Annotated in this window: 30 protein-coding genes (1 of these 30 running past the window's edge); 18 read left to right on the forward strand and 12 right to left on the reverse strand. The window is 64.3% G+C overall.

Going from position 1 to position 57,671, the window contains the following annotated elements; genetic code table 11:
- Together H7A76_RS13030 and H7A76_RS13035 are read left to right on the forward strand one after the other, a co-directional pair.
- A partial coding sequence (locus tag H7A76_RS13030; protein ID WP_260497966.1) for a phosphopantetheine-binding protein occupies nt 1–411 on the forward strand: 411 nt, incomplete at its 5' end.
- 10 nt (nt 412–421) lie between these two features.
- Nucleotides 422–18,598 (forward strand): non-ribosomal peptide synthase/polyketide synthase, encoded by an 18,177-nt coding sequence (locus H7A76_RS13035; RefSeq protein WP_185698873.1) that lies wholly within the window; start codon nt 422–424, stop codon nt 18,596–18,598.
- A gap of 332 nt (nt 18,599–18,930) precedes the next feature.
- Here H7A76_RS13035 and H7A76_RS13040 read toward each other — a convergent pair whose 3' ends face one another.
- The gene (locus H7A76_RS13040) at nt 18,931–21,300 is read right to left on the reverse strand and encodes a TonB-dependent siderophore receptor (protein WP_185698874.1); all 2,370 of its coding nucleotides are present in this window, start codon (nt 21,298–21,300) and stop codon (nt 18,931–18,933) included.
- Between the two features lie 149 nt (nt 21,301–21,449).
- The gene (locus H7A76_RS13045; RefSeq protein ID WP_185698875.1) at nt 21,450–23,102 is read right to left on the reverse strand and encodes a cyclic peptide export ABC transporter; all 1,653 of its coding nucleotides are present in this window, start codon (nt 23,100–23,102) and stop codon (nt 21,450–21,452) included.
- A gap of 205 nt (nt 23,103–23,307) precedes the next feature.
- Here H7A76_RS13045 and H7A76_RS13050 point away from each other — a divergent pair, with 205 nt between their 5' ends.
- Nucleotides 23,308–24,135 (forward strand): N(5)-hydroxyornithine transformylase PvdF, encoded by an 828-nt coding sequence (locus tag H7A76_RS13050; protein ID WP_185698876.1) that lies wholly within the window; start codon nt 23,308–23,310, stop codon nt 24,133–24,135.
- A 192-nt stretch (nt 24,136–24,327) separates the two neighbouring features.
- Here H7A76_RS13050 and H7A76_RS13055 read toward each other — a convergent pair whose 3' ends face one another.
- The 3 genes from H7A76_RS13055 to pvdM are packed head-to-tail and all read right to left on the reverse strand — an operon-like array spanning nt 24,328 to nt 27,929.
- Nucleotides 24,328–25,218, reverse strand: a complete 891-nt coding sequence (locus H7A76_RS13055) for a formylglycine-generating enzyme family protein (protein ID WP_185698877.1) — start codon at nt 25,216–25,218, stop codon at nt 24,328–24,330.
- Nucleotides 25,219–25,255: 37 nt separating this feature from the next.
- Entirely contained in the window at nt 25,256–26,548 is a 1,293-nt protein-coding gene (locus tag H7A76_RS13060) for an aminotransferase class V-fold PLP-dependent enzyme (protein ID WP_185698878.1), read from the reverse strand.
- A gap of 31 nt (nt 26,549–26,579) precedes the next feature.
- Nucleotides 26,580–27,929 (reverse strand): pyoverdine-tailoring dipeptidase-like protein PvdM, encoded by a 1,350-nt coding sequence (pvdM, locus tag H7A76_RS13065; protein WP_185698879.1) that lies wholly within the window; start codon nt 27,927–27,929, stop codon nt 26,580–26,582.
- Between the two features lie 175 nt (nt 27,930–28,104).
- Here pvdM and H7A76_RS13070 point away from each other — a divergent pair, with 175 nt between their 5' ends.
- A complete protein-coding gene (locus tag H7A76_RS13070) occupies nt 28,105–29,736 on the forward strand; it encodes a twin-arginine translocation signal domain-containing protein (RefSeq protein WP_185698880.1) in 1,632 nt (543 codons plus the stop codon).
- A gap of 335 nt (nt 29,737–30,071) precedes the next feature.
- Here H7A76_RS13070 and H7A76_RS13075 read toward each other — a convergent pair whose 3' ends face one another.
- From H7A76_RS13075 to H7A76_RS13085, 3 genes are read right to left on the reverse strand one after another with little or no spacing between them, the layout of a single operon-like run.
- Entirely contained in the window at nt 30,072–31,481 is a 1,410-nt protein-coding gene (locus H7A76_RS13075) for an efflux transporter outer membrane subunit (RefSeq protein ID WP_185698881.1), read from the reverse strand.
- Between the two features lie 7 nt (nt 31,482–31,488).
- Nucleotides 31,489–33,462, reverse strand: a complete 1,974-nt coding sequence (locus H7A76_RS13080) for a MacB family efflux pump subunit (RefSeq protein ID WP_185698882.1) — start codon at nt 33,460–33,462, stop codon at nt 31,489–31,491.
- Entirely contained in the window at nt 33,463–34,635 is a 1,173-nt protein-coding gene (locus H7A76_RS13085; RefSeq protein WP_185698883.1) for an efflux RND transporter periplasmic adaptor subunit, read from the reverse strand. It lies immediately after the preceding gene.
- 322 nt (nt 34,636–34,957) lie between these two features.
- On the opposite strand from H7A76_RS13085, the gene H7A76_RS13090 reads away from it, so the two are divergent.
- The 4 genes from H7A76_RS13090 to H7A76_RS13105 all read left to right on the forward strand — a co-directional run bounded on the left by H7A76_RS13090 (nt 34,958) and on the right by H7A76_RS13105 (nt 41,009).
- Nucleotides 34,958–35,440: a sigma-70 family RNA polymerase sigma factor gene (locus tag H7A76_RS13090; RefSeq protein WP_185698884.1), complete on the forward strand. Its 483-nt coding sequence runs from the start codon at nt 34,958–34,960 to the stop codon at nt 35,438–35,440.
- A 148-nt stretch (nt 35,441–35,588) separates the two neighbouring features.
- Nucleotides 35,589–36,926, forward strand: a complete 1,338-nt coding sequence (locus H7A76_RS13095; RefSeq protein ID WP_185698885.1) for a lysine N(6)-hydroxylase/L-ornithine N(5)-oxygenase family protein — start codon at nt 35,589–35,591, stop codon at nt 36,924–36,926.
- Between the two features lie 674 nt (nt 36,927–37,600).
- Nucleotides 37,601–40,357: a magnesium-translocating P-type ATPase gene (gene mgtA, locus H7A76_RS13100; protein WP_185698886.1), complete on the forward strand. Its 2,757-nt coding sequence runs from the start codon at nt 37,601–37,603 to the stop codon at nt 40,355–40,357.
- A gap of 97 nt (nt 40,358–40,454) precedes the next feature.
- On the forward strand, nt 40,455–41,009 hold the full coding sequence (locus H7A76_RS13105; protein WP_312026254.1) for a response regulator: 555 nt from the start codon (nt 40,455–40,457) through the stop codon (nt 41,007–41,009).
- On the opposite strand, the gene H7A76_RS13110 is transcribed toward H7A76_RS13105, so the two are convergent.
- Nucleotides 41,006–41,545 (reverse strand): PaaI family thioesterase, encoded by a 540-nt coding sequence (locus tag H7A76_RS13110; protein ID WP_185698887.1) that lies wholly within the window; start codon nt 41,543–41,545, stop codon nt 41,006–41,008. The genes H7A76_RS13105 and H7A76_RS13110 overlap by 4 nt on opposite strands.
- Nucleotides 41,546–41,655: 110 nt before the next feature.
- On the reverse strand, nt 41,656–42,564 hold the full coding sequence (locus H7A76_RS13115; protein ID WP_185699044.1) for a LysR substrate-binding domain-containing protein: 909 nt from the start codon (nt 42,562–42,564) through the stop codon (nt 41,656–41,658).
- 97 nt (nt 42,565–42,661) lie between these two features.
- Here H7A76_RS13115 and H7A76_RS13120 point away from each other — a divergent pair, with 97 nt between their 5' ends.
- The 3 genes from H7A76_RS13120 to H7A76_RS13130 all read left to right on the forward strand — a co-directional run bounded on the left by H7A76_RS13120 (nt 42,662) and on the right by H7A76_RS13130 (nt 46,002).
- Entirely contained in the window at nt 42,662–43,537 is an 876-nt protein-coding gene (locus tag H7A76_RS13120) for a pirin family protein (protein WP_185698888.1), read from the forward strand.
- A 142-nt stretch (nt 43,538–43,679) separates the two neighbouring features.
- Nucleotides 43,680–44,306, forward strand: coding sequence for an isochorismate family cysteine hydrolase YcaC (gene ycaC / locus H7A76_RS13125; protein WP_022639815.1), 627 nt, complete (start codon nt 43,680–43,682; stop codon nt 44,304–44,306).
- 253 nt (nt 44,307–44,559) lie between these two features.
- Complete coding sequence (locus H7A76_RS13130) at nt 44,560–46,002, forward strand: mechanosensitive ion channel family protein (RefSeq protein WP_185698889.1); 1,443 nt, start codon at nt 44,560–44,562, stop codon at nt 46,000–46,002.
- A gap of 190 nt (nt 46,003–46,192) precedes the next feature.
- Here the strand turns inward: H7A76_RS13130 and H7A76_RS13135 are convergent, their stop codons facing one another.
- Nucleotides 46,193–46,957 carry an AraC family transcriptional regulator gene (locus H7A76_RS13135; protein ID WP_185698890.1) on the reverse strand — a complete coding sequence of 255 codons (765 nt, stop codon included), beginning with the start codon at nt 46,955–46,957 and terminating at the stop codon, nt 46,193–46,195.
- Between the two features lie 97 nt (nt 46,958–47,054).
- On the opposite strand from H7A76_RS13135, the gene H7A76_RS13140 reads away from it, so the two are divergent.
- From H7A76_RS13140 to H7A76_RS13165, 6 genes are all read left to right on the forward strand, one after another.
- Entirely contained in the window at nt 47,055–48,182 is a 1,128-nt protein-coding gene (locus H7A76_RS13140) for an MFS transporter (protein ID WP_185699045.1), read from the forward strand.
- Nucleotides 48,183–48,279: 97 nt separating this feature from the next.
- Nucleotides 48,280–49,191 (forward strand): universal stress protein, encoded by a 912-nt coding sequence (locus H7A76_RS13145; protein ID WP_185698891.1) that lies wholly within the window; start codon nt 48,280–48,282, stop codon nt 49,189–49,191.
- A gap of 163 nt (nt 49,192–49,354) precedes the next feature.
- The gene (locus H7A76_RS13150; protein ID WP_185698892.1) at nt 49,355–49,738 is read left to right on the forward strand and encodes a DUF2946 domain-containing protein; all 384 of its coding nucleotides are present in this window, start codon (nt 49,355–49,357) and stop codon (nt 49,736–49,738) included.
- Nucleotides 49,739–49,856: 118 nt separating this feature from the next.
- On the forward strand, nt 49,857–52,025 hold the full coding sequence (locus tag H7A76_RS13155) for a TonB-dependent receptor (protein WP_185698893.1): 2,169 nt from the start codon (nt 49,857–49,859) through the stop codon (nt 52,023–52,025).
- A 52-nt stretch (nt 52,026–52,077) separates the two neighbouring features.
- Nucleotides 52,078–53,571, forward strand: coding sequence for a PepSY-associated TM helix domain-containing protein (locus tag H7A76_RS13160; protein ID WP_185698894.1), 1,494 nt, complete (start codon nt 52,078–52,080; stop codon nt 53,569–53,571).
- A 126-nt stretch (nt 53,572–53,697) separates the two neighbouring features.
- Complete coding sequence (locus H7A76_RS13165) at nt 53,698–54,228, forward strand: DUF3087 family protein (protein WP_185698895.1); 531 nt, start codon at nt 53,698–53,700, stop codon at nt 54,226–54,228.
- A gap of 1 nt (nt 54,229) precedes the next feature.
- Here the strand turns inward: H7A76_RS13165 and H7A76_RS13170 are convergent, their stop codons facing one another.
- Complete coding sequence (locus H7A76_RS13170) at nt 54,230–56,857, reverse strand: hypothetical protein (RefSeq protein WP_185698896.1); 2,628 nt, start codon at nt 56,855–56,857, stop codon at nt 54,230–54,232.
- Between the two features lie 313 nt (nt 56,858–57,170).
- Between H7A76_RS13170 and H7A76_RS13175 the strand changes: the two genes are divergently transcribed.
- On the forward strand, nt 57,171–57,671 hold the 5' portion of the coding sequence (locus H7A76_RS13175; protein WP_185698897.1) for a sulfite exporter TauE/SafE family protein. Its footprint extends 282 nt past the window's final position; only the first 501 of its 783 coding nucleotides appear in the window; the start codon lies at nt 57,171–57,173; its stop codon lies off the right edge, out of view.

The raw sequence follows: 57,671 nt of genomic DNA on the forward strand, positions 1-57,671 counted from the left end.
CTGGAACAGATGCCGCTGAGCCCCAACGGCAAGTTGGACCGCAAGGCCCTGCCCAAGCCCGATGCCAACTTGCAGGCGCGGGAGTACGTGGCACCGCAGAGTCCGCTGGAGCAACAGGTCGCGCAGATCTGGGCGCAGGTACTGGAAGTGCAGCGCGTCGGTTTGAAGGACAACTTCTTCGAGTTGGGCGGGCACTCGTTGCTGGCTACCCAAGTGGTGGTGCGATTGCGCGAGCAGCTGCACAGCGAGATCGACGTCAAGTCGATCTTCACCACGCCGACCCTGGCCGAGTTCTGTGCCCATGTCGCAGCGCAGCAGACAAATATTTCGCCGGTGCAGGATGCATTGGCTAAATCCCTGGAGGCCCTCAAACGTCTATCAGCAGAAGATTTGGATAAATTGACTTCCTGAGGGGCGTGGCGTGCAAGCATTAATCGAGTCGGTGGGTTCTCTTTCTGCGCAAGAAAAGAAAGCGTTGGCGGTACTGCTCAAACAGCAAGGCATCAACCTGTTCGAGATCGCCCCGGTTTTCAAGCGCCAGCAGGATGAACCGCTGCGACTCTCTTATGCCCAGGAGCGGCAGTGGTTTCTCTGGCAATTGGAGCCCGAGAGTACGGCCTATCATGTGCCTCGGGCGCTGCGTCTGAATGGACCGCTGGATCTGGCAGCGCTGCAGCGCAGCTTCGATACCCTGGTGGCGCGCCATGAAAGCCTGCGTACTTGCCTGCAGCAGGATGGCGATAACACCTTGCAGGTCATCCGGCCGCAAATGCCCATCGAGATCCTGGTGGTCGATGCCGACGAAGCACGGTTGCAGGGCCTGGTGGAAGCACAGATCGCCCGTCCCTTCGACCTGCAGCAGGGGCCTTTGCTGCGCGTGAGCCTGCTGCGCCTGGCCGAGGATGAGCATGTCCTGGTGCTGGTCCAGCACCATATCGTCTCCGATGGCTGGTCGATGCAGGTGATGGTCGACGAGCTGGTGCAGCTGTATGCCGCCTGCACCCAGGGGCGCGAGCTGCAACTGCCGGAGTTGCCGATCCAGTACGCCGACTACGCGCTGTGGCAACGCAGTTGGATGGAGGCTGGCGAGAAGGAGCGCCAGCTGGGGTATTGGCTGGATCGGTTGGGTGGCACGCAACCGGTTCTGGAACTGCCCCTGGACTATCCGCGTCCCGCTATCCAGAGCCATCGTGGCGCTCGAGTGGACATGACGCTGGAGGGCGAGTTGTTCGCCAGGCTCAAGGCCGTCGCCCAGCGCGAAGGCGTGACGCTGTTCATGTTGCTGTTGGCTTCGTTCCAGACCTTGCTGTATCGCTACAGTGGCCAGTCCGATATCCGTGTCGGCGTACCGACGGCCAACCGCAACCGGGTGGAAACCGAGCGCCTGATCGGCTTCTTCGTCAACACCCAGGTGCTCAAAGCCGATATCGATGGCCAGATGTCCTTTGTCCAGTTGCTACAGCAAGTCAAGCAGCGCGCGATAGAGGCCCAGGCCCACCAGGACTTGCCGTTCGAACAGTTGGTGGAGGCCCTGCAGCCGGAGCGTAGCCTGAGCCACAACCCGTTGTTCCAGGTGATGTTCAACCACCAGACCGATGCCCGTGGGGGCAAGGGTGCCGGTCCGGTGTCCGGGCTGCAGGTGCAGAGCCTGGAGTGGGAAAGCCAGACCGCGCAATTCGACCTCAACCTGGATACCCAGGAGTCCGCCGAGGGCCTGCTGGCGTCCTTGACCTACGCCAGCGACCTGTTCCACAGCGAAACCGCGCAACGCCTGTTGCAACACTGGCAGAACCTCCTGCAGGCGGTCGCGGGCAACGCCTCTTTGCGCGTCGATGAGTTGCCCATGCTGGACGACGCGCAATGGCAGCGGATCGTGCATGGATGGAATGCCACCGAATTCGACTATCCGTGTGAGCAAGGGGTGCACCAGCTTTTCGAAGCCCTGGCCCTGGCACGTCCCGGGGCGCTGGCCCTGCAGTTCGACGACCAGTCCCTGACCTATGCCGAGCTCAACCAGCGCGCCAACCGCGTGGCCCATCGCCTGATCACCATGGGCGTCGGCCCGGATGTGCTGGTGGCGGTGAGCGTGGAGCGTTCCGCGCAAATGGTCATCAGCCTGTTGGCCACGCTCAAGGCCGGTGGCGCCTATGTGCCGCTGGACCCGCAATACCCGGCCGATCGCCTGGCCTACATGCTCGAGGACAGCAAGGCCCGGGTGTTGCTGACCCAGCAGCACCTGCGCCAGCGTCTGCCTCAGCCAGCGCAACTGCAGGTATTGCTGGTGGAGGAGGCTGAGGCCGATGCCACCTGCTCGGTGGATAATCCACAGGTAAGCCTTTCACCCGAGCACCTGGCCTATGTGATCTACACCTCCGGTTCCACTGGCAAGCCCAAGGGTGTGATGGTGCGGCACCAGGCACTGAGCAGTTTCACCAGTGGCATGGCCACGACCCTGGAGATTGGCGCCGATGCGCGGGTGTTGTCGCTGACCACCTTCTCCTTCGATATTTTTGCCCTTGAGCTCTATGTACCGCTGACTACGGGCGCTACCGTGATCCTGGGGGACAAGGAGCTGGCCCTGGACCCGGAGGCCATTCTCGATCTGCTGCAAGCTCGCAGCGCCAGCGTCTTGCAGGCGACTCCATCGACCTGGCGCATGTTGCTGGACAGTCCGCGTGCCAGCGCAATGCTGCGGGGCATCAAGTGCCTGTGTGGCGGTGAGGCGCTGCCGGCCGACCTGGCCAAGCGCATGCTCGAACTGCAGGGCACGGTCTGGAACCTGTATGGGCCTACCGAGACCACTATCTGGTCGGCGGCCCACCGGCTGGTCGAGGCGCAGCCCTTCGTTGGCCGTCCGATCGCCAACACCTCGCTGTTCATCCTCGACGGTGGATTGACTCCTTGCCCGCAGGGCGCGGCTGGCGAGCTGCTGATCGGTGGCGTCGGCCTGGCCCGGGGCTACCACGAGCGGCCAGCGATGACCGCCGAGCGCTTCGTTCCCCATCCGTTTTCCACCAGCGGCGAGCGCGTCTATCGCACTGGCGACCTGTCGCGTTATCGCGCCGAGGGGATCGTGGAGTACATCGGCCGGGTCGACCACCAGGTCAAGGTACGCGGTTTCCGTATCGAACTGGGCGAGATCGAGGCGTGCTTGCGTGACCAGCCCGCTGTGCGCGAAGCCGCAGTGTTGGCTGACAATGAACGGCTGATTGCCTACCTGGTGACTCACCCGGTCACCGCCGAAGCCGACCAGGCGACATTGCGCGAACAGTTCAAGGCGGCCATGCGTGAGGCCTTGCCGGACTACATGGTACCGGCCTACCTGATCTTCCTCGAGCGCATGCCGCTGACTCCCAATGGCAAGCTGGACCGCAAGGCCCTGCCCAAACCCGATGCGAGCCTGCTGCAGAAACGCCACGTGGCTCCGGTCAGCGAAAGAGAGCAGCAAGTCGCGGCGATCTGGGCCGATGTACTCGGGGCGCAGCAGGTCGGGCTCGAAGACCACTTTTTTGAGTTGGGCGGCCACTCGCTGCTGGCCACCCGCGTGGTCTCGCGGGTGCGCCAGGCACTGGGTATCGAAGTGGCCCTCAAGGCGCTGTTCGAACAACCGGTACTGGGCGACTTTGTCCAGGCGCTGGGGCAGGGCGGGGTGCAAATGGCGGCCATCGCCAGGATCGATCGCGATCAGCCTCCGGCCTTGTCCTATGCCCAGGAACGCCAGTGGTTCCTCTGGCAGTTGGAGCCACAAAGCGCTGCCTACCATATTCCCGGTGCGCTGCGCCTGACGGGACAGCTGGATCGTACCGCCTTGCAGCGAGCTTTCGATGCTCTGGTGGCACGTCATGAAACCCTGCGCACTCGATTCGCCATCGATGGCCTGCATGCCGTCCAGGTGGTCGGGGAAAATAGCGCCCAACCTGTCGAGTACGAGGTCTTGCCAGCGGTCGATGCCGCCCGGTTGCAGGAGCGGGTCGAGGCCGAGATCGCCCGACCGTTCGACCTGCGCGAAGGCCCGCTGCTGCGGGTCAAGCTGTTGCGCCTGGCCGAAGATGAGCATGTCCTGGTGCTGGTGTTGCACCATATCGTTGCCGATGCCTGGTCGATGCAGGTGATGGTCGATGAGCTGGTTCGGCTGTATGCCGCCTACAGCCAGGGGCAGGAGTTGCAGCTGCCGGAGCTGCCGATCCAGTACGCCGATTACGCGGCCTGGCAACGCAACTGGATGGAGGCCGGGGAGAAGCAGCGGCAACTTGAGTACTGGCGTGGCCAATTGGGCCAGGTGCAGCCGGTGCTGGAACTGCCTCTGGATCATCCGCGGCCGGCTACGCAAAGCCATCGTGGCGCGCGCCTGGACCTGGCGCTGGATGCGCTTTTGGTCGTGGAGCTCAAGGGCGTGGCCCAACGTGAAGGCGTGACGCTGTTCATGGTGTTGCTGGCCTCGTTCCAGGCCTTGTTGTATCGCTACAGTGGCCAGGCCGATATCCGCATCGGGGTGCCGATCGCCAACCGCAACCGAGTCGAGACCGAGGGCTTGATCGGCTTCTTCGTCAACACCCAGGTGCTCAAGGCCGATATCGATGGGCAGATGACCGTCGACCAGTTGCTGGCGCAGGTCAAGCAGCGGGCCCTGGAGGCCCAGGCCCACCAGGACCTGCCGTTCGAGCAACTGGTGGAAGCGCTGCAGCCGGAGCGCAGCCTGAGCCATAACCCGCTGTTCCAGGTGATGTACAACCATCAGAGCGAGGCTTCTGGCGCCGCTGGGCCGCAGCAGTTGCCCGGGCTGCGAGTGGAGGGCCTGGGGTGGGACAGCCACACGGCCCACTTCGACCTGAGCCTGGATACCTCTGAGTCCGCCGAAGGCATCTGGGCTTCCCTGACCTATGCCACGGACTTGTTCGATGCCGCGACCGTGCAGCGCCTGGCCCAGGATTGGCAAGCTTTGTTGCAAGCCTTGGCCAGTGCCCCGGCGAGCCTGGTCGGCGAATTGGAGTTGGTCGGTGGCGCTGATCGGCAGCGCATGCTTGAGCAGTGGAATACCGCTGATGGCGCTTTGCAGGTCACTGACAGTGTCCATGGGCTGTTCGAGGTCCAGGCCGGGCTGCGCCCCGCAGCCTTGGCCCTGATGCTCGATGGGCAGTCCATGAGCTACGCCGAGTTGAACCAGGAGGCCAACCGCCTGGCGCATTGTCTGATCGAACAGGGCGTTGGCCCGGAAGTGCTGGTCGGCGTGGCGGTGGAGCGCTCCTTCTCCATGGTGATCAGCCTGTTGGCAGTGCTCAAGGCCGGTGGTGCCTATGTCCCTCTCGATCCGGAATACCCGCGCGAGCGCCTGGTGCACATGCTCAAGGATAGCCAGCTGCGCCTGGTCCTGACCCAGTCCCACTTGCGCCAGCGCTTGCCGTTGCCACTGGAGCTGGCGGTGCTGGACCTGGATCTGGCCCGGCAGCATCTGCAGCAGTGTCCGGTGAACGATCCGCAAGTGGTGGTCGATCCTCTCAGCCTGGCCTATGTGATCTACACCTCGGGATCGACTGGCAAGCCCAAGGGCGTGGCCATCAACCACGCTGCCCTGAGCCAGTTCGCGCAGATCGCCGCGGACTATTCACTCTTGACCTGCGACGATCGTGTGTTGCAGTTCGCGACATTGAACTTCGACGGTTTCGTCGAGCAGCTGTATCCAGCCCTGACCCGGGGTGCGAGTGTGGTGTTGCGTGGTCCCGAGCTGTGGGACAGCGCCCGGCTGTACCAGGAAATCATGACCCAGGGCATTACCTTGGCGGACCTGCCGACAGCCTACTGGAACCTGTTCCTGCTCGATTGCCAGGCGGCCGGTGCGCGTTCCTACGGCAACCTGCGGCAGATCCACATCGGTGGCGAGGCGATGCCGCTGGATGGCCCGGCCCAATGGCTTCGCAGTGGCGCAGGGCATGTGCGGTTGTTGAATACCTATGGCCCGACCGAGGCCACTGTGGTTTCCAGTGTGCTCGATTGCTCTTCTCTCGATGAAATCACTGGCGCCACCGCTAGCCCCATTGGCCGTTCGCTTCCCGGCCGGGCCCTGTATGTCCTGGACCGCGACCTGAACCTGGCCCCACTGGGGGCGGTGGGCGAGCTGTACATCGGCAGTGCCAGGGGGTTGGCACGGGCCTACCTGCAACGGCCACTGTTGACGGCAGAGCGCTTCGTTCCCGATCCCTTCGGTGAAGTTGGCGAGCGCTTGTACCGTACGGGCGACCTGGCGCGTTACCGCGCCGATGGGGTGATCGAATATGCCGGGCGGATCGACCACCAGGTGAAGATCCGTGGCTTCCGCATCGAGCTGGGAGAGATCGAGGCACTGTTGCTGGCCCAGGACTCTGTACGTGAAACGGTGGTATTGGCTGCAGATGGCCAGTTGGTCGCCTACCTGGTGGCGAGCCAGGTCCATGATTCGTCCGCAGCGCAACAGGCGTTGGGCGAGAAGCTGAAGGTTGCATTGCGCGAGCAGTTGCCGGACTACATGGTGCCGGCGCACTGGGTATTCCTCGAGCGGATGCCGTTGAACCCCAACGGCAAGCTGGATCGTGCGGCATTGCCACGCCCGGATATGAGCCAGGCACATAAGGCCTGGGTGGCTCCGCAGAGTGAGACCGAGCGGCAGGTCGCGGCGATCTGGGCGCAGATCCTGGATGTCGAGCGCGTTGGCTTGACCGATCACTTCTTCGAACTGGGCGGGCATTCCTTGCTGGCCATGCAGGTGGTCTCGCGCTTGCGCCAGGTTCTTGGGCTTGAGGTGCCTCTCAGGACGTTGTTCGAACAGCCACGCTTGGACGCCTTCGTGGGGGCCTTGCCGAGAGCCGGGGTGGCGTCCACCGCTCCGGCGATGGTCGTAGTCGATCGGGATCGTCCGTTGGCGCTGTCCTATGCCCAGGAGCGCCAGTGGTTCCTCTGGCAGCTGGACCCGACCAGCGCCGCCTACCATGTGCCCAGCGCGCTGCGCTTGAAGGGCCTGCTGGATATGGCTGCGTTGCAGCGCAGTTTCGACACCCTGGTGACGCGCCATGAGAGCCTGCGCACCCATCTGCACCAGGACGGTGAGCGAGCTGTCCAGGTCATTGGTGCCCAGGCCTCGGTCGAGATCGCTTGCGCCGATACTGATGAAGACAATCTCAAGTCCCGGGTTCAGGCCCTGATCGCGCGTCCCTTCGATCTGCAACAGGGGCCCTTGTTGCGAGTCCAGTTGCTGCGCCTGGCCGAGGATGACCATGTGCTGGTCATGGTCCAACACCACATCGTCTCCGATGGTTGGTCGATGCAGGTGATGGTCGATGAGTTGGTGCAGTTGTATTCGGCCTACAGCCTGGGCGAGGAGGCGCAACTGCCGGCCTTGCCGATCCAGTACGCCGACTATGCCGCCTGGCAGCGCGACTGGATGGAGGCCGGGGAAAAGACTCGCCAGTTGGACTACTGGCGTGGGCTGCTGGGTGGTGAACAACCCGTGTTGGAACTGCCCACCGATCATCAGCGTCCGGCGGTACAGAGCCATCGTGGCGCGCGGCTGGAGCTGGCGCTGGATACTCGTTTGGTCTGCAGCTTGCGAGCCTTGGCCCAGCGCGAAGGCGTAACGATGTTCATGCTGTTGCTGGCCTCGTTCCAGACGTTGTTGCACCGCTACAGCGGCCAGCAGGACATCCGTGTCGGGGTGCCGATCGCCAACCGTAACCGGGTAGAGACCGAGCGCCTGATCGGTTTCTTCGTCAACACCCAGGTGCTCAAGGCCGATATCGATGGGCAGATGACCGTCGACCAGTTGCTGGCGCAGGTCAAGCAGCGGGCCCTGGAGGCCCAGGCCCACCAGGACCTGCCGTTCGAGCAACTGGTGGAGGCGCTGCAGCCGGAGCGCAGCCTGAGCCTCAACCCGCTGTTCCAGGTGATGTTCAACCACCAGGCCCAGGCGCGCCTGGCCAGTGCCAGGCGCCAGGCGTCCGGGCTGCGCTTGGAAGCACTGGAATGGGATAGCCAGACCGCGCACTTCGACCTGGACCTGGACATCAATGAGGCAGCCGATGACATCTGGGCATCGTTTGGCTACGCCACCGACCTGTTCGAAGCCTCGACGATCGAGCGCATGGCCCGCCACTGGCAGAACCTGCTGCAGGCGATGGTCGCCGACCAGCAACAAGCCATCGGCCAGTTGAACCTGCTGGACGAAGCGGAGCAGCGGCAGATCATCCAGCTCTGGGATCGGACCGATTCGGGCTTCCCGGCCACGCGCTTGGTGCATGAGCTGGTGGCCGACCGTGCCCGGGAAACCCCCGAGGCGGTGGCGGTGATCTTCGGTGAGCAACAGCTGACCTACGGCGAGCTGGAGCGCAGCGCCAACCGCCTGGCCCGGGCCTTGATCGCCCGTGGCGTGGGCCCGGAAGTGCGGGTGGCGATCGCCATGCCGCGCAGCGCGGAGATCATGGTGGCGTTCCTGGCGGTGCTGAAATCCGGTGGCGTGTACGTGCCGCTGGACGTGGAATACCCCGAGGACCGGCTGCTGTACATGATGCAGGACAGCCGCGCCCGGCTGCTGCTGACCCACTCGGCAGTGCAACAGCGCCTACCGGTGCCAGAAGGCCTGGAGAGCCTGGCGGTGGACCGTACCGAGCAGTGGAGTGGCGCCGACGACAGCGCCCCGCACGTGACGCTGGACGGCGACAACCTGGCGTATGTGATCTACACCTCCGGCTCCACCGGCCTGCCCAAGGGCGTGGCGGTGGCCCACGGGCCGTTGGTGGCGCACATCATCGCCACCGGCGAGCGCTACGAAATGACCGCGGCCGATTGCGAACTGCACTTCATGTCGTTCGCCTTCGACGGCTCCCATGAAGGCTGGATGCACCCGCTGATCAACGGTGCCCGGGTACTGATCCGCGACGACAACCTGTGGCTGCCGGAGCAGACCTACGCCCAGATGCATCGCCACGGCGTGACCGTGGGGGTGTTCCCACCGGTGTACCTGCAACAGCTGGCCGAACACGCCGAGCGCGACGGCAACCCACCGGCGGTGCGGGTGTACTGCTTCGGTGGTGATGCGGTGGCCCAGGCCAGCTACGACCTGGCCTGGCGGGCACTGCGTCCGACCTACCTGTTCAACGGCTATGGCCCCACCGAAACCGTGGTCACGCCGCTACTGTGGAAGGCGAGCAAGGACGATCCATGCGGCGCGGCCTACGCCCCGATCGGCACGCTGCTGGGCAACCGCAGCGGTTATGTGCTGGACGCCGAGCTGAACCTGCAACCGATCGGCGTGGCCGGTGAGTTGTACCTGGGCGGCGAGGGCGTGGCCCGGGGTTACCTGGAGCGTCCGGCACTGACGGCCGAACGCTTCGTGCCCGATCCGTTCGGCGCGCCGGGCAGCCGGGTGTACCGCAGTGGCGACCTGACCCGTGGCCGTCCCGATGGGGTAGTGGACTACCTGGGTCGGGTCGACCACCAGGTGAAGATCCGCGGCTTCCGTATCGAACTGGGCGAGATCGAGGCGCGCTTGCGTGAGCAGGAGGCCGTGCGGGAAACCGTGGTGGTGGCGCAAAGTGGCCTCAGCGGCAAGCAGTTGGTGGCCTATGTGGTACCGGTGGACCCAGAGCTGGTGAGCGACGCCGTGGCGCAAGCGCAATGCCGCGAGGCGCTGCGCCAGGCGCTCAAGGCGCGCCTGCCGGACTACATGGTGCCGGCGCACCTGATGTTCCTCGAACGCATGCCGCTGACTCCTAACGGCAAGCTGGATCGCAAAGGGCTGCCACAGCCGGACGCCAGCCAGTTGCAGCAAGCCTATGTGGCTCCGCAGAGTGAACTGGAAGGGAAAATCGCGGCGATCTGGGCCGAGGTCCTGCGCCTGCCACGGGTGGGGATCAACGACAATTTCTTCGAGCTGGGCGGTGATTCGATCATCTCGATCCAGGTGGTGAGCCGTGCGCGGCAAGCCGGCGTGCGCTTTACGCCCAAGGACCTGTTCCAGCACCAGACCGTGCAAAGCCTGGCCTCGGTCGCCAGGGAAGGGGGTGAAGGCCTGGTCATCGACCAGGGGCCACTGAGTGGCGACTTGTTGCTGTTGCCGATCCAGAAAGCCTTCTTCGATGACGAGGTCGTCGATCGCCATCACTGGAACCAATCCGTGGCGCTCCAGGCCCATGGTCGCCTGCAGCCGGAGTTGTTGATCCAGGCCTTGCAATCCCTCCTGATGCACCACGATGCGTTGCGCTCGCAGTTCATCAAGACGGATAAGGGGTGGCAAGCGAGCTACCGCGCTGCCGATCGGCACCAGGCCGAACAAGTATTGTGGTGCCGTAGCGCAGAGGGGCTCGACGATCTCACCGCACTTGCCGATCAGGCACAGAGGAGTCTTGACCTGGGCGAAGGGCCACTGCTACGAGCGGTGCTCGTGGACCTGGCCGAGGGAACCCAGAGGTTGTTGCTGGTGGTTCATCACTTGGTGGTGGACGGGGTGTCGTGGCGTATCTTGCTCGAGGATCTGCAGACGGCTTATCGCCAACTGGTTGAAGGGCAGCCAGTGGTGCTGCCGTCCAAGACCAGTTCGACTCATGCCTGGGCTCAGCGTTTGCAAGCCTACGCTGAGGATTCCGCGCTTGAGCGGGAATTCCAGTGGTGGCAAGCACAATTGCAGGACGGGCTAACCGACCTGCCAGGCGCTGACGCTCGGGCCAGCCTGAGCAACCGACATGCCTTGGGGGTCACCACCCATCTGGACCAGGCGTTCACCCGCCGGTTGCTGCAGGATGCTCCTGCGGCCTATCGCACGCAGATCAACGATCTGCTGCTGACGGCCCTTGCCAGGGTGATTGGACGCTGGACAGGCCAGGACTCGACCCTGATCCGATTGGAGGGGCACGGGCGTGAGGATCTTTTCGAGAACGTGGACCTGACGCGCACCGTCGGCTGGTTCACCAGTATCTATCCGGTTCGGTTGCGCCCAGCTACGGGCATTGCCGATTCCATCAAGGGCATCAAGGAGCAACTGCGGGCCATTCCGGACAAGGGTATCGGTTTCGGGGCCTTGCGCTACCTGGGACGTGATTCGGTCAGGGAAGCGCTGCGCCAGTTGCCACAGCCACGTATCACCTTCAACTATCTGGGGCAGTTCGATAGCAGTTTTGATGATGCCGAACAGGAGGGGCTGTTTGCACCTTCGGGAGACTCCTGTGGTGCGGACCAAGGGCCGGATGCCTGCCTGGGCAACTGGCTGGAGATCAATGGCCAGGTCTATAACGGCGAGTTGAACCTGAACTGGAGCTTCAGCCAGCAGATGTTCGACGAGGCGAACATCCAGCATTTAGCCGATGAGTACGCCGAGGAACTCAAGGCGTTGATCGAGCATTGCTGCAAGTCGGAAACTCGTGGTGTGACGCCGTCCGATTTCCCGCTGGCTCGCCTGGACCAGGAGCAGCTGGACCGACTGCCGTTGACCATGGACCAGGTGGAAGACCTCTATCCGCTGTCGCCCATGCAGCAGGGCATGCTGTTTCATTCATTGTATGGCCAGGCATCCGGCGATTATGTCAACCAGATGCGAGTCGATGTCGAAGGGCTGGATGTAGAGCGTTTCTGTGCCGCATGGCAGGCCGCCTTGCAGCATCACGATGTACTGCGCAGCGGGTTCCTCTGGCAGACCGATGCCGAGGCTCCATTGCAGGTGGTCTACAAGCAGGTGCAATTGCCCGTTGTGCAATATGACTGGCAGGATCGTGAAGAGCTGCAACAGGCCCTGGAGTCACTGGCACAGGACATGCGCCAGCAAGGTTTTGCACTCCAGCAGGCGCCGTTGTTGAATCTGGTGTTGGTGCGTACCGCTACTAACCGTCATCACCTGATCTATACCAATCACCATATCCTGATGGATGGCTGGAGCAGCTCACAGTTGTTCGGAGAGGTGCTGCAGGACTACGCAGGCGTATCGTCCCGGGCTTCGACCGGACGTTATCGCGACTACATCGCCTGGTTGCAGCGACAGGATGCGGTGCTTAGCGAAGCGTTCTGGAAGGAACAATTGGCCTCGCTCAAAGAACCTACTCGCCTGGCGCGTCCATTGGGCCAGGATGTCGACCAGCCCCAGGTCTTTGGCGATTACCGCCTCAGCCTGGGGGCAGAAGATACCCAGCGCCTGAAGTCCTTTGCCCAGGGCATCAAGGTCACCCTCAATACCTTGGTACAAGCAGCCTGGCTGCTGTTGCTGCAACGCCATACTGGCCAGGACACGGTAGCCTTCGGGGCCACGGTATCCGGACGTCCGGCCGAACTGCGGGGTATCGAGCAACAGGTCGGCCTATTCATCAATACCTTGCCGGTAGTGGCCAGTCCGACCCCCGAGCTCGAGATCAACCAGTGGTTGCAGCAATTGCAGGAGCAGAACCTGCGTTTGCGTGAGCAAGAGCATTCGCCGCTGTTCGAGATCCAGCGTTGGGCCGGAATGGGAGGAGAAGCGCTGTTCGACTCGATCCTGGTATTCGAGAACTACCCGGTTTCCGAAGCGCTAGAGCAGGGAGCCCCTTCGGGATTGGTCTTCAGCCAGGTCGATAGCATCGAGCAGACCAACTATCCAATGACCGTTGCCCTGGGTATCGGTGAAATCCTGGGTATCGAGTTCAACTACGATTCCCGGTCATTCACTGCCGCACAGGTGCGGCGTCTGGGCGAGCATTTCAAGCAACTGCTCGAGGCTTTCATCAACGCCAAGCCGCGCTACCTGGCCGATCTGCCATCGCTGACCGATGCCGAAGAGCTGGATATCTTGCGCTGGAACGATGACCGCCCGGCGGCGTCGCCGCTGCAATTGGTTCATCAGTTGTTCGAGGCCCAGGCGCGCAGGCGTCCCGAGGCGGTGGCGTTGCAGCTGGACCAGGAGCGCTTGAGTTACGCCGAACTGAACCGCCAGGCCAACCGCTTGGCGCACCAGTTGATCGCACTGGGTGTCGGCCCCGAAGTGTTGGTAGGAGTTGCATTGGAGCGCTCCTGCGCCATGGTGGTCAGCCTGTTGGCGATCCTCAAGGCCGGAGGTGCCTATGTGCCGCTGGACCCGCAGTATCCCCGCGAACGCCTGGCGCATATGCTCGAGGACAGTGATGTGCGCCTGGTCCTGACGCATTCCCATGTACCACTGGCCTTGCCCGATGATATTGCCACTCTGGCCCTTGACCTGGTGGGCCCGCAGCTTGCGCAATATCCTGCGGAAAATCCCGGGGGCAAGGCAGAGCTGCAGAACCTGGCTTATGTGATCTACACCTCCGGTTCTACAGGCAAGCCCAAGGGCGTGGCGATCAATCACGCCGCGTTGAGCGAGTTTTCCACTATCGCTGCCGATTATTCACGCTTGAACGAGGATGATCGGGTCCTGCAATTCGCCACCCTCAACTTCGACGGTTTCGTCGAACAGCTTTACCCGGCGTTGACCCACGGCGCCACGGTGGTCCTGCGTGGTCCGCAGCTGTGGGACAGTGGCCGCCTGTACCGCGAGATCATCGACCAGGGGATCACCCTGGCTGACCTGCCGACAGCCTACTGGAACCTGTTCCTGCTCGATTGCCTTGCCGCCGGGCCTCGCACCTATGGTGCGTTGCGCCAGATACATATCGGTGGTGAAGCGATGCCCCTGGACGGTCCGGTGCAATGGCGTCGGGCAGGGCTGGGCCATGTACGGCTGCTCAATACCTATGGACCGACCGAAGCGACAGTCGTTTCCAGTGTGCTGGATTGCTCCAGCGACCCAAGCGTCGTTGGCGCCAGTGCCAGTCCGATCGGTCGGGCGCTGTCGGGCAGGGCCCTGTACGTGTTGGACCAGAACCTGAACCTGGCACCGTTTGGTGCCGTGGGTGAACTCTATATTGGCAGTGCTTGCGGCCTGGCCCGCTCCTATCTGCAACGGCCGTCATTGACTGCCGAGCGGTTCGTGGCCAATCCGTTCGGGAATGGTGGCGAGCGCCTGTATCGCACTGGCGACCTGGCGCGCTACCGTGCCGATGGCGTGGTCGAGTATGTAGGACGGGTCGACCATCAGGTGAAGATTCGTGGTTTCCGCATCGAACTGGGCGAAATCGAAACCCTGTTGCTGGCCCAGGACGGTGTACGCGAGGCCCTTGTACTGGCAGCGGATAATCAGTTGCTGGCCTATCTGGTAGTCGAACAAGCGGTGGATTCGCCGCAGGCCCGGCAACTGCTGAGCGAGCAGTTCAAGGATGCCCTGCAGGCGCAATTGCCGGACTACATGGTGCCTGCGCACCTGATTTTCCTGGAACGCATGCCGCTGAATCCTAACGGCAAGCTTGACCGCCAGGCGCTTCCGCGTCCGGACGCCAGCTTGCTCCAGGGACAATGGGTGGCCCCGCAGAGCCTGCTCCAGCAGCAGGTGGCAGCTATCTGGGCGGATGTACTGGGAGTCGAGAGGGTTGGCTTGACCGATCACTTCTTCGAGTTGGGCGGTCATTCATTGTTGGCGATGCAGGTGGTTTCGCGCTTGCGCCAAGTCCAGGGCCTGGAGGTGCCGCTCAAGGTAGTGTTCGAGCATCCGCGCTTGCAGACCTTCGTCCTTGCCCTGGAGGCGTTGGAGGGGAATGTGGATGCCGGTATGCCCGCCCTTGTGCCAGTAAGGCGCGACCAGCCATTGCCGCTCTCCTATGCCCAGGAACGCCAGTGGTTCCTCTGGCAGCTGGATCCGCAAGGCTCGGCATACCATGTGCCCAGTGCATTGCGCTTGAAGGGGCAGTTGGATGTAGACGCCTTGCAGCGCAGTTTCGACAGCCTGGTGGCGCGTCATGAAAGCCTGCGCACCCTTATGCGCCAGACCGATAGCGCAGTGGTGCAGGTAATAGCTCCGCAGGCACGGATCGAAATGCTCTTGGGCGATGCTCAAGAAGAAGGTCTGCAAGCGCTTATCGAGTCTGAGGTGCAACAGCCGTTCGACTTGCAACAGGGACCGCTGTTGCGAGTCAAGCTACTGCGTCTGGCCGAAGACGATCACGTACTGGTATTGGTCCAGCACCACATCATTTCCGATGGCTGGTCGATGCAGGTGATGGTCGACGAACTGGTGCAGTTGTATGTCGCCCATAGTCTTGGCTCGACTCTGCAGTTGCCGATATTGCCGGTGCAATATGCCGACTATGCGGTTTGGCAGCGTAGTTGGATGGAGGCCGGTGAGAAGGCACGTCAACTCAATTACTGGCGTGGTCTGCTCGGCGACTCCCAGCCGGTGCTGCAATTGCCGCTTGATCATGCGCGTCCGGCCTTGCAAAGCTATCGTGGCGCCCATCTTGATATCGACTTCGAGCCGGAATCGATCGCGGCGCTCCGGGTATTTGCCCAGAGCGAAGGGGTGACCTTGTTCATGGTGCTGCTGGCGTCCTTCCAGGCGCTGCTGCATCGCTACAGTGGTCAGCATGACATCCGTGTCGGGGTGCCGGTCGCCAACCGCAACCGGGTGGAGACCGAGCGCCTGATCGGCTTCTTCGTCAACACCCAGGTGCTCAAGGCCGATATCGACGAGCAAATGACCGTCAGCCAGCTGCTGGCCCAAGTCAAGCAGCGGGCCCTGGAGGCTCAGAGTCATCAGGACCTGCCGTTCGAGCAGTTGGTCGAGGCGCTGCAGCCGGAGCGCAGCCTGAGTCACAACCCGTTGTTCCAGGTGATGTTCAACCACCAGAGCGAAGTGCGAGGAGTACAGGTCCAGTCGGACCAACTGTCATTGCAGGTCAGCGAGTTGCCGTGGGCCGGCCAATCTGCGCAGTTTGACTTGAGCCTGGATACCCGCGATTCGGACGATGGGCTTTGGGCTTCGTTGACCTATGCCAGTGATCTGTTCGACGCGACCACTATCGAGCGAATGGCTCGGCATTGGGAGAAGTTGCTGCTGGAAATGCTTGCGAACCCGCAACAGCAGGTGAGCCGGTTGGCGATATTGGATGACAATGAGCGACAGGCGATAGTCCGGCAATGGAACGCCACCGAGCGCGACTACTCGCTGCAACGCCAGGTGCACCAGTTGATCGAGGAACAGGTAGCCCTGGCTCCCGAAGCCCCGGCCCTGGTCTTTGGTCAGCAGCGCCTGAGCTATGCCGAACTCAACCGCCGGGCCAACCGCCTGGCCCATCGCCTGATCCAGGCCGGGGTCGGCCCGGATGTACTGGTGGGGCTGGCGGTGGAACGCTCGATCGAGATGGTGGTGGGCCTGCTGGCGGTGCTCAAGGCCGGTGGCGCCTATGTGCCGCTGGACCCGGAATACCCACGCGAGCGCCTGGCCTACATGCTCGAGGACAGCGGCGTGAAGTTGCTGCTGACCCAGGCGCATCTGCTGCAGCAGTTGCCGCTTGGCGGTGAGGTGGAATGCCTGGCCCTGGATCAGCTCGAAGCCAGCCTGGCGGGTTACAGCGAAGAGAACCCGCAGATCGCCCTGGACGGCGAGAACCTCGCCTACGCGATCTACACCTCGGGCTCCACCGGCCAGCCCAAGGGCGCCGGCAACCGGCATTCGGCGCTGCTCAACCGCCTGTGCTGGATGCAAGAGGCCTACGGCCTAGGGGCTGGCGACACGGTCTTGCAAAAGACCCCGTTCAGCTTCGACGTCTCGGTGTGGGAGTTCTTCTGGCCACTGATGACGGGCGCGCGGCTGGTGGTGGCGGCGCCGGGGGATCATCGCGATCCGGCCCGCTTGGTCAGCCTGATCAACAGTGAGCAGGTCACGACCCTGCACTTCGTGCCGTCGATGCTGCAGGCCTTCCTGCAGGATCGTGATGTGGGTTCGTGCACCAGCCTGCAACGCATCGTGTGCAGCGGCGAGGCGTTGCCGGTGGATGCCCAGCAGCAAGTGTTCGCCAAGCTACCCCGGGCCGGGTTGTACAACCTGTATGGCCCGACCGAGGCCGCGATCGACGTGACCCACTGGACCTGCGTCGATGAAGGCCGCGATGGCGTGCCGATCGGCCGGCCGATCGCCAACCTGGGCTGCTACATCCTGGACAGCAACTTCGAGCCGGTGCCGGTGGGTGTGCTGGGCGAGCTGTACCTGGGTGGCGTGGGCCTGGCCCGTGGTTACCACCGTCGCCCGGCCTTGAGCGCCGAACGCTTCGTGGCCCATCCGTTCGTGGCCGGCGAGCGCCTGTACCGTACCGGCGACCTGGCGCGTTATCGCGAAGACGGGGTGATCGAATACGCCGGGCGTATCGACCATCAGGTCAAGCTGCGGGGCCTGCGCATCGAATTGGGCGAGATCGAGGCGCGACTGCTGGAGCACGGGCGGGTACGCGAGGCCGCGGTACTGGCGGTGGATAACCAGCACCTGGTGGGTTACCTGGTGCTGGAAGGCGCGGGCGAAGACTGGCGCGAAGCGCTGAGCGCCCACCTGGCCGCGCACCTGCCGGACTACATGGTGCCGGCGCAGTGGGTGGTGCTGGAACAGATGCCGCTGAGCCCCAACGGCAAGTTGGACCGCAAGGCCCTGCCCAAGCCCGATGCCAGCTTGCAGGCACGGGAGTACGTGGCACCGCAGAGCCCACTGGAGCAGCAGGTCGCTGCCGCCTGGAGCGAGGTTCTGGAGGTCGAGCAGATCAGCCTGAACGACAACTTCTTCGAACTGGGAGGACATTCATTACTGATCCTGATGCTCCGCGACCGTATCAAGAAAATCACAGGTGTCGATCTCAGCGTCAGCCAACTGATGTTGCACCCTACGGTGCGGGGCCAGGTCGGCTGTATCCAAGGACAAGAGCAGGGTTCGCTGCTGGTCAGGCTCAACGCCCAGTCCCAGGGCACGCCGTTGTTCCTGTTCCACCCAAGCTTCGGCTCGGTGCATTGCTACAGGGCAATAGCCTTGGCGCTCAGGGAACAACGTCCGGTCATTGGTGTGATCTGTCGGGCCCTGCTCGATGCCGAACATCAAGTGCCTTCCTGGACGGACATGGTCGATGACTACGTCGGGCAATTGCTCGTCGCCTATCCACAAGGCAATTACCGATTGGCTGGTTGGTCGTTGGGAGGCAACCTGGCGATGGAGGTCGCTTATCGTCTGGAACGGGCCGGGCGACATGTGGAGTCGGTGGATTGGATCGATGCACCTCCTCCTGCACATGTCGAGGACTTCTGGAAAGAAGACCTGGTTGCTGAACCGCAAGTGTTCTCCACGCAGCAGCGGCAAGCCGAATTGCTGGCCGTGATGTTCCCCGAGTTCGCCGAGCAGATAGGCGGCCAGTGGCAGGCAGCCGTGAATGAGGGGTTGGATGAGGTGAAGGCCTGGCAACAGCTGAACGCCTGGGCGGCAGAGCATGTCGGAAGCGCATATGCGGCTATCAGGGAGCAGTTGCTCGACGTTAGCGAGGCGCAGGTATCCTGGACGATCAAGCAGGATCTGGACCTGCGTCTGCAGGGTGCCGACTACCAGGCGATCCAGGCCCCGGTGAACTGCTGGTGGGCCGCGCAAGGCAACGGTGGCCAGCATCGTGATCTGATCGAGGCGAGCATGGCCCAGGTTATCGGCCAGGACGGTATCCGCTCATCCACGGTCATCGATACCACCCACGATCGAATTATCGATAACCCGCAGTTCATCAGCCTCTTTGTTGCAAGCATGAAGTAAGGAGTCGACGCCAAAAGAAACGCCCCTGATCATGATGAATGGTCAGGGGCGTTTTGTTGTGTGGCATGCAAAGACCCTGGCGAGTCGCTGAGAAGGGACTTTCATGGCTACTGCAGAGCCAGGGGCCTGGCTGGCCGAGACCGTCAGGCAGGCATGGAAGGTCCATGATCGATGCTCATGATGTTATGCGGCGTACAACGATGCCGGCGAGTCGCTGGTGTGAGGGGAGGACAGGTCACCGCCAGGTATTGAGGGTGGTTGATCAAGGCCATCAGACAGGCATGAAAAAGCCCCTGGTCAGCGACTGATCCAGGGGCTGGTAAAGGACGAGCTTAGAAATCCCAGCGGGTAGTTACCATCACATTGCGCGGGTCGCCGTAGTAGGCCGAGTTATAGAAGCCGACGTTGGTGTAGTACGACTTGTCGAACAGGTTGTTGACGTTCAGGGTGGCCGACAGGTTGTCGGTGATCTGGTAGCGCGCCATCAGGTCCACCAGCCAGAACGGATCCTGGGAGAACTTTTCGTTGCGCTGTTTGGGGCGATTGTACAGCGTTTGCCAGGCTTCACCCTGCCAGCGGGCACCGCCGCCAAGGGTGAGCTTGTCGAGGCTGCCGGTGAGTTTGTAGCTGGTATAGAAGCTGAGTTGGTCTTCCGGTTCCCATGTGGAGATCTTCTTCCCCTTGTCATCGCGGCTGATCTTGTGGGTATAACCCGCCTGCAGTTGCCAACCCGGGCGAAGTTCACCGGAAATCTCCGCTTCGTAACCCTTGGTCTTGGTCTTGGTCCCAATCCAGGATTGCTGTGTGCCAGGTTGAGAGTTGTAGACGGCGTCTTCGATCGGCCGATTTTCTTCATGCACCTCGAAATAGGCAAGGCTACTGTTCAGGCGGCCATCGAAGAATTCACCCTTGATTCCCAGCTCATAGTTCTTGCCCTCGTTGGGCTCGAGCATCTTGCGGTTGCGATCGCGGTAATCGGTTTGCGGCTGGAAGATCTCGGTGTAGCTGGCGTAGGCGGAGAAGTTGTCGTTGAGGTCATACACCAGGCCGGCATAGGGCAGGACCTTGCCACTGTCCTTGGCGTCGGCGGTGCCGGTGACCTGGTAGTTGGCGACCCGCGCACCCAGCATCAGCGACAGATCGTCCATCAGGCTGAAGCGTCCGGTCATGTAGGTACCGTTTTGGCGGGTGGTTTGGTCATTGATGGTGGTGGGCTCGTTCCATCGCGGTTCAATGGCCTTGCCGTCCCATTTGGAGAAGTCGTAGGAGTTATCGAAATACGTCGGGTTGGAGTAATCCTTAGCTTTCCATTTGGCGATCGACAGCGATTGGCCGAGAACCAACTGATGCTCACGACCGAACAGGTCGAAAGGCCCTGAAACATAAGCATCGAAGCTGTCGCTGGTGGTTTTGCCGGTATATTTCTGGGCCCAGATGGAACTGGTAGTGGCGGTGTCCTGGGAGATGTAGCCCAGAGGCGCGTTGTAGCCGTTGATCTGGTGGTTGTACTGGCCCTTGGCGGTCCAGCCATTGGCGAAGCTGTGTTCCAGGGTCGCGAATACGGTGCGGGTGTACTGTTCCCACCCGCTCCATCTCGGTCCGTTGTTGAAGGAGCGTGGCAGGTTCAGATAGTTGCCGTCCGCGTCATACACGGTGCGGCTGCCGGTCCAGCTGGAGCCCTTTGGATCGTTGTCCTGATAGTCGGCCCCCACCGTCAGCAAAGTGTCGGGCGTCAGGTCGAACTCAAGAATGCCGTAGTAGACGCTGGTCTTGCGGGAGTAATGGTCCAGGAACGACTTCTTGTCCTGATAGGCCGCCACTGCCCGGCCACGCACGTTGCCGGTATCGGTCAATGGGCCGCTGACATCGAGCTGTGTGCGGTAGTTGTCCCAGGAGCCGGCACCCAGTTCGATGCTGCTCTTGAATTCGGAGGTGGGCTTCTTGCGGATCAGGTTGATGGTGCCGCCAGGTCCACCGGCGCCGGTGAGCAGGCCGGTAGCGCCCTTGAGGACTTCCACGCGATCATATATGGCCATGTCGGTCAAGGTCTGACCGGCTGAATAGGCTGCGTTGCGCATGGTGGGAATACCGTCGTACTGGAAGTTGACGATGGAGAAACCGCGGGAATAGTAATTGGTCCGTTCGCTGTCATAGGACGATACCGTGATGCCCGGGGTATGGCGCATCACGTCGTCGATGGCGTTGAGCCCGAAATCATCCATGACCTGACGGGTGATCACGGAAATCGATTGCGGCGTTTCCCGTGGAGTGAGTACCAGCCGTGTGGCGGTGGCGATGGTACCCGGAGTGTAGGAACCGGTGCCTTCGGTGACCGTCCCCAACTGATTGGCAGTGACTTGAGTGGTACCCAGTTCAAGCCCTGCCGCGGTGTTGCTGGCGTTGATCGTGATGGAGTTGCCCTGCAGCTGGAAGCGGGTCCCCGTACCGGATAGCAGTGTCGCAATCGCTTGGCTTGGCTCCAATTTGCCCTTCACCGCCTTGCTGCTCTTGCCCTGCACATCCGTCGGGTTGTACAGCACCTGCAAATTGGTCTGCCGCCCGAATTCCTGCAGGGCACTGCCCAGAGATTGCGCTGGAACATCGATCTCGATTTCCTGGGCCTGAACGTAACCGGCGATTGGCATCGACACTGCCAGGGCCAGGGCGCTGGGCAGGAGGTTGACGTTCAAGGCTCGTCGCATGGATCGCGCTTTACTCAGGGAACTGAGACCGAGTAGTGCTGACATGGATGATTTCTCTTCTGTGTAGTGGGCAGTTTTAGGCATTTATTGCGGTTAATTCTCATTACCAGTGGTAAGACGTTCCTCCTTGAACAAACCGGAAAAAAAACTCAGGCCGGTTCCATTTCATGTACGACCTTGCCGGCGCGCAGGCGCACCAATTGGTCGGCGATGTCGAAATAACGGTCGTCGTGGCTGATCACGATGATGGTCTTGCCCAGGCGCTTGAGGTCGGGCAGCAGCTCGGTATAGAAAATCCGCCGGAAGGCCGGGTCCTGGTCGGCGGCCCATTCGTCGAACACCAGCACCGGCCGTTCTTCCAACCAGGCGTTGACCAGGGCCAGGCGCTTGCGCTGGCCGGTGGACAGGTCAGTGGTGGTGAACGCGCCATCCTTGACGCTGACCTTGTGGGCGATCTCCAGGCGATCCAGGTACTGGGTGGCGACGTCCAGTGCTTTGCCGGCATTGCCCTGGACCAGGTCGTCGAACAGGTAGTAGTCGGCAAAAACCGTGGTGAACAGTTGCCGGTAGTCGTCCCGGGCCTGGTCGGTCACGGTTTCGCCGTTGAGGCGGATCTCCCCGGACTGGGGCTGGTACAGGCCCAGCAGCAGCTTGATCAGGGTGGTCTTGCCGCAGCCGTTCTCACCGACGATGAAGACGATGTCGCCCTGCTTGATGCTCAGGTTGATCGGCCCCAGGTGGAACGGTTCGCTGCCCTCTACCGGTGGAGGGCTGTAGCTCACCCCGCGCAGCTCCAGGCTGTGCACCACTGGCTGGGGCGCTTCGCTGGCATCCATCAGCAGGTGCGGCTCGGGGGAGGAGAAGCGCTCGGACAACTCGCTGATGCGGGCGAAGGCAATCTTCGCCTTGCCGACGATGGGCAGGTAGCCGACCACATGTTCGAGCGGACCCTTCATGTACAGCAGCACCAGCACGAAGCCGGTGATTACCGTAGGGTCCGGGTTCGGGTAGTAGGCCTGCATGGCCAGGGCCAGGCCGATGACCACGAAGAACAGCATCGAGCCGAAGCTCTTGGCCAGGATGTAGATGTTCACCGAGCGCACCTGGATATCGCTGATGCGGTCCGCGGTCTCCTGGATCCGGTGGGTGTTCATGCGAAAACGCCGCGGCCGGTGGATGCGCAATTCCTTGGCGCCCGAAGCGATCGCGTTGTAGTAGCGCTGCAGTTCGTCCTCGTGGTCGCGGGCTTCGTCGAAGCCCTTGATGCCCTTGCCGCCGGCCACCAGTTGCACGCTGGTGCCGATGATGATGGCCACCACCATCATCAGGAACATCGGTACCGACAGGTACGCCAGGTAGCCCAGGCAACCCAGAGTGACCGTGGCGGCAATGGCCAGGGGGGTGAAGGCGAAGGAAAAGTCACTGATGGTGTCGACGTCGTGGGTCAGCACCGGGATCAGCCGGTGGGAGCGGTAGCGCTCGATCTGGGTGATGGGCGCCGAGAGCACCTTCTCGCCCAGGTCCTTGCGCAGGGCGGCGATGATCCGCTGGCCCACGTAGTTGGTGCCGACGTCCGAGACGATCGAGCTGACCAGGGCCAATGCACAGAGTGCGGCGAAGGTCAGGACCACGCCCTGGGTCATGCCGCCGTCCGAGTGCAGGGCGTTGTTGATGGTGGCCAGCAGCAGGGTGATGGCCAGGCCACCGGCCATGCCCAGGGCCACGGAAACCAGCACTATGCTGCGAAAGGGCCTGAGCAATGCGAGCAGGCCTTTGAAGGCGCCGCGCTTGGGGTCGGTCATAAGTACTTCCCAGAGAGTGGATAGAGGGTCGGGGCACACGGACCCTTACCCCTGAACAAACGAAGCGTCGCGGCGACTATTTAGCGTTGCCGGCCACCACCGGGCGGCAGCGTCCCGGATAAATTGCCCGGAGCCTGGTTCGTTCTTGTTCTGTGGGCGCACGCGTATCGACGCAGTGCCTGTTCCATTGAGCGAGAGCGAACGAATGACGAAGAAGAATCTGGTGTATGTCTGGTCCTTGCGAAACGCCGCGGCCGACAAGGCGGGGCAGTGGGTGGCCTACAAGGACCACGAGCGCTACATGAAATCGGTCCTGGAGTCCCTGGTGGAGGCGTTGAACCAGACGCCCCTGGGCGAGGCCTACAACCTGGTGGGCGTGGTCTACGACGATGACGAGCAGTCGCCGCGGGACCAGAAGCTGGTGAGCGACTACGGCTTCGCCTACCAGCCGGGGCGCCAGTGGCTGTATCCGGCGGACCTCGCCGTGCAGGGGCGCTTGGTCAACGACCTGCTGCTGAGCGTGCCGTCCACCTATCGCCGCCATCCGCGCGGCAGCGTAGAGCACATCGCCGGCAAGCAGGACTTCGAGCGTCGCCTGTACGACACCCTGGTGGAGCTCAAGGCCGATATCGTGGTGCTGGATGGCTTGCTGGTGATCCTCGACGAGCTGGTGCGCCCGGGGGCGCCGTTCGCCCGGCGGATCATGAACATCCATCCGGGCATCACCCGGATCGAGTCGCCCTATGAGCGCCGCGGTGCCTACGCCACCTGGAATGCCTTGTATGGCGCCCGGGGCGAGAAGGTGGTGGATTGGGCGACCCGGGAGACCGTGCCGACCGAGCCGCTGTACCTGACCGGGGCTTCCTTCCACTACGTGGATAACGGTATCGACTCCGGCGAGGTCTTCCACGACGTGCTCAATACCGAGATTTCCCCCGAGGACACCATCCTCGAGCTGCGCTGGAACAACTTCAACAACAGCCTGTTCCCGGCCTTGCACGAAGGCTTGGCGCTGTTGGCCAAGCAGTCCTGAGCTGGCTTGCGGCGCGGCATGGCAGGCTTGCCCTGTAGTCGCTGCCGCAGGCTGCGACCGGCTGCACAGCAGTCGTAGGCAGAGGGTGTGGGGCCAGGCTATTGGTGCCGCCAGGGTTGACGACCTTTGTGGTGGGCTTCGTAGCCTGCGGTGGCGGCTACACCGGTTGCGGTGTAGCCGGCAGGGGAGGGGTTAGAGGACGCGCACTACGCGAAAACCGATCCAGTCGCCGCGGGTTTGCGGATAGATATTGTTGCGGTTGCCCGAACGGGAGAACACCGGGGCTTCGCCCCAATCGTTACCGCGCAGCTGCAGCGATTCACAGCCCGGCTCGACCCAGGCACTGCCGTCGGTGGGGGCGCCGACGTAGTTGGGGTGTTCGCAATCGGCGATCCATTCATAGACATTGCCGTGCATGTCGTACATGCCGAAGGCGTTGGGCGGGTAGCTGCCCGCTGGCGAGGTGTAGCTGTAGCCGTCCGCCGGGCCGTAGGTATTGGCATGCTTGGCGATGCTGTATGGCTTGCCTTCGTCGAACGGGAAGGGGAAGGGGCCGGTGGAGCCGGCGCGCGCCGCATATTCGCGCTGGGCTTCGCTGACCATCTGGTATTGGTGGCCGGTCTTCTTCGACAGCCAGGCCACGTAGGCCTGTACCTCGGCAAAGTTCATGCACACCGCTGGTTGGCGCGGCCCTTGGGGGTAGCGCGGCTTGCTGGCGATGCATTCACGCCCGGGGCGGGTGTCGCCATCGGGGATCTTGACCCCGGTCTGGCGGATGTAGCTGTCCCATTCCGCGGCGGTGATCTGGAAGCGGCTCATGGCAAAGGGCTTGGCGAAGGTCACTTCGTGCATCGGGCCTTCATCGGGTTCGCGCCCGACCTCGTCGTCCGGGGTGCCCATGACGAATTTACCGGCTGGCAGCACCACCATTTCCGGGCAGTCCTTGCAGTCCTTGAAGACTTTGCCCGGTTGCGGTTCGGCGGCTTGGGCGCTGCCCGGCAGGAAGCCGGCCAGCAGCGCGCCCAGCGCCAGGGTAGCGAGTGCCTTGAGCGGCGTACGGGAGGAACTCTGGTCTGGATTCATGAATGTTCTCGATCAGGGTGGGAGGAGGCGCAGCGGCTCAGAGCCGCTTGGCCAGCAGGTTCATGAAACGGTCGATTTCACCTTCGTTGTTGAGCAGGCCGGGAGCCGTGCGCACCACCGGGCCGACATCGCGGTCCACGGCGTCGACCACGACCCGGTTGTGCATCAGGTAGGCCGCCACCTGGTCGCAGTCCTGGCCCTTGACCCGGAAGAAGGTGAAGCCTGCCGACAGGCTCGGGTCCAGCGGGGTGACCAGCTCGATCGCGGAATGGGCCAGCAGGCGCTGCTTGAGCTCGCTGTTGAGCTGGTGGATGCGCGTCTCGACCTTGGCCTTGCCCAGTTGCAAGTGCAGTTTGAAGGCTTCGTCCACGGCCCAGCGATGCTCGAAGGCGTGGTAGCCGCCCGGGGTCATCGAGGTGGCGAAGTTACGGTCCTCGGAGAAGGTCGGGATGGTCGGGGTCAGGTCCTGGAGTTTTTCCGAGCGGGCGCAGATGATTCCGGTGCCGCGAGGGCCGAACATCCACTTGTGGGTGCCGGCGATGAAGTAGTCGCAGTGCATCTGTGGGAAGTCCAGGTTGTCCACGCCGAAACCGTGCACGCCGTCGACCACGTAGATGATCCGGTCCTTCTCGTCGCGGTCGCGGTTGAGTTCGTCCACCAGCTGGCCGATGGCGCCGATCGGCAGTTTCACGCCGCTGCCCGACTGCACCCAGGTCATGCCCAGTACTCGGGTATTGGGGCGAATGGCGCGCTTGATGGCGTCCAGCACTTCGGCGCTGGAAACCTGGCTGGCGTTCTCGAACAGCTTGATCTTGCGGACCTGGGTGCCTTGCTTGCGCATCCGGAAGTCCAGGCTGAATTCGGTGGCGTAGTGCTCATGCACCGTGGTCAGGATTTCCTGGTCCGGGCGGACGTGCAGGCCACCGTAGATCATTGCCAGGCCTTCGCTGGTGCTGCCGGTGAGGGCGATCTGTTCGGGCTTGGCTTGCAGATAGCGGCCGGCCCACAGGCGTACCTGGGCTTCGCGCTTCCAGGTTTCCTGCAGGTCCCAGTCCATGGCCAGGCCCGGGTTGCGGTCGATCTGCGCGCGGTAGCGCTCGATGGCCTCTTGTACCGGCCTGGGATGGGTGGTTACCAGGAAGTTGGAGAAGTGGATGTAGTCCGGGTCCTGGGTGAACAGCTGGCGCAGCTCGGGCCAGGAGGCGATGGGCTGCGAGGAAGCGGCTCTGGTTGCGCTCGACAGGGCAGGCTGGGCGGCGGCGCCTGCCGCCATGGGCAGGCCCACGGCGAGGATCCCGGCCTGCTTGAGAAAACTACGACGGTCGGTCATGAAGACAATTCACTTCTAGGCGGATAAGGGCTTAACGGGTGGCGACGGGCTTGGCGGACTTTTGCACCTGGTCCCAGACCCGCAGGAAATTGCCGCCCCAGAGCTTGGCGATATCGGCCTCGCTGTACCCGCGTTGTAGCAGTTCGGCGGTGATGTTGCGGCCCTCGCTGACGTCCTTCCAGCCGTCCAGGCCGCCGCCGTCGTTGAAGTCCGAGCTGATGCCGACGTGATCGATGCCGATCTTCTTCACGGCGTAGTCGATGGCATCGCCGAAGTCCTTGAGGGTGGCCTTGGGTTCTTCCTCGAGGATGCCGTACAGGGCGCTGGCATATTCGCCAAAGCGTTGCGGGGGCCAGACGGTGATGATCGGATCGCCGGGCATCAGGGCCATCTCCAGGCCGGTCAGTGGCTGCAGGTCGAAGCGCGCGCGCAGGGCATTGAGCTTGTCCCGGGTGGGCTGGCTCAGGGGGCGGATGTAGGCGCCGAAACCGACGATCTGCACCACGCCGCCGCTGTCCTTGATCAGTTGCATTTCCCTGTCGCTGAGGTTGCGCGGGATGTCCACCAGGGCCCGGGGAGCGGAGTGGGAGGCGACGAAGGGCGCACGGCTCAGCTGGCTGACCTGCTCCAGGGCCTTGGTCGACATTTGCGAGACATCGATGATCACCCCCAGGTCGTTGAGCCGGTGCACCGCCTGCTTGCCGAGGTCGGACAGGCCGCCGAGGGCGTCCGGGGTGTCGTTGAAGAACGGCAGCGGCCGGGAGGAGTCCGACCAGGCGTTGTTGCCCACGTAGCTGAAGCCGAACATGCGCATGCCGCGAGCGGTCCACTGGTCCAGCCGGTCGAGGTCGCTGCCCAGGGGGTAGGCGTTGAGCATGCTGAGGAATACCGCGAACTTGCCTTCGCCGTGCAGCCGGCGGAAATCATCCGGGGTATAGGCGATGGCGACCTGGTTGGGGAAGTCGCGGACCATGCCGGTGAGGATCTTGTAGCGGGCCTCCTGCTCGTTGCGCGCGGCGTCGACGAAACCGTCGGTGGGGCGATGCGGTGCGTTCGGGCCGTTCCAGATTTCCGGCCAGCCGAAGATCGTCAGGGCGGCGCCCGAGAGTCGCCCGCGCCCGGCCTTGGCCAGGTCGAACTGGCCGGAGCCATCCTTGTCCGCCTCGTTGCCGGTACTGCCGAAATCCAGTGGTACGGTCACGTGGCTGTCGAAGGAAATAATCCGTTCTTGCAGCTCCTCTGCCTGTTTCATCACCTTGGCCGGATAGCCGGGATTGTCCCTGAACCAATAGTCCCAGGCCAGGAAACCGGCGCCGGCGCCAATCGCCAGGGCCAGTGGCAGGCCAATGTAGAGAGCCTTCTTCGAACGTGGTTTAGTCATTGCCATCTCAGTCGGGTTCGCCGTCAGGGTGCAGGCACAGTAGCCTTTGCTATCTGGGGGGGGAACGAGCGGCGGCGGGGGAAATTTAGCGCGGTGGCGCGAGCGGTAAATTTCCCCCGGCAACAAACGTCCTTGCTTGGATAAAGCCTGCTTCATGGCTGACACAGGTAGGGCAATGACGATTTCTCGACGAGGGTTCATGGCTGGCTTGGCGCTGACTGGCGCCGCGGTGCCGGCGGCGCTTTACGTGCATCGTGAGTTGACGCGTGAAGAAGAGTTTCCGATCACCCCCGGCGAAGCGTCGGTGGAGCTGGCGGATACCGCCGGGCAGCGCCTGGCGGACCAACTGCGAGGTATCTGGAGCATTCGCTTCGAGGGCGCTGACGCTGGCCTGGAAGGCCTGCCATCCCAGGGGCTGGAGCTGTTCATCGACGTCGCCCAGCGCGGGCGTGGGCTGCGCGGCTACCTGGATACCGCCGAGGGCCTGCGGGGCCCGGGCGAGCCGCGCTACCAAGTGGTGGGCGACCTGGTCAGTCCGCAACCCGGGCAAATGTACTGGCGCCTGGTTCGCTCCGATGCGCCGGATGGCGCTGCCAGCTACGAGTTCAGCATGACCCTGGATGAGGTCTGGGCTGGCTTCGGCAACGCCGGCAGCGGCACCCTCAGTGGACGGGTCGAGCGATTGGACCGGCCGCTGATGCTGGCTGCCCAGGACAATCGCTTCGTGGCCACCAAGCACCTGTTTCCCGAAGCCCGGCAACGTATCGCACTCAACTCGACCCTGATGACCTGGCTGATATCCCCCGAGCATCGGCTGTTCCACCAGCTATGGCATGCCACCCGGGACAAGTGGCACCGATTGTCCGAGGAAAAACGCGAGGCCCTGCGCGGCATCGGCTGGCAACCAGGTCCCAGGGACAAGGAGCGTGATGCCCGTGGCCCGAAGAAGGATCGCAATGGTTCGGGTATCGATTTCTTCTTCATGCACCGACACATGCTCGGTACCGCGCGCTCCATGCAGGACTTGCCGTCCTGGCAGCACTTTCCCCTGCCGCAGCCGGAGTTGCTGCGCGATCGCCTGGGCTTCGCCCGTTACTTCGACAATCATGATGGTGGTTCCCTGCCACCCTGCTGGCTGGCCCAGGACGATGACGAGTACAGCCAGTGGGTCAGCGATATCAAGGCCACCGAGACCTACCAGGGCAACTTCCTGGTCTGGGAGTCGCAATATCGCGACCCGCGCTACCTGGCGAAGCTGACCCTCGGCCAGTTCGGCTCGGAGATCGAGCTGGGGCTGCACGATTGGTTGCACATGCGCTGGGCGTCGGTGCCGCGTGATCCTTCCAGTGGCGTACCGGTGCCCATGGCCCGCGATCCGGCGGACTTCTCCCCGCGCTGGTACCAGCCGGAAAACGACTTCCTGGGAGACCCTTTCTCATCCCATGTCAGTCCGGTGTTCTGGCGTTTCCATGGCTGGATCGACGATCGCCTGGAGGACTGGTTCCGTGCCCACGAGCGCTTCCATCCCGGAGAGGTCGAGCGCATGGAGGTCAACGGCGTGCCCTGGTTCGCGCCTGGGCGTTGGGTCGAGGTAGGCGATCCATGGCTGGGGCCGGTGACCCATGGTTGCAGTACCACGCCGGGATTGCAGGTGGGCAAGAGTGTGGAAATGGACCCGGAAACCATGAAGCTGGCCCTGCGCATCACTTTTATCGATGATGAGAAGCAGTTGGCCGACCTGTTCCGCAAGGTGCCGCGCCGCCCCTGGTATGCACGACACTTGAAGGTCAAGGAACGGCTGTTCTAGCGGCGCGAGCAGCCTCGGTTCCGGGTATTCAAGCGTCAGCCAGGAGCTTGGCGATTGCGTGGCGGTGCAGGTGGGTGTTCAGCGATGCGATCGCCTGCGGGTTGGGTTTCGCGAAGGTCACGGCCTGGTGGATATCGTTCAGCACGAGCGCGGGGCCGGCTGGACCCGCTGCGCAACGGCTTGTGCCAGGTTGCGATCTGCAAAGTGCTCATGCCGGACGGCCAGTGGGGCGCAGGAGCCTGGCGCGACACGGTTCCAGGCGAACAACCGACGGGCTGTCCTCGTGGCTGGCCATGCGCAAGGCTTGGCCAGCCGTCCAGGGACTTGCCGCAGGCCTAGCGCGTCGGTGCCGTGGATACCTGCCAGCCGCCTCCCAGTGCCTTGTACAGCGCGACGCTCGATTGCAGTCGCGACAGGCGCAGTTGCACATTCTGGTCCTGTGCGGCGTAGAGGGTGCGCTGGGTGTCCAGGACCGACAGCAGGTCCTCGGCTCCGGCCTGGTAGCGACTCTGGGCGATATCGAACGCCCGTTGCGCCTGTTCCAGCTCCTCGCTCTGCCATTGCCGTTGCTGGTCCAGGCCACGAATGCTGTTGAGGGCTTTTTCCACATCGGCGAAGCCGTTGATGATCGCCCCGCGATAGGTCTCCAGCAGTTCCTCCTGGCGCGCCGTGGCCCGGTCGCGCTCAGCGCTCAGGCGCCCGGCATTGAAGATCGGTGCCACCAGGCCGGAAGCCAGGTTGTAGAAGGGGTTGCGCAGGACGTCGTCGAACTTGTCGGCGTTCGAGCCCAGCTTGGCCGTCAGGGTCACGGTGGGCAGCATGGCGGCCCGGGCCACGCGGACATCGGCCTGGGCTGCCGCGAGCCGGACTTCGGCGCTGGCGATATCCGGGCGGCGGGCCAGCAGCTCGCTGGGGACTCCGGCATCGATGTCCGGCCAGGTCAGCTCGGCGAAAGGTCGTTCGTTCAGGGCCAGGCTCTGCACTGGCCGGCCGAGCAAGGTGGCGAGGGTGATCAGGGCTTCTTCGGCCTGCTGCCGCACCAGCGGTACCTGGCGTTGCTGGTTCGCCACCAGGCTCTTTTGCTGCGCCAGTTCAAGGGCCGTGGCCGAGCCTGAGTCGTAGCGCGTCTGTACCAGGCGCAGGACGCGCTGGGCGTTGGCCAGGTTGAGTTCGGCGATCCGGCCCTGTTCCCGTAGCGCCAGTAGCTGGGCGTAGTTGTTGGCCACGCCGCTGAGCAGGGTCAGCTCCACGGTGGCGCGGTCGAATTCGCTGGCCTGGGCGCCGAGCAGGGCGCTATCGCGTGCAGCGCGCCTGCCCCCCCAGAAGTCGACTTCGTAGGTGGCGCTGAGTCCAGCATCGAACGCATTCGCGGTCCTGTCGCTGTTGCTGCCGTCCTGCTGATTGCTGCCTTTGCCGCCCATGCGCTTTTGCCGGCTGGCATTGAAACTGCCTTCGACCGAGGGCAGGAGCGGGGCGCCGGCCACGATGGCGCTGGCCTGGGCCTGGCGAACCCGGGCCATCGCCGCTGCCAGGTCATGGCTGCCGGTTCGCGCTTCGGCGATCAGGCGGTCCAGTTCCGGGCTGCCGAAGCGGGCCCACCAGCGTGGGTCCTGTTGCTGGCCTTCGCGGTTGTTGGGGGTGTGCCAGGCCGTTGGCGCTTGCAGGCCGCTATCCGGGTGTGGGGTGGAGCTGCTGCAGGCCGCCAGCAAGACGCTGGCGGCCATCAGGGTCAGGGTGGTCTTCATCGATCGATCATTCACTGGTAAGGGCCGTGACCGGGTCGAGCCGGGCAGCTTTGCGGGCCGGCATGAAGCCGAAGACGACGCCGGTGACCAGGGCGCAGGCGAAGGCGCCGAGGACCGCGGCCAGGGAAAACGCGACCGCCACTTCGCTGAGGATCAGCACGCCGCCGATGATCAGCGCGACGCCGATGCCGGTCAGGCCGCCGACTACCGAGAGCATCACCGCCTCGGTGAGGAACTGGCGCAGGATGTCCCGCTGGCGGGCGCCGGTGGCCATGCGGATGCCGATTTCGCGGGTGCGTTCGCGCACGGTCATGAGCATGATGTTCATCACGCCGATGCCACCGACCAACAGGGAGATGGCGGCAATGGCGCCGAGCATCAGCGACAAGGTGTTCTGGGTCCGGGCCTCGGCCTGGATCATCGCGGCGTTGTTGGTCAGTTCGTAGTCGCGCTTGCCGTTGTGCAGGCGCAGCATCAGTTGGTCGATGGCTTGTTCGGTTTCCTTGACCTTGCTGGCGTCGGCAGCGGCAATGGCGACGTATTCCGGGTTGCGGCTGCCGAACAGCCGGGTGCTGGCGGCGGAGTAGGGCACGGCGATGCGGTCGTCGCTGTCGCTATCTCCCGAGCTGGCGCCCTTGCCCACCAATACGCCCACTACCTGGAAGGGTATGTTCTCGATCAGGATGTATTGACCGATGGGGTTGGCGACGTCCTGCAAGAGTTTTTCCCGCACCTTGTGGCCGATCACGGCCACGGCGGAGGCCGCATGCTCGTCGGCGTCGCTGAAGTAACTGCCTTCGGCCACCGGCCAGTTGAAGATATGCGGAAAGTTGGTGTCGTTGCCGCCTACATAGGCCATGTAGTCACGGTTGCCGAAGCGCACGCCGGCCTTTGAACCATTGACCGGCATGATGCGTGTGACCTGGGGCAGGGCGCCTACGGCGGCGACATCGTCCAGGGTAATGATCCCGGCGGGTGTCCGCGGGTTTGGCGAGTAGCCGCTGAGGTAGATGATGTTGGAGCCAAAGGCGCCCATCTGTGCCATCACCTGGCGCTTGCTGCCTTCGCCCACGGCCAGCATCACCACCACCGAGGCCACGCCGATGATGATCCCCAGCAGGGTCAGGGCGGTGCGGAAGCGGTTGATCCACATCACTCGCCAGGCGGCCTGCACCGCCTCCACCAGCTCGCCTTTCCAGGCGCCGGTGGGTTCGCTGCCGTGGGCCAGGCGCTGGCGCAGGTCCACGGCCTGCAGGGCGCCGGCGTTGGCGCTGGCCTGCACGCTAGGGTCGGTATCGGCGGTGTCGCTGATGATCTCGCCGTCGCGGATCTCGATGATGCGCTTGGCCCGGGCTGCTACTTCGCGGTCGTGGGTGATGAGGATCACCACATGGCCCTGGCTGGCCAGTTCGTCCAGCAGGGCCATGACCTCGGCGCCGCTGTGGCTGTCCAGGGCGCCGGTGGGCTCGTCGGCCAGGATGATATGGCCGCCGTTCATCAGCGCGCGGGCGATGGACACCCGCTGCTGCTGGCCGCCGGACAACTGGTGCGGGCGGTTGCCGGTACGGCTGCCCAGGCCCAGGCGCTCCAGCAGGGCGGCGGCGCGTGCATGACGTTCGGCGGCCGGGGTGCCGGCATAGATGGCCGGCATCTCGACGTTTTCCTGGGCCGAGCCCGAGGGGATCAGGTGGTAGCCCTGGAACACGAAACCGAAGGCTTCCCGGCGCAGCCAGGCCAGCTCATCGCTGTCGAGGTGGGCGACGTTCTCACCGGCGAACAGGTACTCGCCGGAGGTGGGTCGATCCAGGCAGCCGAGGATGTTCATCAGGGTCGACTTGCCGGAGCCTGAGGCGCCGACGATGGCCACGAATTCCCCGGCATGGATCGACAGATCGATGCCGCGCAGGACATCGACCTGTGGGCTGTCGCCGCCGCCATAGGATTTGCGGATGTTGCGCAGGTCGATCAGGGGCGTTTGCATTCAGCCTCCGTTGCCGTTGGCGGGACCGATCAGCAGGTGCTCGCCCTCGCTCAAGCCGTCGAGGATCTGGATTCGCAGGCGATCGCTGATGCCGACCCGGACCTGGCGCTCGCTGACCGCGCCGTTATCGGCCACGACCCGGGCGATCTGCTGGCCTGGCGCCGCGCCGTCCTGCAGGGCGGCGATGGGGGCGGTCAGTACGTTCTTGACCGAGCTGGCGACGAAGAACACCTGGGTGGTCATCTCCGCCATCAGTGCGTTGTCGGCGTTGTCCACGTCCAGTAGCACGGTATAGAGCACCACCCGGCCGCTGCCGCTCTTGCTGGTGCTGCTGGGGCTGCCGCCGCCCTGGCTGGTCTCGTTCAGCGGCTTGGGCGGGATCGGCAGGATCTGCCGTACGGTGCTGGTCCAGCGCCGGCCGCCGGCGCTCAGGGTGGTGAAGTAGGCACTCATGCCGGACTTCACGTGGCCGATGTCGGCCTCCGACACCTCGGCCCAGACCGTCATCGGCGACAGCTTGGCGATCCGCAGGATCAGCGGGGTCTGTTGCTGGGCGTTAAGAGTCTGGCCTTCACGGGCATCCACCGCCACCACGGTGCCGGACATCGGCGCATAGATGCGGGTATAGCCCAGTTCGGCCTGGTCGCTGCGCAACTTGGCCTGGGCCTGGCGGATCTGCGCCTTGTACATGTCGATCCGCGCCTGGGTGGCCTTGAGCTCGGCCTGGGCGGTTTGTACGTCCTCTTCGCGGGTGGCGCCGCCGGCGGCGAGGTTCTGCTGGCGCTGGTACTTCTGCCGGGCCAGCTGGTTCTGGGCGTACTGCTCTTGCAACTGGGCCTGTAGGTTCTCGATGGCGAAGCGGCTGGCATCCAGCTTGGCTTGCTGGGTGGAGGGGTCTATTTCCACCAGTAGCTGGCCTTCCTTGACCGCGTCGCCGGCTTCCACATGGATCTTGCGGATCTGCCCGGAGGCTTGGGCGCCGACATCCACATAGCGACGCGGTTGCAAGGTGCCCAGGGCCGTGACGCTGCTTTCGATATCGCCGCGGCGCACTTGCACGGTGCTGAACTGGTCGCGTCCCGACGGAATGAACTTCCAGGCGGCGATGGCGAGGATGGGGGCCGCACAGAGTGCGGCAAGCAGGGCGCGTCGGGTATTTCGAGGACGTTTCATGCAGGGTTCCGGCCAGAGGTATCGGCCCGTCGGTCCAGCGCCGGCACAGGATGCAGGTTGGCTGCTGGCTGCCGGGAGAGTGGCAGGGACGGGGAGCTGTCAGGTAAACGAGAGGCCGCAGGGCGAATTTAACTGCCGACATATGGAGTTACAGCTGCCCTGGCAGCGAAATAAACCCACTGCGACCCTGGAGTACTTTAAATCTATATGAGAATTACTATAAATTACGCCGGGTCAAAACTGCCATCATTGAATCACCGGGCCAACCGGCTAGCGTCGGTCTTGCTCAAGGAAATAACCGTCATGGGGGCGGTTGGGAGCCATGTTGGAAAGTTACTATCGCGAGCTGATGTGCTTCCTCCATGCCAAGCTGGGTAACCGCCAGGTGGCCGAGGATGTAGTGCACGACGCTTACGTCCGGGTGCTGGAGCGTTCCAGCGACATACCCATCGAGCAGCCGCGGGCGTTTCTCTACCGCACGGCGCTGAACCTGGTGATCGATGGCCATCGGCGCAACGCCCTGCGCCAGTCCGAGCCCCTGGAGGTGCTGGACAACGAGGAGCGCTATTTCAACCCATCGCCGCAAACCAGCCTGGACCAGGGCCAGCGCCTGGACATGCTGCAGCGGGCCTTGGCGGAACTGCCCCGCCTGTGTCGCGAGAGTTTCCTGCTGCGCAAGCTCGAAGGCATGTCCCACCAACAGATCGCCGAGCAATTGGGCATCTCCCGCAGCCTGGTGGAAAAACACATCGTCAATGCGATGAAGCACTGCCGGGTTCGCCTGCGCCAGTGGGAGGCCCAATAGGCCAGGCGCAGTGCGTCTCGTTTAGTTAAATTTTTTTTCACTGTCCTCGTCCCTACTCAACAGACGATCTGCTGACCTTCGCGGGCCAGTCGGGTCACCGTGACACTTTATCCCCGCGTTGAGGCGGTTTATCCAGAGGACACTGGAAATGACACAGGCAATTGCATCGGCCCACGTTCACGATTTGATCGGTATCGGTTTCGGCCCCTCGAACCTGGCGCTGGCCATTGCGCTGCAAGAGCGCGGCGAGGAACAGGGTCCGCTGGACGCGCTGTTCCTCGACAAGCAAGCGGACTATCGCTGGCACGGCAACACCTTGGTGACCCAGAGCGAGCTGCAGATTTCCTTCCTCAAGGACCTGGTGACCCTGCGCAACCCCACCAGTCCCTATTCCTTCGTCAATTACCTCAAGCACCACGGGCGCCTGGTGGACTTCATCAACCTGGGCACCTTCTATCCGTGCCGCATGGAGTTCAACGACTACCTGCGCTGGGTGGCCGGGCATTTCCAGGCGCACAGCCGCTACGGCGAAGAAGTGCTGGGCATCGAGCCTGTGCTGCACAACCAGCAGGTCGAGGCGCTGCGGGTGATCTCCCGTGACGCCCAGGGCGCCGAGCAGGTACGCACCACCCGCTCGGTGGTGGTCAGCACCGGCGGCACGCCACGGGTTCCGGAGCTGTTCAAGGGGCTCAAGGGCGATGCGCGGGTCTTCCACCATTCCCAGTACCTGGAGCGCATGGCCCAACAGCCTTGCGTCAACGGCAAGCCGATGAACATCGCCATCATCGGTGGCGGGCAAAGCGCCGCGGAAGCCTTCATCGACCTCAACGACAGCTTCCCCTCGGTGCAGGCCGACATCATCATGCGCGGCTCGGCCCTCAAGCCGGCCGACGACAGCCCGTTCGTCAACGAAGTGTTCTCCCCGGCCTTCACCGACCTGGTGTTCCAGCAGAACGACAGCGAGCGCGAGCGCCTGGTCAGCGAGTACCAGAACACCAACTACTCGGTGGTGGATATCGACCTGATCGAGCGCATCTACGGGATCTTCTACCGCCAGAAGGTCTCCGGCGTCCCGCGCCATGCGTTCCGTGCCCTGACCACCGTCGAGAAGGCCACCGCCACCGACCTGGGCATCGAACTGATCCTGCGCCATGGCGCCAGCGGCGAACGTGAAGTGCGCCACTACGACGCCGTGGTCCTGGCCACCGGCTACGAGCGCAACCTGTACCGCGACCTCCTGGCGCCGCTGCAGGCCTACCTGGGTGACTTCGAAGTGGATCGCAACTACCGCCTGATCACCGACGAGCGCTGCAAGGCCGGTGTCTACCTGCAGGGCTTCAGCCAGGCCAGCCACGGCTTGAGCGATACCCTCCTGTCGGTGCTGCCGATCCGCGCCCAGGAGATCGCCGATTCTCTGTACGAGCATGGCAAGACCCGCGGTCACAGCCGCTCGGTTCGCGACATGCTGCTGGCCACCGCCAGCTGATGCACCGGCCGCTGCCGCAGCCCTGCGGTAGCGGCCGCCGCGGTCATGAAAGCTTCATGTCCTGTTTCTTCCTGAACCTGCGCTGAAGAATTTTTCAATTCCCCCTGGCAAGGTTTTCCCCAGGTTTACTCTGCAAAAAGTGCGGCGTAAGCTGCGCGCGTTTTCAATCAATGGAGGCCCAGTGTGGGTACTTGTTCGAGTGACAGGAGTCAGCCGGTCTCGATAACCGGCGCGGTCCCGGCAAGATAACGCGCAGCCTTGGTTCCTGCCGTTGTCTCGCCATCCAGCGAGAGGCGGCATCCCGGTCGTGACCATCCTGGTCGCCCCGATTTCCCTTCTTGATGACTCCGATCGATGCCCGATCCGGCTGCTGCCGTGTCGCGGCCATTTCGACGCGCAGGTTCCATGGACCTGCGGGCCGGTCCTGGGTGGACGTTCGACGCGTCCTGTGACAGATCCGGCGGTACCTGCCTGTGGCGTTTCCAGCGTGTCCGTCCAGGGGAACAGCCATGGGATACACCCGTCAGCGTCAGCATCGCCAGCAACATCGCCCATCCCTGATGGGGCGATTGCCTCGGGCGTGAGCCCGATCCTGCCTTGTTCCATCTCCCTGACTGTTTCGTTTCAACGCGGCCGTTCTTGTGCCATGCACCGGTCGTGCAGGAGTCATCATCATGAAGCTCACCCTGTTGAAAGAGTTTTTCGCCGGTTTCCTGCGGACCCGGCATTTCGCCCGGCATTTCCGGCGCCTGGCACTGTTGGAAAGCTTCAGCGACGCCAGCGTCAGCCGCGATGTCCCGCCCACCCTGGCACAAACCCTGGTCGCGGCGGCCAACAGCGACGCGACGCATCTGCTGGACCAGCTCGGCAGCCATACCGATGGCTTGAGTACCGAGGAAGCCGAGGCCCTGCGTGAGCGCCACGGCCTCAATGAAGTCGAGCACGAGCAGGCGCTGTCCTGGTGGACCCACCTGTGGCACTGCTACAAGAACCCCTTCAACCTGCTGCTGACCCTGTTGGCGGTGATCTCCTGGCTGACCGAGGACATGAAGGCGGCCACGGTGATTTTCTCCATGGTGGTGCTCTCGACCCTGCTGCGTTTCTGGCAGGAGGCCAAGTCGAACAAGGCCGCCGATGCCCTCAAGGCCATGGTCAGCAACACCGCCACCGTGATGCGGCCGGACTCGCCATCCCCGGCCACGCCCGGGCGCTTGCCGGCAGCCGTCGATGCCGCAGGCGCGCGGCGCATCGAGCTGCCCATCAAGCAGCTGGTGCCGGGGGACCTGATCGTGCTCTCGGCCGGCGACATGATTCCCGCCGACTGCCGGGTGCTCAGTGCCAAGGACCTGTTCGTCAGCCAGGCGGCGATGACCGGTGAATCCATGCCCGTGGAGAAGTTCCCGCGCCAGCAGGACGCCGATACCCGCAACCCCCTGGACCTGGACAACATCCTGTTCATGGGCACCAACGTGGTCTCCGGTTCCGCCACGGCGGTGATCCTGACCACCGGCAACAGCACCTACTTCGGCGCCCTGGCCCAGCGGGTGAGCGCCACCGACCGCGCGCCGACCTCGTTCCAGAACGGGGTCAACAAGGTCAGCTGGCTGCTGATCCGCTTCATGTTCGTCATGGCGCCGCTGGTGTTGTTCATCAACGGCTTCACCAAGGGCGATTGGATGGAGGCGCTGCTGTTCGCCCTGTCCATCGCCGTGGGCCTGACCCCGGAAATGCTGCCGATGATCGTCACCTCGACCCTGGCCAAGGGCGCGGTGTTCCTGTCGCGCAAGAAAGTCATCGTCAAGCGCCTGGATGCGATCCAGAACTTCGGCGCCATGGACGTGCTGTGCACCGACAAGACCGGCACCCTGACCCAGGACAAGATTTTCCTGGCGCGCCACGTGGACGTGTGGGGCGAGGAGTCCGACGACGTGCTGGAGATGGCCTACCTCAACAGCTACTACCAGACCGGGCTGAAGAACCTGCTGGACGTGGCGGTGCTCGAGCATGTCGAGATCCAGCGGGAACTGGCGGTCGGCACGGCGTTTCGCAAGGTCGATGAGATCCCCTTCGACTTCACCCGCCGGCGGATGTCGGTGGTGGTGGCGGAGCAGGGCCAGCCGCCTCTGCTGATCTGCAAGGGGGCGGTGGAAGAGGTGCTGGCGGTATGCCGCGGCGTGCGCCATGGCGAGGCCGAGGAAGTCTTGAGCGAGGAGCTGCTGGCGCGGATCCGCCGGGTCACTGCCGATCTCAACGAAGAGGGCCTGCGGGTGGTGGCCGTAGCGGCCCGGCCCATGCACGAAGGACGCGACACCTACAGCCTGGCCGATGAGCGTGAGTTGACCCTGATCGGCTACGTGGCCTTCCTCGATCCGCCCAAGGACAGCACCGCACCGGCGCTCAAGGCCCTGGCCGAGCACGGCGTGGCGGTCAAGGTGCTGACTGGCGACAACGAGCTGGTGACTGCCAAGATCTGCCGTGAAGTGGGCCTGGAGCAACAGGGCCTGCTGATGGGCAACGACATCGAGCGCATGAGCGATGAGCAACTGGCCAAGGCAGTGGAAACCACCAATGTCTTCGCCAAGCTGACCCCGACCCACAAGGAGCGCATCGTCCGCCTGCTCAAGGCCAACGGGCACGTGGTGGGGTTCATGGGCGACGGCATCAACGACGCGCCGGCGCTGCGTACCGCCGACATCGGCATTTCGGTGGATAGCGCGGTGGATATCGCCAAGGAAGCGGCGGACATCATCCTCCTGGAAAAGAGCCTGATGGTGCTGGAGGAGGGCGTGCTGGAAGGGCGCCGGACCTTCGCCAACATGCTCAAGTACATCAAGATGACCGCCAGTTCCAACTTCGGCAACGTGTTCTCGGTGCTGGTGGCCAGCGCCTTCATTCCGTTCCTGCCGATGCTGCCCATGCATCTTCTGGTGCAGAACCTGTTGTACGACATCTCGCAGATCGCCATTCCCTTCGATAACGTCGACGACCAGATGCTGCAAAAGCCCCAACGCTGGCAGCCGGCGGATGTCGGGCGCTTCATGGTGTTCTTCGGGCCGATCAGCTCGATCTTCGATATCACCACCTTCGCCCTGATGTGGCATGTGTTCGGCGCCAGCACGGCGCAGCACCAGACGTTGTTCCAGTCCGGCTGGTTCGTGGTGGGGCTGCTGACCCAGACCCTGATCGTGCACATGATCCGCACGCCGAAGATTCCGTTCCTGCAAAGCCGGGCGGCCACGCCGCTGATGGTCATGACCGGAATCATCATGGCCGTGGGCATCTTCCTGCCGATGGGGCCGCTGGCCCACTACTTCAAGCTGCAGGCCTTGCCACCGCTGTACTTCCTGTTCCTGCCGCTGATCCTCCTGGCCTACATGGCCCTGACCCAGGCGGTGAAGGGCTTCTACATCCGGCGCTTCGGCTGGCAGTAGCGGGCAGCACGGGCCAGCGGCAGGTCTTCAGTGGGCGGTGGGCTGGCTGTCACCTGCCGTTGCTAGCGTGCCGCTGGTCGCCAAGAGGATCTTCGCCATGCAAGCCCTGCACAACGTCAACCCGGAGTCGCTGATCGCAAGGCTTTCAGAACAATCTGATGGAGCCCCTGCGGATGTTTCCTCCAGCCTTCCACCGATTCAGGAGGAGCAGATCCGCATTCGCGGGTCGCCATTGACCAGCAGGAACCAGACGATGTCCAACAGAGCGCTGCGCATACTGATCGCCGACGATCAGCATTTTCACCGAATGCAGATCGAGCGAGCCCTCAACCAGCTGGACTACTACCGGGTGGTTCCCGTGCATCGACTGGAGGAGCTGCTGACGCTGGTGGACTATGCCCGCGATCCTTTCGACCTGGTGATTGTCAACGGCAACCTGGCGGCCCGCAGCGGCTTCGATCTCCTGGCGTTCTGCCAGGACAACCCCCATCTGCACCAGGTGCTTATCTACGACTGCGCGCATTTCCCTCCGATCTCCAGCCATCGACGGCAACGTATCCGGATCATCCACGCCCAGTTGCCAGATCGCGAGACGATCAGGCAACTAATGTTGTCCATCGACCCTCCGGGGGCCCGGTTCTCCCCAGCCTAGCCGCGCGGCTGGATAATCATGCAGGTGGTGCTGCCGGTAGCGTACAGCCGGCCATCCACGTCATAGATCCGTCCCTCGGCCAGTGCCGTGCTGCGGCCCAGGTGCACGATCTTGCCTTCGGCCCGCACCGGGCCGCTTTCTGCGGTCAGGGCCCGCACGTAGCTGATGCGCAAGTCCAGGGTGGTGTAGCCCTGGCCCTTTTGCAGGCGGGTGTGGATCGCACAACCCATGCAGGAGTCCAGCAAGGTGGCGGCATAGCCACCATGGACGGTGCCCAGCGGGTTGTAGTGACGGTTATCCGGGGTGCCCTGGAACACGAACAAGCCGCTGCTCCACTCTATGGGGATGAAATCCAGCAGGTGGCCGATGGGCGGCGAGGGAAGTTCGCCGTTACCGATACCCTCGAAGAACTCTTGTGGCGTCAGCTCGCTGACCTGGGCCAGGGTCAGGTTGCCAGGGCCGCCGAGGCGGCTGCGCATGGCCTGCTCCTGGGCTTGCCATTGGGCTAACAGGGCGTCGCGTGATGGGTTTTGCATGGCGTTTCCTCGAGTGGGATCCTGATGTCTCGAAGAAATATTATGTTTGAAATATTTTTCTGCACAGGGGCATTTCCGCCATGGAACGGCTGTTTCCAGCCGTGTCTTGCTCATGCCATGTCGCTGTGGCTGAATTCCTCGCCGAGAAAATCGATCAGGCTGCGCACCGATGGCAGCAGGCCGCGGCGCGAAGGGAAGATGGCATGGACGATCCCGCAACGCGGCGCCCAGCCGGGCACCAGTTCATGCAGGCGTCCGGCCTCCAGGTCCTCGCGCACCACCACCCGGGGCAGATGGGCGATGCCGATCCCGGCCAGCACGGCATGGCGCAGGGCGATCAAATCGTCGGTGACCAGCCGTGGGTGATGGCGGATCAGGGCCTCGGCCTCGTCCGGGCCCTGCAATTGCCAGTGGTAATCCCGCTGTCCCGCGCCCCAGTGCAGGCTCGGCAGGCCGCTGAGGTCGGCCGGCGAGGGTGGGCTCGACAGCCGTTGGAGAAAGTCCGGGTGCCCCACCAGGCATTGGGTGCTGTTGCCCAGGACTTTCATCACCAGGTCGGTGCTTTCCAGTGGCGGGAAGCGCACCCGCAGGGCGATGTCGAACCCTTCGTGGATCAGGTCGACCCGGCGGTTGGTGCTCTCGATGAACAATTCCACCAACGGGTACTTGAGCATGAAGCGGGTGAGCATCGGCCCGACCCAGGAGTTGAGCAGGGCGGTGGGGCAAGCCACCCGTACCAGCCCCTGGGGTTCGGATCGATTGCGCTCGATGACTTCCGCCGCGCCTTCGGCCTCGACCCGCATGGCCAGGCAGCGCTGGTAGTACTCCTGGCCGATCTCGGTCAGCGAGCAGTGCCGGCTGGTACGCTGGATCAGGCGTACGCCCAGGCGTTCCTCCAACTGGGCGATGCGCCGGCTGAGCTTGGACTTGGGCATGTCCAGGGCCCTTCCGGCGGCGGCGAAGCCGCGATGCTCCACCACCTGGGTGAAGTAATAGAGCGTATTGAGATCTTCCAAGATCGTTCTCCAAATAGAACGCTAAGGGCGATTTTTGCAGTCTAGCGGGTCAAAGGTGCGGGATTTAAGGTGTGTCCATCAGAAAGTTCTGGAGGACTACATGAAAAACATCATCGGTATCTACACCAGTCCCAGGCCCCATTGGGTCGGCGACGGTTTTCCGGTCCGCACATTGTTTTCCTACGACCAGATGGGCCAGCACATCAGTCCGTTCCTGTTGCTCGACCACGCCGGCCCGGCGCAGTTCAGCCCCACCAGCGCCCGGCGCGGGGTTGGGCAGCATCCCCATCGCGGGTTCGAGACGGTGACCATTGTCTACGACGGTGAAGTCGAACACCGCGACTCCACCGGCAGCGGCGGCAAGATCGGCCCAGGCGACGTGCAATGGATGACCGCGGCCTCGGGGATCCTCCACGAGGAGTTTCACTCCGCCGATTTCGCCCGCCGTGGCGGCAACCTGGAGATGGTCCAGCTGTGGGTCAACCTGCCGGCCCGGGACAAGCTCGCGGCGCCCGGCTACCAGACCCTCCTGGCCAGCGATATCCCGCAGATCCCGTTGCCGGGCAATGCCGGCAGCCTGCGCCTGATCGCCGGCCAGTTCGCCGGTCGCCAGGGTCCGGCCCGGACCTTCACCGCAATCGACGTCTGGGACCTGCGCCTGCAGGCCGGCAAGCCCCTGGACCTGGCGCTGCAGGCCGGGCGTAACACGGCCTTGGTCGTGTTGCGCGGCACCTTGCAGGTCAATGGCCAGGAGCGGGTGCGCGAAGGCCAGTGGGTATTGCTGGAGCGCGATGGCGACCTGCTCGGCCTGGAGGCCGACAGCGACGCGATCGTACTGCTGCTCAGCGGCGAGCCCATCGACGAACCCATCGTCGGCCACGGCCCGTTCGTGATGAACAGCGAAGAGGAGATTCACCAGGCCTTCGTCGATTTTCAATCGGGACGCTTCGGCCAGATGGACGCCGCCGATCACTGATCGGCAGCGCTTGCGCGATGGCCAGGGGCAACTAGGCTCTGCCCGTCGCGCTACACCCCGGCGCCCGCCACCTTCGGGGGGTGTGGCACGGGTTTCACTCAGGCCGGATTGCCCGGCATCGATCATTAGCGAGGACTTCATCATGACTACTGCTTACAAACGCCTGGACAAGGACAACGCTGCCGTTCTGCTGGTAGACCACCAGGCCGGCTTGCTGTCGCTGGTGCGCGATATCGACCCCGACCGCTTCAAGAACAACGTCCTGGCCCTGGGCGACCTGGCCAAGTACTTCAAGTTGCCGACCATCCTGACCACCAGTTTCGAGACCGGTCCCAATGGTCCGCTGGTGCCCGAGTTGAAGACGCTGTTCCCCGACGCGCCGTACATCGCCCGTCCTGGCCAGATCAATGCCTGGGACAACGAAGATTTCGTCAAGGCGGTCAAGGCCACCGGCAAGAAGCAACTGATCATCGCCGGCGTGGTGACCGAAGTCTGCGTGGCCTTCCCGGCACTCTCGGCCCTGGAAGAGGGGTTCGAGGTATTCGTGGTCACCGATGCTTCCGGCACCTTCAACGAACTGACCCGCGACTCGGCCTGGAACCGCATGTCCGCCGCCGGCGCCCAACTGATGACTTGGTTCGGCCTGGCCTGCGAGCTGCATCGTGACTGGCGCAACGACATCGAGGGCCTGGGCACCTTGTTCTCCAACCACATCCCCGACTACCGCAACCTGATGACCAGCTACAACACCCTGACCCAGGGCAAGTAAGCCGGTCCTGGTAGCCGCTGCCGAGCCCGCGAGGCTGGCAGCCCCCGCCGCCAATGCGCAGTAGCCGGTTCATCGCGCAGGCAGGTTGGGCGGCTCGTGCCGAGCCGTGCGGCAGCGGCTACACCTGATCGGCCTCTGAAGCCGTCGTATCCCGGCGGCTTGCCTCTTTCCCACCATGCCCGGCTTTTGCGGCTATACCTGCTGCAAGCCCTTTCGTGCGATCTTGCCGTCCTCGTCTTGCCGGAGCGCCTCGATGTTGTCCCTGTTCACCAACCACCCGCTGTTGGCCGCGCTGTTTCTGCTGTTCCTGGATATCGTGCTCTGGCGGGTGATAGGCGCCCGTGGCGAGTACTGGAAACTGGCGGTACGGGTGCTGATCTTCTGCCTCTACAGCCTGATGCTGTTCAACCAGGGCATGAACCCTTTGCAGGCCGCGCCCTGGCCGGACGATGTACCGCTGCACCTGGCCGCCACCGGCCTGGAGATCGGCTGGTGGCTGTTCGGCGCGCGGACCCTGACCGTATTGCTGGGCACCCTGATGATGCAGCAGGTCGGTCATACCGGACGGCTGCTGCAGGACTTGATGGGCGCGCTGATCTTCCTGGTCGCCATCATCGCCGCCCTGGCCTATGTGCTGGAGCTGCCGGTCAAGGGCGTGCTGGCGACCTCCGGGGCCTTGGCGATCATCGTCGGCCTGGCGTTGCAAAGCACCCTCAGCGACCTGTTTTCCGGGATCGTGCTCAACACCACCAAGCCCTACCAGATCGATGACTGGATCGCCATCGACGGCACCGAGGGACGGGTGCTGGACATCGACTGGCGCGCCACCCGGCTGCAGACCTCCCAGGGCAGCATGGTGGTGATTCCCAACTCCCTGGCCTCCAAGGCCAAGATCACCAACTTCAGCCGGCCCAGCGATGTCCATGGCGTGGCGGTGAGCCTGCAGGTCAGCCCCCATGCCCGGCCGCAGAAGGTCATCGAGGCCCTGGAGCGCGCGACCCTGGGCTGCCGGTTCCTGTTGGCCAGCCCGGCTGCCAGCGTCGCCATGAAAAGCACCAGCAGCACTGGCGCGGAGTACGAGATCAGCGGTTTCGTCGCCAGCATGGGGCAAAAGCGCGAAGTGCGTAACCAGCTGTTCGACCTGGCGTTCCGTCACCTGCAAGCCAGTGGCATCAGGTTGTTGTCCAGTACCGAAACCAGCCAGCCACTGGCCTTGTCCCGGCCCCGGGCACTGCTGGACACCTCGAGCATTTTTTCCACCCTGCGCCAGGAGGAGAAGGACACCTTCAGCCAGAACATGCAGTTGCAGACCTTCCGTGCCGGCGAGGTCATCCTGCCGGCCGGCGAGGTCAGCGATCATCTGTTCATCATCGAGTCCGGGGTGGTGTCGGTGACCATGCAGCGCGAAGGCCAGCCGTTCGAGGCCGGGCGCATGGGGCCGGGCGAGGTGATCGGCGAGGCTGGGGTGGTGTCCGAGGAGGCCACCCTGGCGCAGTTCTCGGCCAAGACCTTCTGCAGCCTGTACCGCATCGACAACGAGTTCCTCAAGCCGTGCCTGGATGCTCGTCACGATATCAACGAAGCCATGAAGAACCTGCTGGATTTCCGTCGGCATATGGCCCGGAGCCTGACCCAGGCCCAGCCCCAGCCGGTATTGAAGAAGGGCTTCATGCAATGGCTGCGTAGCCGCACCTGAGGCGCACCGGCAGGCCTGTCCTCCCGGCCTGTCCGGCGACTCGTGCCGGGTCGTGCGCAGCCTGCGGCAGCGGCTGCACGAAGCCCCCGGGCATTGGTCGCGACCAGGGGGAGCATGGCGATCTGCGCCATCGATAGCTGGAATCGCCTGGCGGTCCGGTTTCGCACACTGCCCCAGGAATGAGAGCCCTTTATTTGAAATAGGCGCGGGGCGTGGTACCGGTCATGGCCTTGAAGAAGGCGATGAAGATGCTGTCGCTGGCAAAGCCCAGCTCGAAGGCGCAATAGCTGATGCTGCGACCGGTGGCGAGCCATTCGATGGCGCGCATCAGCCGCCATTGCTGGCGCCACTGCTGGTAGCCCAGGCCAGTCTCGCGCTGGAAAATGCGGCCGATGGTCCGGCTGCTGGCACCGACCCGGGTGGCTAGCACCTGCAGTTCCGGTGGCAGGCTTTGCAGGTCGTCCAGCAGAGGTTGCAGGCGTTTGTCCCGGGGCAGGGGCAAGGACAGCGGCTGGCGCGCGGCCGTAGCGATTTCCTCGAGACACAGGCCCAGCAGGTGCGGATAGCGCCCCTGGCTCCAGTCACAATCGAAGGCGGCCTGGGCCATGGGCTCCAGCACCGCGTGCAGCAATGGGGTGACCTCGATCACCGCCACCTCCGCGGGCAGCCGCGGGGACAGTTCGCGGCAGAAGTACAGCGAGCGGTAGTCCACGCTTTGCTGCATCTGGGCGCGATGGCGGACGCCGCAGGGTATCCATGCCGCTCGCGAGGGGGGCAGCAGGCACAGGCGGTCGGCCAGGGTGATGCGCGTGCAGCCCTGGCGGGTGTACAGCAACTGGCCGCGCTGGTGCTGGTGCAGGCCGGAGTCGTGATCGCCCAGGGTCGCGGCAATGCCCACCACCGGGGCAGTGAAGGCGTCCGGGTCGAAACGGGCCTGGGGCTCGAGCCATGCCATGGTTGTCTGGTTTCCGATGTTTATTGGCAGGATTTCGATAATACGCCAATGTCGCCTGCCTAGAATCGCCGGCATGTCTTTCTTGCCGAGCACCCTGATGAATCCCCGTACCTTATTGCCCCTGGCCATGGTCTTGCTGATGTTCCCGCAGATCGCCCAGACCCTCTACAGCCCGGCCCTGGCCGACGTCGGCCAGGCCTTCGGCGTGCCCCCGGAGCAGGCGGCCCAGAGCCTTTCGGTATTCATCCTGGGATTTGCCCCGGGCGTCGTATTGTGGGGCCGCCTGAGCGATCGCTGGGGCCGACGCCCGGCCTTGCTGGGCGGCCTGGCCCTGTATGCCCTGGCCCAGTGCCTGGGGCTGCTGGCCAGCCCCTTCGCCGCCTTTTTGTGCTGCCAGGCCCTGGCCGCCGTGGGCGTGGCAGCTGGCTCGGTGGTGACCCAGACCTTGTTGCGGGACCTGTTCCAGGGGCGTGAACTGGCCCGGGTGTTCTCCCTGGTCGGCATGGTGCTGGCGGCCAGCCCGGCCATTGGCCTGTTCGCCGGTTCGGGCCTGACCCAGGCCCTGGGGTATCGCGGGGCTTTGGCGGCCCTGTTGGTACTGGCCCTGATACTGCTGGCCTGTTGTGCCCGGGCGCTGCCGGAAACCCGGCCGCCGGCCCAGCCCCTGGCGCCCCTGGCCGGGACCCTGTGGCAGATGCTGCGCGACCCTGGTATCTGGCGCTCGGCGCTGCTGGTGGCGGCGTTCAACATTGCCTTGCTCAGCTACTACAGCCTCGGTCCCTTCCTGTTCCGCCAACTAGGCCAGGGCGAGCAATGGTTCGGCTACAGCGGCGCGTTGCTGGCCCTGGGCTCCGGTTGTGGCGCCTGGTGCAATCGCTGGCTGCTCGGGCGCGGTTGGCAGAGTGCCCGGCTGCTGGTGCTGGCGGCCCTGGCGGTGCTGGCCGGGGGGCTGGGAGTACTGGCTTTGCAACACAGCCTGTGGCTGGTGTTGCCCATGGGCGGTGTGGTGCTGGGTTTCGGCCTGGCGATCCCGAATATCCTCGGCTCGGCATTGGTGGCCTACAGTGACCGGCTGGGCAGTGCCGGGGCCTTGTTCGGCCTGTTCTATTACTTGTTGATCGGTGCCGGATTGCTGCTGGTGGGCTGGGGCCAGGCCCTGGGGGCGAGCCTGTGCCTGTGCGGCGCAATGGCCCTGTTGCTGTGCTTGCCGGGCTTGCGCCGCTAGTCTTGATGGAGAAGCGCTGGCGCCGTTGATGCGTATCAAGGCGTTCGTGGCTGCCAGGCTCGACACTCGAGGCCACTGCCCAACAAGGAGGTGCACCATGAGCCAGTACCAGCGTCTGCTGCTGATCGCCGATCCCCAGCAGCACCAGTCTCCCGCCGCCCGCCGGGCCGCCGCCCTGGCCCGGGCCAGTGGCGCCAAGCTGCATGCCCTGGTGTTCGTCGAACCGCCAGCGCGTACCTACCTGTGGGAAGAACACCTGGAGGACAGCGAGCGCCAGGCTTACCTGCAGCGCCATGAGCGCTGGCTACAGGTGGAGGCGCAATGGATGCGCGAGCAGGGGGTGGAAGTCAGCACCCAGGTGATCTGGAGCACCCAGGTGCTCAAGGACATGCTGGACTGCATCGCCGAGTTCCAGCCTGACCTGCTGATCAAGGACGTGACCCTGGAATCGGCGCTCAAGCGGGTCTTCGTCACACCACTGGACTGCCACCTGCTGCGCGACGCCCCGGTGCCGGTGCACCTGGTCAACGATGCGCCGAACAACCTGCCACGGCGGATCGTCGCGGCGGTGGACCCGGCCCAGTCCGATACCCAGATCAGCGGCCTCAATGCCCAGATCATCCGCACCGCCAATGCCCTGGCCTTGCAGTGCGACGCGCAGTTGCACCTGCTGTATGCCTACGACCTGATGCCAATGCTCGACGGCGTGGCGCCGGTGGCTTCCACGGCCTGGAGCGTCAATTGCCTGGACGAGTTGCGCGATTCCCTGCACCAGGAGTTCGAGCGCCTGGGGGATGCGCACAACGTACCCCAGGAGTTCCGCCACTTCATCATGGGGCCACCGGTCCCGGGCATCGCCCAGTTCGTCGATGAATACCTGGTGGACACCGTGGTCATGGGCACCGTGCACCGCAGCGGTTTCGGCCGGCTGATCGGCAGCACCACCGAGCGGGCGCTGTACTCGATGCCGGGCAGCATCCTGGCGGTAAAATCCCTGGACCGCGAATGAGCGCCCGCCAGCGCGGTATTTCAGGTTGAACGCGTAAGCCCCGGCGGCTCGTGCCGAGCCGTGCGCAGCCTGGGGCAGCGGCTACACGAAGCGCTGGGGGCGTGCTCAGGAAAAATGTAACGGTGATTTTCCACGGCGTTGCCCGCTGTTAACCTTGCGCCCCATGACTCGCACCTCGCCCTATCGCCGCCACGTTGCCTGGACGCTGTATTTCTGCGTGCTGTTCAACGTGTTCGTCTGCGGTCTGGGCCATGGCCAGGTGGCGGGGCTGGAGCTCAATGGCGTAGGCGGGCAGTTCTGTTCTGCCATGGGCAACCAGGGCCCGGCGGTGGACACCGACTTCAGCGACCAGGCGGGTGCCGGCTGGCTCAATACCCTGGTCTGCCCGCTGTGCTCGGCCGTCACCCTGGGCCTGGGGCTGCTGTTCTGCCTGGCCTGGCTGTTGCGCCGCCAGCGCCCGCAACGACCCAAGGTCGCGCAGCATGACAAGGCGCCGCCACGCTATGGCTGGCCGCCCCTCAACCCTCGGGCTCCCCCTCTGAGCTGACCTGGCTCCCCGGCGACCGGTCGCGGTCGCCTCCTTGCCGTCCCAGGCCTGTTGCCGTGCGTGCGTTCGCGTGGCCACGGGCGGGCGACATCCGATGGTCTTTTCCGAGTCCGAGACTATGAAGTACCTGTATCGCTCTCCAAGCTGCGCGGCGCTGTGCTGCGCCCTGTCTTTCAATGCCCTGGCCGAGGGCACGCTGGAACTGCCGCAGATGCGCATCAGCGCCGATGAACAGAAGAAGTTCGGCCTGCAACTCGATACCCAGGGCACCACCGGTTCGCGCCTGGGCCTGACTCCCAGGCAGACCCCGGCGTCGATCAGCGTGGTCGAGCGCCAGCAGATCGAGCAGCGCGGCGTTGCCACGACCCAGGATGTATTGCTGGGCATGCCGGGCATGAACGCCGCTTCGTCGCCGGGTATCCCGGGGTTCGTGTCCTATCGCGGCTTCTCCGGGCCGCAAATCACCCAGTTGTTCAATGGCATCAGCGTGCAGTACGACTCCATCGCCGCGCGGCCGGTGGACAGCTGGATCTACGATCGGGTCGAGGCGGTGGGCGGGCCCTCGAGTTTTCTCTACGGCGCCGGGGCCGTAGGCGGCTCCATCAACTACATCACCAAGCTGGCCTCGCGCAGCGAGTCGTTCAACGAAGGGCGGATCAGCTACGGCTCCTACGACAGCCGCGACCTGTCCCTGGGTTTCAACCACGCCCTCAACGCCGGGCCGGGCCCCCGGCACTACGCGCGGCTGGACTTCAACCACAGCACCAGCAACGGCTACATCGATCGCGAGCAGCGCGAGGCCTGGACCCTGGCCTTTTCCCTGCTGACGGATATCAACGACCAGCTGTCCCACACCCTGGCCTTCGAATACCAGGACGAGCGCGTCGACAGTCCCTACTGGGGAACCCCGGCCCTGGCGCCGCTGGAGGGCAAGATGCACGTGCAGCGCAGCCGGCGCTTCGAGAACTACAACGTCGACGACGGTCGCTACGAGCAGCGGGTGCGCTGGCTGCGCTCGATCATCGACTACCAGGTCGACGATGCCACCTCGCTGCGCAACACCCTGTACCACTACAACGCCGATCGCGAATACCGCAACGTCGAGAACTACGCCTACAACGCCGACAACTCCCGGGTGATCCGTTCCGGCACCTTGCTCCAGCGCCATGCCCAGGAGCTCAACGGCAATCGCTTCGAACTGCTGCATCAGGGCAATGTGTTCGGCCTGGACAGCCAATGGTCGGCGGGCATCGACTACAGCCACAACGTCATGAGCAACTACCCGCTGTCCCTGCCGGGCCCGGGTGACCAGCTCGATCCGGATCGCTTCGAGCCTGGCAGCTTCTGGAAACTGCCCGGAGTGCGCCGCAGCTTCGACAAGAACCGGCGCAACCAGGTGGACACCTGGGCGCTGTTCCTGGAAAACCGCCTGCAACTCAGCGAGCGCTTGTCCTTGCTCAGCGGCCTGCGCCATGACCAGATCGACCTGGAAGTGACCAACTACCGGGCCGTCAACGCGGCCAACCCGGCGTTCTTCCAGCGCAAGTACCGGCCTACCACCGGGCGCTTGGGTCTGGTCTACGAGCTGACCCCGACGGCCAATGTCTATGTGCAATACAGCACTGCCGCCGATCCGCCCTCCGGGGTCCTCACCACCGCCAGCTATGGCCAGGTGCGCGACTTCGACCTGAGCACCGGCAACCAGTGGGAAATCGGCAGCAAGTTCGACTTCCTCCAAGGGCGCGGCTCGGCCACCCTGGCGGCCTACCGCATCGAACGCAAGAACCTGTCCACCGCCGACCCGGCCAACCCGGGCAATAGCCAGCCGGTGGGCCAGCAGTCTTCCCGCGGGGTCGAGCTGGCGGCGTCGCTGCGGGTCACGCCCAAGCTTCTGGCCGAGGGCAACTTCGCCTATGTCGATGCGCAGTACGACGAGTTCTATGAAAACGTCGGCGGCCGGCCGGTATCGCGCAAGGGCAACCGTCCCACCAACATTCCCGAGAAGGTGGCCAACCTGTGGTTGACCTACGACCTGGACCCGTCCTGGCAGGTGGGGGCCGACAGCCGCTATGTGTCGTCGATGTACGCCAACGCGGCCAACACCCGCTATGCCCCGGGCTACGCGATCTTCGGCGCCTTCGTCGGCTATCGGGTCGATGCCGATACCCGGGTCACCGCCCGGGTACGCAACCTCACCGACCGGGTGTACGCCCGTAGTACCGCGCCGACCCAGCTGTACCTGGGGGCGCCGCGGACCTTCGAGCTGGCGCTGCAAACGCGCTTCTGACCTGAACCGGCGGGGCGCCCGAGGGGCCCCGCGTCGCTGCGAGATCGATGTGATGAAGCGTTACCTGTACCTCTGGCACCGCTGGCTGGGGATCGTCGCCTGCCTGTTCATGGCCCTGTGGTTCATCTCCGGGGCCGTGATGCTGTATGTCGGATATCCCAAGCTGACCCCCGCCGAACACCTGGCTCACCTGCCGCCGCTGGTCCTGGACCAGGAGGGCGCCAGCCTGGAGCGGGTGTTGGCGGCCGCCGACAGCGGGCAAGCGCCGACCAGCCTGCGCCTGCTCACGGTGGCCGGAACCCCGCGTTATGTCCTGGAATATCCCCGGGCGCGCAAGCTGGCGGTGGACGCCCGCAGCGCCCGGCCCATGCCCCCCACTGACTGGCCCCAGGCGCTGGCGGCGGCCCGCCAGTTCGCCCCGGGAGTGGCCGCAAGCGAGCGTGGCGTGGTCGAGCAGGACACCTGGAGCCTGTCCCGGGCCCTGGATGGCGACCGGCCGTTGCATCGGGTGGCGGTGGCCGATGCCGAGGACCGGCTGCTGTACGTTTCCGCCAGCACCGGCGAAGTGGTGCGCGATGCCACCGCCAACGAGCGGGCCTGGAACTGGGTCGGTGCCTGGCTGCATTGGCTGTATGCGTTGCGCGGCATCGGCATCGATGACGCCTGGGGGCCGATCGTCACCTACCTGTCCCTGGGGGCGACGCTGATGGCGGTCCTGGGCCTGGCGGTAGGCCTGTTGCGCTGGCGCTTCAGCCGCACCTATCGCAATGGCTCGCGCTCGCCCTACCAGGGCTTTGCCCGTTGGCATCACCTGGGCGGCTTGCTGTTCGGGGTGCTCGCCATCACCTGGATCTTCAGTGGTTTGATGTCGATGAACCCGTGGAAGGTCTTCAGCAGTACCCGACCGCTGTCGCTGGCGGCGTACCAGGGCGCGGCGCTCGAGGCCGCGGCCTTTCCCCTGGATGCGCGCCAGGTCCTGGAGCGCTTTGCCGGCGACGGCCTGCGGGCCCGGGAGCTGGAGTGGCGGATGATCGCCGGCCAGGGCTACGTGATCGGCTACGACGGCGGCGGGCGCACGCGGATCCTGGACATGGCCGCGGACCGGGTGCTGCCGCGGTTCGAGCCCCGCACCCTGCAACAGGCGGCCCAGGCCATCAGCCCTGGCCAACCGCTGCAGGTCGAGCAACTGCAAGCCTATGACTTCTACTACTACGCCCGGGAGCCCCAGAGCATGCTCGGCCATCTGCAGCAGCGCCTGCCGGTACTGCGGGTGCGCTTCGACGATCCGGCCCGGACCTGGTTGCACCTGGATCTCTACACCGGCGCCGTGGTGGGCCAGCTCGACCAGCCACGGCGTGCCTCGCGCTGGTTGTTCGCCCTGCTGCACAGTTGGGACTGGCTGCCGCTGCTGGGCAAGCGACCCCTGTGGGACCTGTGGATGTTGCTGTTCAGTGCTGGTGGCTTGCTGATCAGCGTCAGTGGCGTGGTGCTGGGCTGGCGGCGGCTGGGGCGCGCATTGCGTCCTCGCCGGCCCCGGGAGCGATAGCGGTGAATACCGACCTGGATCAAGCCGTGGGGAGATTTCCGTCCTGTGCGGCGATTTTCGTCACCGCCGTGGCCGCCAGCGGTGATAATGCCCGCCCATTTCCTTGCCAGTGGAGCCCATCGCCCCATGTTCGTCATCACCCCCCAGGACCCTGAGCTCTACCGTCGGCAGACCCGGCGCAGCACCCTGATCATCGCCCTGGTGTTCATTGCCCTGGCCATGCTGTTCTCCAGCGCCGCGGTGGCGCTGTTCGGCCAGGGGGGCGGCGACAACCTGGTCTGGAACGCCACCGGGGTGGGCGTTGGCCTGCTGGTCTGCGCAGCCCTGGTACGCAGTGTGTTCTGGCACCAGCCGTGGATGGCGGCGGCGGTCTATGGCTGGCGCCTCAAGCGCAGCCTGATGCGGGTGACCAACGTCATGCACCAGGTCACCGCCGGGGTGGCCGCCCGTGACCCGGCGGCCCTCAAGCTGCTGCGTTTCTATCACCTGGGGCTGGGCCAGATGCACCAGCTCGATGCCAACTCCAGTGCCCATGGACAGATGCTCGGCGAGGTGGAGCGGCACCTGGCGCTGCTGGCCGAACAGGGCATCGACCCGCAGCAGGAGCGCCTTCAGGCGCAATGGCTGGAAGCGGTCAAGGCGTACCAGCCACGCTGAGCTAGAGCGCTGCTTCACCCTCGAGATAGCGCCACAGGGCCTCGGCTACGTCGTTGGTTTGTCCCTCCTGGCCGAACAGCGTCCGGCCGATCTCCAGGCCCAGTTGCCGGTAGCTCTCGAACTGCGCTTGGTCGAAGAACTGGTCCACGGTGCTCTGGTTGGGAAAGCCCGGGTTGTTGCGGGCGTAATTGCGCACGTCGGGGGCCAGCCCGGCGATCAGACGCGGCTTGAGCACCAGGATCCGGCAATGGGGCTGGGCGGCGATACCGCTCTCGCAACCCGGCGCATGGGCATGCACATTGAGCAGCAGCGCGCACTGGCGGCTGTCGGCGTCCGGTGGCTGGCGGAACTGCTCCTGGCTGGCGAACACCGTCTTGAGCAGCGGGTGCTGGAGCACGCCCGGGTCCTCGCGGATCTCCAGGGCCTGGTCGATACGCGCCAGGCGCACCAGGTTGGCCAGGTCATCGAAGCGGTAGTCCGGATCGCAGCCGCTGTCGCAGGTCACGATCAGCCGCACCTGGCGCTCCTGGCGCAGCAGCTCGTAGGTGGCGGTGTTCTCAAAGTGCCCGCCGTCGGACAGGTATTGGTAGTCGCGGCGATGCCCGTGGAAACGCGCCGTCAGTTCGTAGAACAGGTAGGCCTGGGTGCTGAAGTAGGTCCAGGGCTTGAGGTCCTGGCGCACCCAGTGCTGTTGGCCGGGGTCGAGGAAGCGGCTGGGCCACCAGATGCCCAGGCGCACGTTGGCCAGGCCCAGTACCAGCGACATGCCCAGGCTAGTGGCTCGCCCCAGGCCGGTACTGAAGGCGGCGCCGGACACGCCGATCCATCCGCCCAGGCTCAAGGGCAGCATGATCTCCGAGGCCGGGGCCTGTTGCAGGTCGCGGCGGTAGGGCTTGCCGTCCAGGGTGTAGCCTTCGGCCGGGCCGTCGCAGGGGGCGCAGCTACCGTCCAGGGCCGGCGCCCAGTTCGGGGCGATGCACAGCGGCTGGCCCTTGCGATCGCGCTGCACCAGCTGTTCGGCGGGGTCCACCGTGAGGTTCATGGTGACGTTGATCAGGTGCACCGGTCCGGCGCTGGGGGTGGCGTAGTACTGCTGCAACGACAGGTCGTCGCTGGACATCGGTTCGGCCACGCTCAGGTAGGTCCGGCGCTGCTGCGCCGGGCCGTTGAAGCGCCGGCCATTGGAGGCGCCGAGGTAGGCCCGGGTCAGCCGGGCGCTATAGAAGGCCTGTAGCGACGAGGTATTGAGAAAACCGATGAAGCGGCCGCTGACGCACACCAGCAGCGCCGCCAGCAGGCTCAATCCCAGCAGGCGCCAGGCCGCCGCCGCGTCGTAGGCCACCCTGCCACCGTCGTGGGCCACCCACTGCACCAGCAAGGCCCAGCCCAGGCACAGCAGGGCCAGCAGCAGGCCACCGGCGATCAGCGCCAATACATCCAGCGGCAGCTTGCGCATCCAGCCCGGCAACGGTTTCTCGTCCTTGAGCAGCACCAGCCGCCGCACCAGCCACATCACCAGCACCAGCAAGGCCAGGGCGCCCAGGGTCCGGTAGGTCTGCAAGTAGCCGTACAGCAGCTCGGCGCCGCTCACCAGCAGGGCGAGGAACACCAGCAACGCCACCGCGGCCATGGCCCGGCCCAAGGCCCGGGTGACCTGCACCCGGTAATTGCGCACGCAGTTCTGGCAGGTACTGTCCTTGCCCGCATCGCGGTTGTTGGCCAGGTTGCGCACCAGTTGGCGGGTGATCAGCAGTGCATTGCTGCCCACCAGGGCGGCGGCCAGGGCCAGGACGCCCACGCCATGCCACTGGGCTACGTTATCGGCCAGGCCGCCAGCCAGCCACAGGCCGGCGACCAGCGCCAGCAGGCTGCGGTAGGCCGCGTTGTCCAGGCGCGGCGGCTGGTCCAGGTCGCCCCGGGGAATCACCAGCCAATAAGCCACGGCGCAGGGCAGGGCGAAGAGCAGGGCGGCCATCAGCGGCCAGAGCAAGAGGCTGCTTTGGCTCAGCACCTGGAACAGGCTGAGCAAGCTGAGCACCAGCACGATCGGCAGGCCGAGCATGGCGTGCAGCGACAACCAGTTGCGCCAGGTCATGGCCAGGGCATACAGCATGTCGCCGGCGCCGGTGGGGGTCAGGTAGCGACCGTTTTCCCGCAGCCAGGCCGTAGGCCCCTGGCCCACCGGGCGCTCGGCGTAGTCGACGCCGGTGCTGATGCGCCCCGGTGGTTCGAAGCGCAGGGCCTGGTAGGCGTCGCGGGCGGCCTGGCCCACCGGGTCGCGGGAATCCGCAGGGCGCAGGCGGCCGGGCAGGAACAGGCTGGAGAAGAAACTGCCGATATAACCGCCGCCACTGACCGTGGACAGGTAGTCGAACCGCGACAGCAAGCTGCGTTCCTCGGCGTTGGCCGGAGGCTGTTCGGGGTTGGCCTGATGGGTGTCGGGGGCCGGTGCCCGGGCCATAGCCTGCAGGACCCCGAGGCCGAAGGTGGCGCTGCGGATGCCGCCGCCGGACAGCGCCAGGCCCCAGTTCTCCAGGGGTGGCTGCTGCGTGGCGGATTGTTGCAAGTTCAGGCGCCTGAAGCGGATGCGTTGCTGTTCGATCTGGTAGGGGGTGTCGGCGGGTGTCATGGGCCTTCCTTGGATACGCAGGGAGCGCTGGGCCGGGCGCCCCGGCAAGCGCCGAGCAGAATACCGGATGCCGGGGCCCGGGTATGCAGCCGGGCCCGGCGACAGCAGGTCCGGACCGCGCGTGGCTGTGGGGCGACGCAAGGTCCGGTGGTGCGCAGGATGCAAGCGGGGTGGGGTTGTCATGCGTCGGGCGCATGGGAAATTCAAAAGTGGTTATAACGTTAGATTTTATTCATATAAATGGTCATAAGGTTTAGCCGCTATGCTGCCGCCAGTTTTTCACCTGGCCGCATGATCTGCAGGGCTTTATTGGATGGATGTAGGTAATTTCGGTTTTGTCGTCGCAGGCCTGATCGTCGGCTTCATCGTGGGTATGACCGGAGTGGGCGGCGGGTCGTTGATGACCCCGATCCTGCTGTGGTTCGGCATCAATCCGGCCACCGCCGTGGGTACCGACCTGCTGTACGCCGCCATCACCAAGTCCGGTGGGGTGCTGGTGCACCAGAAGAACCGCAATATCGACTGGCGCATCACCGCTTGGCTGACCCTGGGCAGCGTGCCGGCGGTGCTGCTGACCTTGTGGTTCCTGAAGAACCTGCATGCCGATCCGCAGTCGCTGAACGCGGTGATCAAGCAAGGCCTGGGCGTGGTCCTGCTGCTGACTGCCCTGGCCATCGTGTTCAAGAAAAAACTCATGGCCTTCGCCCAGCGCCACGGCGGCGACTACCGCCCCAGCGCCGGCGGCCTGAATCTGCTGACCCTGGTCACCGGGTTGCTCCTGGGCACCATGGTCGCCCTGACCTCCATCGGCGCC

Origin of the sequence: Pseudomonas sp. MSSRFD41 (genome assembly GCF_014230245.1) — a bacterium.
GTDB classification, from domain to species: domain Bacteria; phylum Pseudomonadota; class Gammaproteobacteria; order Pseudomonadales; family Pseudomonadaceae; genus Aquipseudomonas; species Aquipseudomonas piscis.

Coding starts and splice junctions, on each gene's coding strand:
- H7A76_RS13040 (WP_185698874.1), bottom strand. CDS start 21,300: ATGCGACGAGCCTTGAACGTCAACCTCCTGCCCAGCGCCCTGGCCCTG.
- H7A76_RS13045 (WP_185698875.1), bottom strand. CDS start 23,102: ATGACCGACCCCAAGCGCGGCGCCTTCAAAGGCCTGCTCGCATTGCTC.
- H7A76_RS13050 (WP_185698876.1), top strand. CDS start 23,308: ATGACGAAGAAGAATCTGGTGTATGTCTGGTCCTTGCGAAACGCCGCG.
- H7A76_RS13055 (WP_185698877.1), bottom strand. CDS start 25,218: ATGAATCCAGACCAGAGTTCCTCCCGTACGCCGCTCAAGGCACTCGCT.
- H7A76_RS13060 (WP_185698878.1), bottom strand. CDS start 26,548: ATGACCGACCGTCGTAGTTTTCTCAAGCAGGCCGGGATCCTCGCCGTG.
- pvdM (WP_185698879.1), bottom strand. CDS start 27,929: ATGACTAAACCACGTTCGAAGAAGGCTCTCTACATTGGCCTGCCACTG.
- H7A76_RS13070 (WP_185698880.1), top strand. CDS start 28,105: ATGACGATTTCTCGACGAGGGTTCATGGCTGGCTTGGCGCTGACTGGC.
- H7A76_RS13075 (WP_185698881.1), bottom strand. CDS start 31,481: ATGAAGACCACCCTGACCCTGATGGCCGCCAGCGTCTTGCTGGCGGCC.
- H7A76_RS13080 (WP_185698882.1), bottom strand. CDS start 33,462: ATGCAAACGCCCCTGATCGACCTGCGCAACATCCGCAAATCCTATGGC.
- H7A76_RS13085 (WP_185698883.1), bottom strand. CDS start 34,635: ATGAAACGTCCTCGAAATACCCGACGCGCCCTGCTTGCCGCACTCTGT.
- H7A76_RS13090 (WP_185698884.1), top strand. CDS start 34,958: ATGTTGGAAAGTTACTATCGCGAGCTGATGTGCTTCCTCCATGCCAAG.
- H7A76_RS13095 (WP_185698885.1), top strand. CDS start 35,589: ATGACACAGGCAATTGCATCGGCCCACGTTCACGATTTGATCGGTATC.
- mgtA (WP_185698886.1), top strand. CDS start 37,601: ATGAAGCTCACCCTGTTGAAAGAGTTTTTCGCCGGTTTCCTGCGGACC.
- H7A76_RS13105 (WP_312026254.1), top strand. CDS start 40,455: ATGCAAGCCCTGCACAACGTCAACCCGGAGTCGCTGATCGCAAGGCTT.
- H7A76_RS13110 (WP_185698887.1), bottom strand. CDS start 41,545: ATGCAAAACCCATCACGCGACGCCCTGTTAGCCCAATGGCAAGCCCAG.
- H7A76_RS13120 (WP_185698888.1), top strand. CDS start 42,662: ATGAAAAACATCATCGGTATCTACACCAGTCCCAGGCCCCATTGGGTC.
- ycaC (WP_022639815.1), top strand. CDS start 43,680: ATGACTACTGCTTACAAACGCCTGGACAAGGACAACGCTGCCGTTCTG.
- H7A76_RS13130 (WP_185698889.1), top strand. CDS start 44,560: ATGTTGTCCCTGTTCACCAACCACCCGCTGTTGGCCGCGCTGTTTCTG.
- H7A76_RS13135 (WP_185698890.1), bottom strand. CDS start 46,957: ATGGCATGGCTCGAGCCCCAGGCCCGTTTCGACCCGGACGCCTTCACT.
- H7A76_RS13140 (WP_185699045.1), top strand. CDS start 47,055: ATGAATCCCCGTACCTTATTGCCCCTGGCCATGGTCTTGCTGATGTTC.
- H7A76_RS13145 (WP_185698891.1), top strand. CDS start 48,280: ATGAGCCAGTACCAGCGTCTGCTGCTGATCGCCGATCCCCAGCAGCAC.
- H7A76_RS13150 (WP_185698892.1), top strand. CDS start 49,355: ATGACTCGCACCTCGCCCTATCGCCGCCACGTTGCCTGGACGCTGTAT.
- H7A76_RS13155 (WP_185698893.1), top strand. CDS start 49,857: ATGAAGTACCTGTATCGCTCTCCAAGCTGCGCGGCGCTGTGCTGCGCC.
- H7A76_RS13160 (WP_185698894.1), top strand. CDS start 52,078: ATGAAGCGTTACCTGTACCTCTGGCACCGCTGGCTGGGGATCGTCGCC.
- H7A76_RS13165 (WP_185698895.1), top strand. CDS start 53,698: ATGTTCGTCATCACCCCCCAGGACCCTGAGCTCTACCGTCGGCAGACC.
- H7A76_RS13170 (WP_185698896.1), bottom strand. CDS start 56,857: ATGACACCCGCCGACACCCCCTACCAGATCGAACAGCAACGCATCCGC.